The sequence below is a fragment of the Corallococcus sicarius genome, assembly GCF_003611735.1.
Taxonomy (GTDB): domain Bacteria; phylum Myxococcota; class Myxococcia; order Myxococcales; family Myxococcaceae; genus Corallococcus; species Corallococcus sicarius.
This window is the reverse complement of sequence record NZ_RAWG01000035.1, coordinates 1-49,318: the sequence shown is the minus strand read 5'-3', so window position 1 is coordinate 49,318 and position 49,318 is coordinate 1. Positions and strand designations below refer to the sequence as shown.

At 69.0% G+C, this 49,318-nt stretch carries 37 protein-coding genes; 20 read left to right on the top strand and 17 right to left on the bottom strand.

Going from position 1 to position 49,318, the window contains the following annotated elements; translation table 11 throughout:
- The 6 genes from D7X12_RS07990 to D7X12_RS07965 all read right to left on the bottom strand — a co-directional run.
- The coding region (locus tag D7X12_RS07990; protein ID WP_120624667.1) for a prephenate dehydrogenase/arogenate dehydrogenase family protein at window positions 1-255 on the bottom strand (255 nt) is incomplete at its 3' end.
- A 141-nt stretch (window positions 256-396) separates the two neighbouring features.
- Window positions 397-1,896 carry a zinc metalloprotease gene (locus D7X12_RS07985; protein ID WP_120624663.1) on the bottom strand — a complete coding sequence of 500 codons (1,500 nt, stop codon included), beginning with the start codon at window positions 1,894-1,896 and terminating at the stop codon, window positions 397-399.
- A gap of 139 nt (window positions 1,897-2,035) precedes the next feature.
- Window positions 2,036-2,656, bottom strand: a complete 621-nt coding sequence (locus tag D7X12_RS07980) for a DUF2231 domain-containing protein (RefSeq protein ID WP_244224428.1) — start codon at window positions 2,654-2,656, stop codon at window positions 2,036-2,038.
- On the bottom strand, window positions 2,643-3,371 hold the full coding sequence (locus tag D7X12_RS07975; protein WP_208718879.1) for a hypothetical protein: 729 nt from the start codon (window positions 3,369-3,371) through the stop codon (window positions 2,643-2,645). Before D7X12_RS07975 ends, D7X12_RS07980 begins: the two co-directional genes overlap by 14 nt.
- An 11-nt stretch (window positions 3,372-3,382) precedes the next feature.
- Window positions 3,383-4,678: a hypothetical protein gene (locus tag D7X12_RS07970; protein WP_120624661.1), complete on the bottom strand. Its 1,296-nt coding sequence runs from the start codon at window positions 4,676-4,678 to the stop codon at window positions 3,383-3,385.
- 23 nt (window positions 4,679-4,701) lie between these two features.
- Window positions 4,702-5,769 (bottom strand): hypothetical protein, encoded by a 1,068-nt coding sequence (locus tag D7X12_RS07965; protein WP_147443574.1) that lies wholly within the window; start codon window positions 5,767-5,769, stop codon window positions 4,702-4,704.
- Between the two features lie 178 nt (window positions 5,770-5,947).
- Between D7X12_RS07965 and aspS the strand changes: the two genes are divergently transcribed.
- From aspS to D7X12_RS07940, 5 genes are all read left to right on the top strand, one after another.
- Window positions 5,948-7,765, top strand: coding sequence for an aspartate--tRNA ligase (aspS, locus tag D7X12_RS07960; protein WP_120624659.1), 1,818 nt, complete (start codon window positions 5,948-5,950; stop codon window positions 7,763-7,765).
- Between the two features lie 136 nt (window positions 7,766-7,901).
- Window positions 7,902-9,161: a carbohydrate porin gene (locus D7X12_RS07955; RefSeq protein WP_120624658.1), complete on the top strand. Its 1,260-nt coding sequence runs from the start codon at window positions 7,902-7,904 to the stop codon at window positions 9,159-9,161.
- Window positions 9,162-9,217: 56 nt separating this feature from the next.
- On the top strand, window positions 9,218-10,207 hold the full coding sequence (locus D7X12_RS07950; protein WP_120624657.1) for a cupin-like domain-containing protein: 990 nt from the start codon (window positions 9,218-9,220) through the stop codon (window positions 10,205-10,207).
- A 443-nt stretch (window positions 10,208-10,650) separates the two neighbouring features.
- Complete coding sequence (locus D7X12_RS07945; RefSeq protein ID WP_244224427.1) at window positions 10,651-11,493, top strand: cupin-like domain-containing protein; 843 nt, start codon at window positions 10,651-10,653, stop codon at window positions 11,491-11,493.
- Entirely contained in the window at window positions 11,490-12,380 is an 891-nt protein-coding gene (locus D7X12_RS07940; protein ID WP_120624656.1) for a hypothetical protein, read from the top strand. Before D7X12_RS07945 ends, D7X12_RS07940 begins: the two co-directional genes overlap by 4 nt.
- Window positions 12,381-12,401: 21 nt before the next feature.
- On the opposite strand, the gene D7X12_RS07935 is transcribed toward D7X12_RS07940, so the two are convergent.
- Window positions 12,402-15,182 (bottom strand): CHAT domain-containing protein, encoded by a 2,781-nt coding sequence (locus tag D7X12_RS07935; RefSeq protein ID WP_120624655.1) that lies wholly within the window; start codon window positions 15,180-15,182, stop codon window positions 12,402-12,404.
- A gap of 129 nt (window positions 15,183-15,311) precedes the next feature.
- A complete protein-coding gene (locus D7X12_RS07930) occupies window positions 15,312-16,976 on the bottom strand; it encodes a M14 family metallopeptidase (RefSeq protein WP_120624654.1) in 1,665 nt (554 codons plus the stop codon).
- A gap of 166 nt (window positions 16,977-17,142) precedes the next feature.
- Here D7X12_RS07930 and D7X12_RS07925 point away from each other — a divergent pair, with 166 nt between their 5' ends.
- From D7X12_RS07925 to D7X12_RS07905, 5 genes are all read left to right on the top strand, one after another.
- Window positions 17,143-18,189 (top strand): hypothetical protein, encoded by a 1,047-nt coding sequence (locus D7X12_RS07925; RefSeq protein ID WP_147443573.1) that lies wholly within the window; start codon window positions 17,143-17,145, stop codon window positions 18,187-18,189.
- A 26-nt stretch (window positions 18,190-18,215) separates the two neighbouring features.
- Entirely contained in the window at window positions 18,216-18,683 is a 468-nt protein-coding gene (locus D7X12_RS42295) for a hypothetical protein (RefSeq protein WP_147443572.1), read from the top strand.
- Window positions 18,683-19,069, top strand: coding sequence for a DUSAM domain-containing protein (locus D7X12_RS07915; RefSeq protein ID WP_120624651.1), 387 nt, complete (start codon window positions 18,683-18,685; stop codon window positions 19,067-19,069). The genes D7X12_RS42295 and D7X12_RS07915 overlap by 1 nt, the downstream gene beginning before the upstream one ends.
- 127 nt (window positions 19,070-19,196) lie before the next feature.
- Window positions 19,197-19,547, top strand: a complete 351-nt coding sequence (locus D7X12_RS07910; RefSeq protein WP_208718877.1) for a hypothetical protein — start codon at window positions 19,197-19,199, stop codon at window positions 19,545-19,547.
- 55 nt (window positions 19,548-19,602) lie between these two features.
- Entirely contained in the window at window positions 19,603-20,442 is an 840-nt protein-coding gene (locus D7X12_RS07905) for a hypothetical protein (RefSeq protein ID WP_120624650.1), read from the top strand.
- A 4-nt stretch (window positions 20,443-20,446) separates the two neighbouring features.
- On the opposite strand, the gene nth is transcribed toward D7X12_RS07905, so the two are convergent.
- From nth to D7X12_RS07890, 3 genes are read right to left on the bottom strand one after another with little or no spacing between them, the layout of a single operon-like run.
- Window positions 20,447-21,085: an endonuclease III gene (gene nth, locus D7X12_RS07900; protein ID WP_120624649.1), complete on the bottom strand. Its 639-nt coding sequence runs from the start codon at window positions 21,083-21,085 to the stop codon at window positions 20,447-20,449.
- A 10-nt stretch (window positions 21,086-21,095) separates the two neighbouring features.
- Window positions 21,096-22,262: an iron-containing alcohol dehydrogenase gene (locus D7X12_RS07895; protein ID WP_120624648.1), complete on the bottom strand. Its 1,167-nt coding sequence runs from the start codon at window positions 22,260-22,262 to the stop codon at window positions 21,096-21,098.
- Between the two features lies 1 nt (window position 22,263).
- Window positions 22,264-22,581: an antibiotic biosynthesis monooxygenase gene (locus tag D7X12_RS07890; protein ID WP_120624665.1), complete on the bottom strand. Its 318-nt coding sequence runs from the start codon at window positions 22,579-22,581 to the stop codon at window positions 22,264-22,266.
- Between the two features lie 87 nt (window positions 22,582-22,668).
- Between D7X12_RS07890 and D7X12_RS07885 the strand changes: the two genes are divergently transcribed.
- Window positions 22,669-23,562 carry a 1,4-dihydroxy-2-naphthoyl-CoA synthase gene (locus D7X12_RS07885; RefSeq protein ID WP_120624647.1) on the top strand — a complete coding sequence of 298 codons (894 nt, stop codon included), beginning with the start codon at window positions 22,669-22,671 and terminating at the stop codon, window positions 23,560-23,562.
- Window positions 23,563-23,584: 22 nt separating this feature from the next.
- Here D7X12_RS07885 and D7X12_RS07880 read toward each other — a convergent pair whose 3' ends face one another.
- Window positions 23,585-25,651, bottom strand: a complete 2,067-nt coding sequence (locus D7X12_RS07880) for a lipoxygenase family protein (protein WP_120624646.1) — start codon at window positions 25,649-25,651, stop codon at window positions 23,585-23,587.
- Between the two features lie 172 nt (window positions 25,652-25,823).
- Between D7X12_RS07880 and D7X12_RS07875 the strand changes: the two genes are divergently transcribed.
- The 4 genes from D7X12_RS07875 (at window position 25,824) to D7X12_RS07860 (ending at window position 33,827) form a co-directional block, all read left to right on the top strand.
- On the top strand, window positions 25,824-27,851 hold the full coding sequence (locus D7X12_RS07875; protein ID WP_120624645.1) for a lipoxygenase family protein: 2,028 nt from the start codon (window positions 25,824-25,826) through the stop codon (window positions 27,849-27,851).
- A gap of 20 nt (window positions 27,852-27,871) precedes the next feature.
- Complete coding sequence (locus tag D7X12_RS07870; protein ID WP_120624644.1) at window positions 27,872-29,290, top strand: cytochrome P450; 1,419 nt, start codon at window positions 27,872-27,874, stop codon at window positions 29,288-29,290.
- Between the two features lie 151 nt (window positions 29,291-29,441).
- On the top strand, window positions 29,442-33,041 hold the full coding sequence (locus D7X12_RS07865; protein WP_120624643.1) for a VWD domain-containing protein: 3,600 nt from the start codon (window positions 29,442-29,444) through the stop codon (window positions 33,039-33,041).
- A 186-nt stretch (window positions 33,042-33,227) separates the two neighbouring features.
- Window positions 33,228-33,827, top strand: a complete 600-nt coding sequence (locus D7X12_RS07860) for a hypothetical protein (RefSeq protein ID WP_244224426.1) — start codon at window positions 33,228-33,230, stop codon at window positions 33,825-33,827.
- A 48-nt stretch (window positions 33,828-33,875) separates the two neighbouring features.
- Here the strand turns inward: D7X12_RS07860 and D7X12_RS07855 are convergent, their stop codons facing one another.
- Window positions 33,876-35,297 (bottom strand): alpha/beta hydrolase family protein, encoded by a 1,422-nt coding sequence (locus D7X12_RS07855; protein ID WP_158619998.1) that lies wholly within the window; start codon window positions 35,295-35,297, stop codon window positions 33,876-33,878.
- 290 nt (window positions 35,298-35,587) lie between these two features.
- Between D7X12_RS07855 and D7X12_RS07850 the strand changes: the two genes are divergently transcribed.
- Window positions 35,588-37,474: a hybrid sensor histidine kinase/response regulator gene (locus tag D7X12_RS07850; RefSeq protein ID WP_147443571.1), complete on the top strand. Its 1,887-nt coding sequence runs from the start codon at window positions 35,588-35,590 to the stop codon at window positions 37,472-37,474.
- Window positions 37,475-37,620: 146 nt separating this feature from the next.
- Window positions 37,621-37,974, top strand: a complete 354-nt coding sequence (locus tag D7X12_RS07845; protein WP_120624640.1) for a hypothetical protein — start codon at window positions 37,621-37,623, stop codon at window positions 37,972-37,974.
- 123 nt (window positions 37,975-38,097) lie between these two features.
- Here D7X12_RS07845 and D7X12_RS07840 read toward each other — a convergent pair whose 3' ends face one another.
- Window positions 38,098-38,790, bottom strand: coding sequence for an MBL fold metallo-hydrolase (locus D7X12_RS07840; protein WP_158619997.1), 693 nt, complete (start codon window positions 38,788-38,790; stop codon window positions 38,098-38,100).
- Window positions 38,791-38,960: 170 nt separating this feature from the next.
- Window positions 38,961-39,788, bottom strand: a complete 828-nt coding sequence (locus D7X12_RS42290; RefSeq protein ID WP_147443570.1) for a hypothetical protein — start codon at window positions 39,786-39,788, stop codon at window positions 38,961-38,963.
- Between the two features lie 504 nt (window positions 39,789-40,292).
- On the opposite strand from D7X12_RS42290, the gene D7X12_RS07835 reads away from it, so the two are divergent.
- Window positions 40,293-42,158, top strand: a complete 1,866-nt coding sequence (locus D7X12_RS07835) for a DUF6055 domain-containing protein (RefSeq protein WP_120624638.1) — start codon at window positions 40,293-40,295, stop codon at window positions 42,156-42,158.
- A 75-nt stretch (window positions 42,159-42,233) separates the two neighbouring features.
- Window positions 42,234-43,550, top strand: coding sequence for a Kelch repeat-containing protein (locus tag D7X12_RS07830; RefSeq protein ID WP_120624637.1), 1,317 nt, complete (start codon window positions 42,234-42,236; stop codon window positions 43,548-43,550).
- A 29-nt stretch (window positions 43,551-43,579) separates the two neighbouring features.
- Here the strand turns inward: D7X12_RS07830 and D7X12_RS07825 are convergent, their stop codons facing one another.
- The gene (locus D7X12_RS07825) at window positions 43,580-45,418 is read right to left on the bottom strand and encodes a vWA domain-containing protein (protein ID WP_120624636.1); all 1,839 of its coding nucleotides are present in this window, start codon (window positions 45,416-45,418) and stop codon (window positions 43,580-43,582) included.
- A gap of 231 nt (window positions 45,419-45,649) precedes the next feature.
- Between D7X12_RS07825 and D7X12_RS07820 the strand changes: the two genes are divergently transcribed.
- Window positions 45,650-46,459, top strand: coding sequence for a peptidoglycan-binding protein (locus tag D7X12_RS07820; protein WP_244224425.1), 810 nt, complete (start codon window positions 45,650-45,652; stop codon window positions 46,457-46,459).
- A 33-nt stretch (window positions 46,460-46,492) separates the two neighbouring features.
- On the opposite strand, the gene D7X12_RS07815 is transcribed toward D7X12_RS07820, so the two are convergent.
- Complete coding sequence (locus D7X12_RS07815; RefSeq protein ID WP_120624634.1) at window positions 46,493-49,216, bottom strand: PAS domain-containing sensor histidine kinase; 2,724 nt, start codon at window positions 49,214-49,216, stop codon at window positions 46,493-46,495.
- Window positions 49,217-49,318 lie beyond the last annotated feature (102 nt).

Here is a 49,318-nt window from a genome sequence, read left to right as displayed (position 1 = left end):
GCCCACGTCCAGCACCAGGTGCTCCGGCCGCAGGTGGGGCCGCAGCGCCAGCAACACCTCCCGCACCTGGGGCACCGGCACCGCCACCACCACCAGCTCCGCGCCCTCGAGCAGCTCCGGCACCGACCCCGCCCGCAGCCCCTCGGGCAGCGACGCCCCCGGGTCCATCGCCCGGTAGCCCACGTCCGCCGCTTCGAGCAGCGCTCCCAACGCACGTCCAAACCGTCCGTACCCCAGCAGGGCGATTCTTGGCATTCTGTAAGTTTACATGAATAACGGCAGAGTTCGGCAGGCCCCTGAAGTGCTGGGAGGTGGGTGAAACACGACCGCCGGGCCCGTCTGGAGAGAGCGGGCCCGGCGGTGTGGGTGCTGCCAGTCGGTGGGTGAAGCCGGGGGCTACTTGCCGGCCCGGGCCTGCGCCCAGGTCATGCAGGGCTCGGTCTTCTCCGGGGTGACGAGGAACGGCTGCGCGCGGCTCAGGCCCTGGGTGGCGCCGAGCCACGGGTCGCCGATGCTGCCGGCGCCGTCGAACACGAGGGCGGTCCAGTCGTTCTGCGACGCGGTGAAGAGGTCCAGGGTGTCTCCGTCGCCGTTGAGGTCCCGGGCGATGTAGTTGGCCTGGATGCTCCCGTTGGCGTTGAAGTCGAGGTTGGCGCTCGCGGTGCCGCTGACGAACGTGCTGTTGAGGCGCACGCCGTAGTGGGCCAGGTCCGCCTCGGTGGTGGGGGCCAGGGGCGCGAAGGCGTAGACCTCACTGACGGAGGCCTCGCTGACGGAGGCGATGCGCAGGCGCGAGTAGTCGAGCACGCCGTCCGTGCCGTCCACGCGCAGGCCGCCCAGCTGGTACACGTAGCTCATCAGGCTCAGGTAGTTGGGCTTGTAGTTCACGTCCTCGTTGCCGCCGTGCCGCAGGCCGATGTTGTGCCCCAGCTCGTGCATGAGGGTGCCGGCCTGCTGCTGCTCCGTGCCGCCCGGGACGCCCCAGTTGCCCAGCGTCATGATGAAGTCGTGGGCGGGGATGCCGCGCGAGATGCCGCTGGAGCCGCCGCCGTTGTAGTGGTCCGCCACCAGCAGGTAGTGGAAGAACGGCGCGCGGCGCGTGGCGAAGTACTTGGCCTTGATGACGTCGAAGTCCGTCCACACGGGGTTCAGGTCCGTGTCCACGTCCGCCGCGGCGATCTGCTGATCCGCCACCAGGTGCAGCGCGATGCCCGCGGAGCCGTCGTGGTTCGTCACGGGCGCGGTGGCGAACGCCGCCGTCACGCGATCCATCGCGGCCTGGGTGGGCTTGAGGCCGGGGTAGTAGTCCATCTCCACGAAGATGTCCTTCTTCCTCGGGTTCGCGCCGTAGTAGCGCAGGTCGACGCCGGCATAGCCATACAGCTCCGCGAAGTCGCTGATGCGGTCGCCGTCCGTGTCGGAGTTGAACGGGTTGGTGCCGTAGCGGCTCTCCGCGGCGTCACAGATGCCGTCGGTGTCGGAGTCCACGGCGGTGGTCAGACAGAGGTACACGGGCTGCACGTTGGAGATCTGATACGTGTTGCCTTCCTGCGTCACCTCCTCGTACTTGGGCTTGTGATACACGCCCACGGAGCGATAGCCCGCGCGGGTGTAGAGGAGCCGGAGCGCTTCCTGGCCGGAGGCCACGGTGAGCAGCTGCACCTGGTCCTCACCGTTGTGGTTGCCATACGCGTCGAAGACGTAGAGGCCCGACGACTCCGTCTGCCGGAAGGTGGGGTTCACGCCACAGCCATTGCCGCTGCAGATGCCGGAGGTGACCGTCACCGTCGCGTCCTGGATGGCGCTGCCCGACGCAGCGTCGTAGACGTAGCCGTAGACACACCCGTTCAGTCCGACAATGGCCATGGCGGCCGTCAGCAGGTTCTTGTGAAACATGGAAAGGCGTCCCCTCGTAAAAGTCTGGGGCTGGGCGTTGCGCACCAGCCGAGACCTTTACGAAGCCCGCCGCCAATATTCCTCAGGCCCGTCGAAATATTCTTCGCCGGGCCTTCTGGCGGGACTGGGACGCCGTGTTTCAGGCGCGGACGTATGCGGGAGGCAGTGCATCACCGGGTCCCAGGCCGGTGGCCCCCGTCGCGAGCGGCTCGCCGCGGGAGCGCAGCGCGCGCGCCCGGCCCCAGAGCCACGCGAGGCCCCGGCCCGCGTCCCGCACCAGCGCCGCGGGGGCCTCACGCGACAGCAGCAGCGGGCCCTTCAGTGTGCCCTGCGGCGCCTGGCCCGGCATCGGGTTGATGCCGATGCCCTGCTCGTAGACCATCTTCCCGCCGAGCGACGCCGTGTAGAGCGCGAAGGCGCACGCGCCCAGGCCCAGCACCGTCGTCGTCACGGTGGGGGCCCGTCCCAGCCGCCACGCCATCAGGCCCAGCGCGCCCAGCGTGATGACGGCGTTCCCCGCGCCGTGCACGAACGTCATGTCCCGGGCACGCGGCGCCTCCAGGCGCACCTCCTGGCTCGCCGCCAGGCCCGCCACGCCGGCCAGCACCGCGCTTCCCGCGCCCACCACCCACAGCCGGCGGCCCACCTTCGCCCAGGCCCGGTCCCCCGTCATCACCACGATGAGGTCCGCCACGGCCGCCGTCGGCAGCAACGCCAATGGCAGATGCACCACCGACGGGTGCAGTTCATGAAGCAACATCTCCCTGTCCATCATCCCCTCCCGGGTTGATTGCGCTGGAAGGTAGCCATGGGGCAGGGCGCCCGCGCAGGCCGATGCCGTATTGGACGACGGGCTTGAGGCCGTTCACCTTCGTCTCGTCCTCGCCCACGGTGATGGCGGTGTTCTGGTAGGCGAGGCCTCCGCCGGCCTGCACGTAGAAGCCGAAGTCGGACTGACCGAAGCGGAACAGGTACGCGGGCGCGAGGGTGAAGTAGTGAAGCCGCGTGTCCCCCCTGATGAAATCCGTGCCGTCACTGAGGCTGGCGAAGAGCCAGCGAAGATCCGCGAAGAGGGCCTCGCGGAGCAGCTCGCTGTCGAGTGAGCGACCGTACTCCCAGGTGGCGCGCACGCCCAGGCCGGGCCGGTTGTCGGAGAAGTCGCCGCGGGCGCTGTCCACCAGCAGCAGGCCGCCGCCCAGCTCCACCGCGACGCCCAGGTTGGGGTCGTCCAGGCGGGAGAGCTTGTCGAAGCCGTCGTCGTTCTCCCGTTCCGCGGCTTCGCGGAACTCGTCGGTTTCGTCCACCAGCTTGCGGCGGCGCTCGTAGGCGTCTTCGTCCGCCTTCTCGGCCTTCTCCGAGGCGCGGGCGGCCTCGTCATCCGGATAGGCGTACGGGTCGTCTTCGTCCGCTTGTGCGAGCGCGGGGGATGCGAGGAGCAGGCTGCCGGCGAGGCCGGCCTTGAGCCAGGTGTTCAAGGGAGCGGGCCTCATTGGAAGATGTTGGGGCAGGTGGCGCCGCCCGTCGCGCTGGCAGGGCAGACGCCGAGTTCCTGGAGCCGACCCCGGGGAATCTGCAGGTGGTCGATGAACTCGTTGCACACGGCCTTCTTCAGCTCCAGGTCCGTGATGTGCGTGAGGATGGGGCTCAGGGCCACGGCCAGTTCGAACCGGGTCTGGTCGCCCAGGAAGAGCTCGGTGAGCTGGAAGATGCCCGGCGTGGCGGGCGTCGTGTCGTAGTAGGAGGCGACGACAGCGCGCTGGAGCACGGCCTCCTGCCCGGAGGAGCGGCCCGCCTGGTAGAGCGCGGTGGCCAGCAGCGTGCCCAGCTTGTACTCGTTGCCGGCGCCCGACCAGCCGCCCAGGTCCTGGTTCAGCATGTTCGTGTAGAGCAGCGCGCTCATGCAGCGGTCGCCGCGCGACAGGTCCCGCTCGTCCGTCACCGCGGAGAAGGGGCCGCCGTCGAAGGAGGAGGCGAGGAAGCGCGGATCACACCCGCTGGGGCTGCGGCAGGTGGCGCCATAGGCGTGGTAGTCCGCGAGCCCCTCGTCCAGGCCCTTGAGGATGTTGGCGCCCATGCTGGGCGACTCCTGGGCCCAGAGCGACAGCGACCGCGGCAGCGACTGGGTGGCGTAGGCCAGCCGGTTGAAGACGAGGTGCGAGTACTCGTGCGCCATCACCGCCGCGTTGAGCGGCAGGGGCGCGCGTTGGATCTGATCGAACGGCAGCACCATGAACGACTGGAGCACCGGGTAGAAGATGGCGTTGTCGCGCGCGGGGTCCTTGCTCGACTGCGCCTGGATGAACTCCGGGAAGTAGTAGAGCTTGGGGACGGGCTCGAAGTCGGCCGTCTTCACGTTGCCGACGACGCGGAAGTACTCGTTGGCGCGCTCGAGGTTGTAATACGAGGTCACCATGTTCCAGGAGTGGAAGTCCGCGGGCCAGAGGACGTCCTCGCCCGTCTTCTCATCCTTCTGGCTGATGTAGCTGGCCTTCACGTCGTGGCCGGACTTCTTGAGCAGCACGTCGGCGACGGTCTCCTCGGTCGCGTTGTTGAGCGCCGGATCATTGATGTCGATGACGATGCGCGCGCCTCCCTGGAGGTCACCGACGGTGCCCTTGAGGCCGACGACGTCCTCGATGGTGGTGAGTTCGACCTGCGTGGGGACGTACTGGCCATTGCTGGAGCGGGCGAGGACGGAGACCTTGACGGGCGCCTCGCTGTCTGGCGCGCAGCCTGCGGCCAGTCCCAGCCCGACGGCGGCGGTGATGACTGTTCGGAGCATGACGCCGTTTTACTCCGGACCGCTCAGAACGTGTATTCCCCTCCGAGTGTGAGCAGGCCGGAGGCCTCCGCGGGCAGGTCCTCCGGGACGTCCCGCTGGAGGGCCACGGAGGCCCACACCCTCACGGGCTCACCCAGGCGGACCGTCCACCGGGTGGCCAGCACGTGGGCCACGCCCTGGGTGGGCACGTACCGGGTGAAGGCGTAGGAGAGCTGGCCCCGGACGCGGGCGTTCAGCCGCCAGGTGAGGGACGGCTTCAGGTCGAACCGGGCCGGGGCGGAGGGGAAGCCCGTGCCGGCGTTGACGTCCGCCATGCGCCGCGTCACGGCCGCGCCCAGGTCCCGGAGCTGGCGCAGGCGCAGGCGCGACAGCAGCCTCCGGGCGGCGAGCTGGTCCTCGAGCCGGGTCTCCAGGGCCGTCCACTCGGCGTCGGTGAACTGGCCCGCGGTGAGCGGGTCCTCGCTGTAGAGGGACAGCCCCGCGCGCAGGCCCAGCTCCCAGCGGCCCTCCCAGATGAGCCTTGCGCCCAGGGTGGGGCGGGCCACCCAGAGGACGTCCTCCCTTTCGTACCGCACGCTCGTGGCGCCGTCGGAGACGGTGAGCAGCTGGCGGCGCAGCGGGTAGCGGCCGAGCCCCAGGCCCGCGTCCACGCCGTACTCCACCGCCTTGAAGCCCGCCGAGTCGTAGCCCGCCGCGAGCTGCAGGCCCTGGCTGCCGTAGCCCGTCCGGGCGGTGAGGCCGGGGAGGTCGCGCCGGGGCAGCTCCGGGGTGAGCCGCGTGTCGGAGCCCTTGGGCAGCCCCAGGCTGACGGCGCCGGACAGGAGCCAGTGCTCCCCCGCCAGATGGTCCACCCCCACGGAGAGCTGGTGGGTGGCGGCGGTGCCTGCCTCCGGACGCGCGCCGGTGTAGCCGAGCGTGAGGAACGTCGTCTCGCCCACGCCCACGTCGCCCAGCAGGCTCCAGAGCCCGTAGCCGTGGCCCGCGCTCGCCTCGACGGTGAGGGAGCTCTCCGCGGACTCCTCGGCCCGGGCGGCACCGGCCCAGAGCAGGGCCAGCCACAGCCCCACGCCGACACGCATTCCGCTGTGCATGCTTCCTCCAACCCGGGGGGGGCTTCCCGGTTGCGGGGAGGCGCCAACCTGGCCGCTCCGACGCCCGTCTTCCGAGGGAGGAAGGGGGTGTTGGGAGCCACGGATTCCTTGACGCGCTGTTTCCACGATCCGGTATGGTGCCCGGCCTTCCTTCCCGAACAAAACGCAGGCGGTCTCCATGGCGGTCCCGTTCATCTCCGAGGTCAAGCGTACCCATACCTGCGGTCAGCTCACGGCCGCGAACGTCGGCGAAGAGGTCGTCCTCTTCGGCTGGGTGCACAACCGCCGTGACCACGGTGGCGCGGTGTTCATCGACCTGCGGGACCGCGACGGGCTGACCCAGGTGGTGTTCGAGCCGGACGCGAAGGAGGCCCACGAGATTGCCGGCAGCCTGCGCCTGGAGTTCTGCATCGGCATCAAGGGCAAGGTGCTGTCGCGCGGCAAGAACGTGAACCCGAAGATGAAGACGGGGGAGATCGAGGTGAAGGCCTCGGACCTGACCATCTTCAACCGCTCGGAGCCCACGCCGTTCCTCATCGAGGACAACGTGGACACGTCCGAGGAGAAGCGGCTGGCGCACCGCTATCTGGACCTGCGCCGGGGGCCCCTGCAGCGCACGCTGATGACGCGCTCGAAGATGAACGCGCTCACGCGTGCGTACATGCACGGCAACAACTTCCTGGAGCTGGAGACGCCCTTCATGGGCAAGTACACGCCGGGTGGGGCGCGCAACTTCCTGGTGCCCAGCCGGCTGAACCCGGGCAAGTTCTACGCGCTGGCGGAGAGCCCTCAGCTGTACAAGCAGCTGTTCATGGTCGCGGGCTTCGACCGGTACTTCCAGATCGTGAAGTGCTTCCGCGACGAGGACCTGCGCCTGGACCGGCAGCCGGAGTTCACGCAGATCGACGTGGAGATGAGCTTCGTCACCCAGGACGACATCTTCACCATCATCGAAGGGCTGTTGAAGAAGCTGTGGGGCGAGGTGCTGGGCCTGGACATCCCCACGCCGTTCCAGCGGATGGACTTCTACGAGTCCATGGCGAAGTACGGCAACGACAAGCCGGACCTGAGATTCGGGCTGGAGCACATCGTGCTCACCGACCTCATCCGCGAGCACGGCGCCGCGGGCGGCGTGCCCATGATGTGGGACGCGGTGCAGGAGAAGGGCATCGTCAAGGCGATGGTCGTCCCCGCGGAGAAGGCGCTGTCCCGCGCGGAGAGCGACAAGCTGGAGGACTTCGCGAAGCAGGCGGGGGCCAAGGGCCTGGCGCGCGCGAAGGTGGGCGAGGGCGGTGAGTGGACCCAGTCCCCGCTGTCCAAGACGATTACACCGGCGCTGCGGCTGGCCATCAACCAGGCGTGCAACGCGAAGCCGGGCGACCTGCTGCTGTTCCAGTTCGGCCGCGAGTCGCTGGTGCACACGGTGATGGCGAACCTGCGCGTGCACGTGGCGAAGAAGCTGGGCCTCATCCCGGAGTACGGCAGCGGCGGCCAGTGGAAGTTCCTCTGGGTGGTGAACCCGCCCCTCTTCGAGTTCGACGAGGAGACGAACACCTGGGCGGCGGCGCACCACGCCTTCACGCGTCCGCATGACGAGGACGTGCAGCATCTCCTGTCGGATCCGGGCCGCGTGAAGTGCCACCGCTACGACGTGGTGCTCAACGGCTTCGAGATCGGCGGCGGGTCCATCCGCCTGCATGACCCCAAGGTGCAGTCGGAGGTGTTCCAGGCGCTGGGCATCCAGGAGGAGGAGGCGCGCACCAAGTTCGGCTTCCTGCTGGACGCGCTCAAGTTCGGCGCGCCCCCGCACGGCGGCATCGCGCTGGGCATGGACCGCCTGGTGATGCTGCTGACCGGCGCCGAGTCCCTGCGCGACGTCATCCCGTTCCCGAAGACGAAGACGGGCACGGACACGATGACGGGCGCCCCCGGTGACGTGGACGAGAAGCAGCTGCGCGAGCTGCACGTGCGCTCCGTCCCGCTGCCGCAGAAGTAGTGTCGCGCGCCGCACCCCTGGCCCCGCTGGGAGGCCAGGGGGAGTGGCGTGAATGCGACGCCGGCCTCCGGGGCCGGGTGGACATCCCCTGAACCGTTGCCATTGAGGACCGGTGGCGTGCGAGGGGAGGGTCCGGATGGCGGCGTGGCGGCAGGCCTGGGTGGGGTGGATGCTGGGGTGGGCCCTGCTGGGTTCGGCCCCGGCCCTGGCGGCCGAGACGAAGATGCCTCCGGGGCTGACGGGTGACTGGAGCGGCGTGCGCGGGTTGCTGTTCGAGCTGGGGGTGTCGCTCCAGGTCCGCTACGCCACGGAGCTCGCCTACAACGCGCGGGGTGGCAAGGGGCATGCGCTCCGGCAGGCGGGCCAGTTCGACGTGGGGCTCGGGCTGGACACGGAGAAGCTGTTCGGCCTGCCCGGCGGCACCTTCAAGTTCACGTTCACGCACCGCAACGGCAACAACCTGGGCGCGGACATGGAGCTGGGCACGCTGCAGCTCGTGCAGGAGGTGTACGGCCGCGGCAACGTGGGGCGCATCACCCAGCTCTGGTACGAGCAGCTCCTCCTGGACGGGCGACTGCACTGGAAGCTGGGGCGCGTCACCGTGGGCGAGGACTCGGCGGACTTCCGCTGCGACTTCCAGAACCTGACCTTCTGCGGCGCGCAGCCCGGCAACATCGTGGGCAACTACTGGTTCAACTGGCCGGTGAGCCAGTGGGGCACGCGGCTGCGGCTGGACACGCTGAAGGTGGCCTACGTGCAGCTCGCCGCCTATGAAATCAACCCGCGCAACCTGGACCCGTCCTTCTACCTGGGGCGCTTCTCCGGAGCGACCGGGGTGATGCTGCCCCTGGAGCTGGGGTGGAACCCGAAGTTCGACGGGCAGCGGCTGGAGGGGCTCTACAAGCTGGGCGTCTGGTACAACACGTCCAACGCGAACGACGTGCTGCTCGAAGGCGTCCAGCGCAGCGGGCGCTACGGCGCGTACCTCGTGGTGCGCCAGCAGCTCACGCATGTGCGGGGCGCGGCGAACGAGGCGCAGGGGCTCAGCGTCTTCGTGCGCCTGACGCACACGGACCGCGACACCTCCGCCGTGGACAGCCAGTACACCGCGGGCCTGGGCTACACGGGCCTCTTCGGACGGCCGGACGACGACGTGGGCTTCGCGCTGGGCCGCACGCACCCCAACGGGCGCTACGTCACGTCCCAGCGGCTGAAGCAGCAGCAGGACCCCACGGCACCCGTGTCCCGCTCGGAGTACCTGGGGGAGCTGTACTACAGCCTGCACGCGATGCCGTGGCTCGTGCTGCGTCCGAACTTCCAGTACATCCGCCCGGGCGCCGACGAGCGCGCGCGCGACGCCATCGTGCTGGGGCTCAAGGGCGCGTTGAGCCTGTAGGGATTCGGGGGGATGCCCCTGCCGTGCCGCGCTGGGGGTGGCCTAGACTTGGGGCCATGGCCCTGTCGCCCTCGTGGCATGCGTGGCTGTCGGAGAACCTGCTGCGTGGCGTGGCGGCGGACGCGCTGGCCCGGGCCCTCGTGGAGGGTGGGGTGGCCCCGGAGGACGCTCGCGCGGAGGTGGAGCGCGCGCGGCGGCACCCGGCGGTGGAGTCCGGCGTCCGACAGATGGGGGTGGGCGCGGAGGTGGCGTCGCTGCTGGACGTGCGGGCCGCGCTGCATGCGCAGGCGGACTTCCGGGTGGAGCGGCGGCGGGGTGTGTCCGCCGAGGCGTTCCGCGACGGCTACTACCGCGCGCACCGGCCCGTCATCCTGGAGGACTTCCTGGAGGGCTGGCCGCTGTTGGAGCGGTGGCGGCCGGAGGCGCTCGCGCGGACGCATGGCGAGGTGGAGGTGGAGGTGATGACGGGCCGCGAGTCCCGCGCGGACCATGACCTGTCCCCGGATGCGTGTCGCACGGTGATGCGGCTGGCGGAGTTCCTCCACCGGCTGGAGCACGGCGGGGCCACCAACGACCTGTACCTCACCGCGCGCAACTTCGCGCTGGAGCGGCCGGAGTTGCGCGGGCTGTTGGACGACGTGCGCTTTGCTCCCGGCTTCCTGCATCCGCGTCCGGAGCCCGGGGGCATCAAGCTGTGGATCGGCCCGGCCGGCACGCGCACGGCGCTGCACCATGACGTGGACTCAGTGCTGTTCGGCCAGGTCCACGGGCGCAAGCGGTTCTGGTTGATCCCCTCATTCGAGACGCCGCGCGTGTACAACCACACGCATGTGTGGAGCGCGGTGGACGCGTCCGCGCCGGACCTGGCGCGCTTCCCCGCCTTCGGCGCGGCGCACGTGCACGAGGTGGTGCTGGGGCCCGGTGAGCTGCTCTTCATCCCGGTGGGGTGGTGGCACCAGGTGCATGCGCTCGAGGTGAGCGTGTCGGTGACGTTCCAGTCCCTGGACGTGCCGGGCGGCAATGCGCGGTGGCACACCTCCGGATGAGGCATGCCCCCGCGCGGGCCGGTTATTCGTCGAGGTTTTTGCGCTGGGGCGTTTCAGGAAGGGGCGGCGTGGGCGGCGGCGGCGTGGGCTCGGGAGTCCTGCGACGGAGCGGGTCGCCCTCCTCTTCTCCGGGAGGGGTCGGCGGGGGATTCGGGACGATCTGGTGCGAGTTCGAAGGAGGAGTCATTGGAGTCCGCTCAACGTGGATGTGGACAACCCAAAACGTTCAGCCCGATGCGGGGGGACCGTAGATGAAGAACGCCCTCCCCCCTGAAATGAAAACGTGGCTGGCGGAGAACCTTGTGCGTGGGGTGTCTTCCGCGAGGCTCGTGGCCACGTTGGAAGCGGCGGGCATGGATTCCGAAGCCGCACGGGACGGGGTGCGCGCCGCCGAGACTCACCCTTCAGTGGTAGGCGGCCGGAGCCACGCGGAACGGTCGACTGTGTTGGCATCACTGCTCGCGGCGCGGTCGCAGCTGTACCGACAGGCGCATCCGGAGCTCCAGGTGGAGCGGCGTCACCGGCTGCGTCCGGAGGAGTTCTTCACCGACTACTACCGGCGCAACCGGCCGGTCGTCATTGAAGGGCTGCTGGAGGACTGGCCCGCGCTGAAGCGGTGGACGCCCGCGTGGATGGCCGAGCGCTTCGGTGACGAGCGGGTGGAGGTGATGGCGGGGCGCGATGCCCAGGCGCTGCCGGACTTCCATGCCGACCGCCTGCGCCGCGAGGTGCCCCTGCGCGAATTGCTCGCGCGCTTCGAAGGTGCGCCGACGAACGACATGTATCTGGTGGCGCGCAACAGCCTGCTGCTGCGCGACGCCTTCCGGCCGCTGCTGGAGGACCTGCGTGCCCCGGAGGGCTATATCCATCCGGACCTGGGTGGGCCTGACCGCGTGCATGTGTGGCTGGGGCCCGCGGGGACGCTGTCCAACCTGCACCACGACCATCTCAACGTCCTGTTCTGCCAGGTGTGGGGCCGCAAGCAGGTGTGGCTCGCGCCGTCGTGGGAGACGCCGTGGATGTCCAACGTGCGCGGCTTCTACAGCGCGGTGGACGTGATGGCGCCGGACACGGTGCGCTTCCCGGACTTCGCTCGCGTGGCCCTGCACACGGTGGAGGTGGGGCCCGGGGACGTGCTCTTCATCCCGGTGGGGTGGTGGCATGCGCTGCGGGCGCTGGACCCGAGCCTGTCCGTCACGTTCGTGAACTTCGAGGAGACTCCCGGCTTCAACACCTTCTGGCGCGAGGGCTGGCTGGGCGCCACGCCCTCGGAGGAGCACCGATGAGTGCGTCGCGCGAAGTGAAGGCGGAGGGCTCGCCGCTGACGCCCGAGTGGCGACGGTGGCTGGTGGAGAACCTGCTGCGCGGCACGGCGCCGCGCGAGCTGGTGTCCGCGTTGGAGAAGGCGGGCGTGGCGGCGCAGACGGCGCGGCAGGCGGTGGCGGCGGAGCAGCGGGAGCCCTTCGTCGTCGGGGCCCTGGGCGCGGTGGGGATGCAGCGCAAGCTGGAGGGGCTGCTGGATGTCTATGCCGAGCTGTTCCAGCAGACGGACACGCCGCCCCGGGTGGACCTCCACGAGGCGCTCGCGCCGTCCGCGTTCTTCGAGCGCTACTACTTCCAGAACCTGCCGGTGGTGCTGCGCGACGCGTGGGCTTCCACGTTGGAGCCCGCGACGTGGGCCCCTGAAGCTGTCGCGGCCCTGCTGGGTGAGCGCGAGGCGCGTCATGCGTGCTGCGTGCCGCTGTTCGAGGACGCGCGACTGGAGCCCCTGGCGCGGGGACTGCCCACGCCTCGGGGGCTCGCGGCGGAGGATGCGCGCGCGTGCGAGCCCCGCCTGTGGTGGGAGCCCGCGGGGGCGGAGGTCCCGCTCAGGGCCGCGCGGCGCAATGTGTTGCTTGCCCAGGTGCGGGGCGCGCGGAATCTCCAGCTTGTCCCGGCGTTCGAGCTGACGCGCGTGGCGTCGGCCGTGGACGACAAGGCCGCGCCCCTGCGCCTGGAGGTGACGCTGTCGCCCGGGGAGCTGCTGCTGGTGCCGGTGGGCTGGTGGTACGGCTTCCATGCGCCGGAGGGCGGGCTCGCCGTTTCGTTCGAGGCGTTCGCGCTGCCGGTGCCGAACGTGACGTGGGAGTCCGACGCGGAGCCGCTGCCGTCCGCGCTGCCGCCGCTGGAGTGACGGCCCTGCTCGCGCGCGGGGCTACTGGTACAGCAGGACCTTGTCCACCCAGCTCATGCCGGGCTGTTGCCGGCGCCATTCGAGGCGCTCGGCGCGCAGGGCCTGGGAGGGCTCCGCTCCAGCCTGGATGCGCTCGCGCACTTCGCGGAAGAAGGCGCCTGCGTCGTTCGGGATGTCCGCCGTCGCCGCGAAGACGGCCCTCGCTCCCGAGGCGAGGAACGCCTGCGGCAGGGACGACGTCTGGTGGAGGATGGGCGCGAGCCGGGCCGCGCTGCACGCGCCCAGCACCACCAGCGGCGCGCCGTGCAGGTGCCGGCGCCGCAGCTCCTCCGCCGTGAGCGCGTAGTGGCCGTCCTGCTGCGGTGAGAGCGCGATGACCGTGGCGTCCGACAGCGCGCGGTCCACCACGCCGTGCGCGTGGATGTCGATGTCGGTGGCCTGCTCCATCGCTTCCAGCACGCGCTCGGGCGTGGCCTGCATGCCCTTGAGGCGCAGCAAGCGCTGCGCTCCTTCCAGGTCCGCGTCCGCCGCCGAGGGCAGCCGCGCCAGCCGCAGCGACGCGGGCGGCTCCACGTCCGAGACGACGACGTGCAGCGGAGCCTTCATGGGCGGAGGTGCCTGGGCGCCCGTGCCCACGCGGTAGCTCCACGCGAGGTCCGGCGGCAGGATGCCCGCGCGGCTGTCCAGGGGCGGCGCGGCCAGCACGGCGACGCGGGGACAGTCGCGCAGCAGCGCCACCAGCTCCGGGGGAACCAGCCCCGTCAGCTCATCGCGCAGGGGCTGCGTGCGGGACGCGTCGTAGTGGCCGCGCACCTGCCCCTGGAGCCCGCGCACCACCGTCACCGTGCGCTCATCCTCCACCGCCGCCGCCAGCACGCAGCCCTCCGGCACGGGCACCTGGAGGCTCTCGGCCACCACGTCCAGCGCTTCCCGGAAGGCGCCCGCGTGGCCCGCGCTCACCGCCAGCGTCTGGAAGGCCACGACCCGCGCGTCGCGCGCATCCGCGTAGGTCCGCAGCAGGGGCTCCGCTTCGGCGATGGCGCGGCGGAGCACCTGCTGACCCTTGCGCCAGTCGCGGGCCACCATGAAGCGGCCCTCGATGAGCGTGGCCAGCACGCGCCGGCCCGCGTTCTCCATCAACGGCGTCACCCGCCCCAGCTCCGCGCGCAGGCGCGCTTCGTCGGACGGTCGCGGATCCAGGCGCGCGAGGTCCGCGAGGATCCACGCGCCCTGCAACCCGGGCGTCTGGCCACACGCCAGCGAGGCCTCCATTTCGTTGCGCGCCTCCTGCGGACGGAAGCGCATCAGCGCGAGCGAGGCCAGGTTGCGGTGCGCCTGCGTGCGCGCCATGCAGTCGTCGGGCTGCCGGGCCAGGGACTCGGTGAGGTAGGCGCGCGACAGGGCCACCCGCCGCTGGAAGCGCGTCGCGTTGGCCAGCATCACGAGCGCGGCGCCCTCGCGCTCCCACTCCCCCAGCGCGGCGGCCTCCTGCCACGCGGCACGCGCGGACTCCTCGCCCTCCACCAACCGGTTCGACGCGGTCGCGCGCTGGCTCAGCCGCGTGAGCACGTCCACACAGCGCAGGGGCAGCTTGTGCTCGCGGCACCCCGTCAGCGCCGCCCGCAGCCGGTCCCCCGCCTGGGCTCCCAGCCCCGCCAGGTCATCCAGCCGTGCCCCCTCCACCTCCACGCGCAAGAGGATCCACGGGTCGCTCACATCGCGCGTCAGGGCCCGCAGCTCCTCCTGCGTGCGCGCCACGCCGGGCGTGCGCAGCAGCGCGCCCAGCAGCAGGTCGCGGGCCGTCTCCTCCTGGCGCAGCCGTTCGATGAAGCCCGCGGGCGACGGATGCTGCTCCAGCACCAACTGCACGTACTCGCGCGCAAGCGGGGCCCGGCGCGTGAAGTCCATCACGGCCAGCCGCTCCACGCTGTCCTCCAGCGCGCGGCCTCCGGATGCATGGTCCAGCACGGTGGCGAGCGGTAGCAACTCCCGCACCCGCGCCGCGTCCTCCGCGGCCCACAGCAGGTCATAGAAGCGCTCGCGCGCGAGCCCCGGGAAGCGGCTGACCGTCTCCACCGGCAGCGGCGCGTCTGGCGTGCGCAGCCGGGCGAGGAGCACGTCGCGGGCCGTCTTCCACGCGTCCGCCCGCTCCTGGAAACGGGCGCGCAAGCTCCGGGCCTGCTCCTTCGCCTCGTCGCTCCAGCCGGGCTCGCCCTGCGCGGCCACCTCTTCGAAGGTGGTGGCGGCGACGAGCGACAGGCCCAGCTCGCGCATCAACACGGCCCGGTTCCAGCGCGCCTGCGGGGACTCGGGCGCCGCTTCGAGCGTGGCGTCCAGCAGCTCCAGGGCCTCGTCGTGACGCCCGCGCATGAGGGCGGCGGCGGCCTGGGCCGTGTCCCTGTCCGGCGACGGCGGCACGTGCGACAGGTGCGCGAGCGCCTGCTCCGTGTAGCCATGCAGCAGGTAGCTGATGGCGACCCCGTACGCGTCGCCCCGCTCGTCCAGCCGGGACAGGGCCCCCAGCGGCACCGGGCGGGCCGCGGGGCCTGGCTCCACAGGGGGGACGAAGCGGCGGTGCACGTCCGCCGCGGGGTGGGCAAGGCGCACTTCCAGGGGGCGCGTGGGCAGGTCCGACAGCCACAGCGAGGACAGCTCCGGGCCCGCGGCGCGTTGCTTCCAAAAGCGCACGGCGCCAAAGCCCGCGGCCATGCAGAACGCGAGTCCCACCCAGAACCCCGCGCGCCCGAGGCCCGTGCTCCGTGAGCGGCGCGTGCCTCGGGGCGAGTCCTGCCTGTCAGCCATCCGGGGCCTCCCGCGTGCCCCCGCCGACCTTGCGCGGGTCCTACGGCCAACAGTCTAGGGCCAAGTCCCCCGGGCCTGACAGACCCCGGGGGCGACCGTGGGGCTTCCGGACGTTCGCGGCCGGACGCTCTACTCGACCTTCAGAGGGGCGCGCGTGGCCTCCACGACCCGGTGGATGGGGTACAGCTCCCCCACCGTGAGGGTGTCGTCGAGGAACTGCCAGCGGCAGAAGCCGTCATCCGAGTGCGGCTCCAGCAGGTAGGTGATGAGGGTTCCCGTGCGCTGGTCGGTGGGGACCTTGAGGGTGCCGGCGGGGAACTCGCGCTCGGAGCGCTCGGGGGCCACGGTGAGGACGGTCTCAAAGCGCACGGGCTTCGGCTTCTGGCTGAGGGGGACTTCGCTCTGGCCCGGCGGGGGCACGTTGGCGGCCACGTCCGGGCTGAAGGTCTGCTCGCGGCGGGCGATGCGGTAGCTGTCCACCTGGAAGCGCTGCGCCGTGGCGAGCTTCTCGAAGCGGATGCCGTGGCCTTCCAGTCGCGACGCGAGCGACGCGGGCACCAGGTACGCGGACGGGATGCTCACCGCCTGGGTGGGCACGAAGGTGCGGTAGTGCGGCATCTTGTAGGCCTTGCGGCGCTTGCCCGGGTAGCGCCGGCCTTCGATGCTGGCCTCGTCGTAGGAGTTGATGGTGGCCGTGTCGTCCTCCCGCGCGTAGGCCGGGTAGTCGAACACCAGGGCGCCTTCCCCGTCGCGCTGGGCGACGCCGTAGTTGATGCCCACGCGCTGCTGCACGTCGGGGTTCTTGCCGCGGGCGATGATGGCGGCCTCCTCGAAGTCGGTGGCGGCGCGGTAGCCCTTGGCGTAGCGGGCGGCGTCGCGGATCAGCTCCAGCACCCACGCGCGGGTGACAGCGCAGCGGCGGGGGAAGTCGATGTAGCTGTACGTCTCCAGCAGCACGTCCAGGCGGCCCAGCAGGCCCCGGTAGTGGCTGCCGAAGCGGGGCAGCGCGGGGTAGGTGTGCCAGCCGGAGCGCGGGTCGCCTTCCTTGAGGAAGTTGCCGTACCAGTGGCTGTCGAAGCCGTGCTTCTTCTTCACGGCGGCGGACACGCGCTCGGCCAGCTCGCGGTTGTAGTCGCGTGAGGCGGAGAGGAGATCCGCGTTGCCGTGGGGGATGTCGAAGGTGAGGTCGAAGGCGTGGATGCTGCCGTCGGTGGTGTGGCAGTCCACGAAGAGGTGCGGCCACCACGTCTGGTACAGCTTCGCGACGGCGCGCGTCTCCGGCGCCTCCTGCTTCATGTTGTCGCGGTTGAGGTTCCAGCCCTCGCCGGTGTAGCGCATGCCCACGCCGCCGGCCGGGTTCACCTGGCCCTCCAGGTTCTTCAGGTCGAGCGCGCGGTTTCCCGGGCTGATGCGATCATTGCCGTCCGGGTTGAAGTTGGGGATGAAGACGAGGCAGAGCCTGTCGAGCAGCTTCTTGCCCAGCGACGTGAGGGTGAGGTCGCGCGCGAGCCCCATCAGGGTCTCCTTGCCCTCCACCTCACCGGCGTGGATGTTGGCCTCCACCATCACGATGATCTTCTTCTGCTTGCGCGCCAGCTCCGGCGTGAAGCAGTTGCGGTCGCTGATGACGAGCGAGATGAGCGGCTGACCCTCGCCGCTCTGGCCGAAGTCCACGCGCTTCGCGAGCTTCGTCTGCGCGCAGAGCGCGTCGACGAACGCGACCACGTCGGCGCTGCGAGAGGTTTCCTGGTAGTCGGTGGCTTCCGCACGGGTGCGCAACTGGGGGATGGGCATAGGGCGCGCATCCGAGCGCTCCGTGCATGCTCCGTCAAGCACGTGCGAGGGCGGATGAGGAGGACCCGGCATTCTCGCCGCGCGGGAACCGCCTTGGGGCCCGGCTTGCCGCATCGTGGCGGAGTCCCGTATGAGACCGGGCTGGGTGTCCATGGAGGGGGAGTTCATGATGCGAAGTGGCAAGCGACGTGTGCGCGCCCTGGGCGTGCTCGTGCTGGGGTGCGCGGTGGTGTGGGGGCCGGGCTGCAAGAAGGAGGCGCCCGCGGCCGTGGCGTCCCTGGATGCGGGCGTGGCCCCGGCGGCGGTGGCCGTGCGTGACGCGGCCCCGGTCGCGGAGGTGCGCAAGCCGCTGCGCTTCTCGGACGTGACGTTCCTTTCCAAGGACGACGACCTGAAGGTCTCCTACACGCTGACCAACCCGGGCACGGCGCAGGGCCGGGGCGAGGCGTGCCTGTGGCTGCACGACGACAAGGGGGAGGTCATCGAAGCGCTGAAGCTGGGCGTCTTCAGCCTGAAGGGCGGCACGTCCGACACGTTCCAGGACGCCGCGACGGTGGCGCGCACGTTCTGGAAGCAGGCCCGGTCGGTGCGCCTGTTCACGACGGTGGGCGATTGCAAGCGCTCTCCGCCCCAGGCGACCAGCGAGGTCCTGCACGTCCTGCCGACGGGGCAGCCGGTGCCGCCGGGCGGACCTGCGCCCCGGAACGTGGTGGCGGCGCAGCCGGCGGACTTCGCGCTGTCGAACGTCGAGCTGAACCGGGACGAGGCGGGCACCGCGTACTCCATCACCTACACGGTGAAGAACCTGAGCGGCCGGCGCGCGTCGGGGACCGCGTGCCTGCGCGCGTACACCGGCGAGGGGTGCCCGTGTCACATCGAGGAGACGCCGAGCGGTGAGTTCAGCCTCCCGCCGGGAGGGTCGGAGCTGATCACCGACACCATCCTCTTCGACGACGAGAAGCACTGGGACGACGTGAAGGTGCTGCGGCTCTTCGCGACCTCGAAGGGCTGCGCGAACGCAGCGGACGCCACGAACGTCGGCTTCAAGGTCGACAAGCCCGACGCGTTCCGGGATCCCCGGGAGTTCATCGACGTGGCCGGGGAGCCGGAGCTGGATCCGGACAACCCCGACGCCGTGGTGGACGTGCCGGACGAACTCCCCGTGGAGCAGGATGAGCCCTACTCGGATTCACCGGAGGACACGGGTCACTGACGCGCTTCGCGAAGCCAGGAGGAACCATGGACCTTGTCACCTCTCCGCTGTTGGGACGGCCCATTCATTGGATGGGCCTGCCCGTCGCCTTGCTCCTCGGCGTCGCCTGCTCAACTTCTGCACATGAAGCAGGGCCACGCAGCACTCGTGAGTACCTGGCACAAGCCGTCGACGCCTGCCGTCCTGGTGAACCGAGTCCGGTGTGCTGCTGGAAGAAATTCAGGAGCGCCGATGCGTGCGGGATGACGGCCTCCGAGGCGGCAGAAGCTGCCACGTTGATGCAGGGCATGCGCGAGGCGCAGAAGGCGACCAGCGCCGAGGCCGCCGACCCGGACGAGGGATGGCGACAGCACTGCATTGATACGTACACGCTGTGCGCGAGCCAGAAAAAGCCGAGATGGACGGGAGACTGCAATGCTTGCATGGAGCGCTGCAGGGGCCAGCACCAATGGCCGTTCGAACTCTGTCAGCAGGGAAAGGATGGGCGGGGCTGATGCCGGGCGACTGGGACAGGGTGAGGGAGCTGGGCAACCAGCTTCCCGAAGATGCCGAGCTGCCAGTGACGGACGAACTGCGCGAGCTGCTACTGCGCGTGGCCCCTGACGTGGCGCTCACCGCGGTGGAAGCGAGTGAGGCCTTGTCCTCGCCGGTGTCGGCCGCCGCGTTCCTTCGCGAGGTGCACCGCCGCATCCGAGACGGCTCGCGTCGGCTGTCGCGTGCCTTGGTGGAGTCGTACAAGTTGAAGCAGGCCGGGGATCTCGCCGCCGCGCGTCAGGTGCTCTCTCGCATCGCCGACGTCGAGGTCGTCCCGCTCTACCGGGAGCAGGTCCAGATTGCGCTGGACCATGTGGATGCGCCCGAGGAAGAAACCGGCCACTGACGCGCGGCAGGGGGCTGACAGGCAGGCGTGGACTCGCGGCCGTCCAGGCGGGGGAGCGGGACTTCGTCGGGACGGGACCGTGCCTACTTTTGGCCCCTGAGGGCACAGGCCCTCCAAGGAGACCACCATGTGGACACGCCGCTTCAACGGGCTCGTCGTGCTGGGAGTGATTGGGACGGTGGGCTTTACGGCGGGCTGCAATGAGCGCCAGCAGCAGTCCGTCAACGACAACGCCCGCCAGGTGGGCCAGGAGGTAGGCGAGGCCGCCAAGGACGTGAAGCACGGCGCGAGCAAGGCCGCCGAGAGCCTCAGCGAGTCCAGCCGGGAGGCCGCCGAGGGCTTCCGCGAAGGCGTGGGCGGCTCGGGCGACACCGCCTCCGAGGAACAGAAGGCCGACGAGCGCAGCGGGGACGGACCGGACGTCGGCCGCAACCCGGGCGTCGTCAACGACGGCGAAGGGCCGCTCGAAGAACGCTGAAGACGCGCTGAGTCGACGCCCCCGGCGTCCCCCGCCTTGTGTTTGAATGTCGACCATGGAAGTGGCCTCAGCCCTCCGTGGTCTCCTCGCGTCCCTTGGTCGCTGGCTGTGCCTGTGGCCCTGCCTGCTGACCGTGGCCTGCGTCACCACGTCGTCGAACACGCGGATCCCCACGCTTCAGGAGCAGTGCGAGGGCGGAAGCTCGTCGGCTTGCGAAGCGTGGGGCCAGCAGCTCACGGTCGATAGCCGGACGGAGGACGCGGACCGCGCCTTCGGACTGGCGTGCGCGATGGGGGCGACCTCGTCCTGCCTGGAGCAGGGAAGGCTCCGGATGGAGCGGGGCGACCTGGAGGGCGCGGAGCCGCCCCTGCGCAAGGCCTACGACGAGGACCTGGAGGAGGGCGCGCTGGCGCTCGCGGACCTGCAGGAGGCGCGTGGGGACGCGGCCGGGGCGTCGCGCTTCCGCTACGAGGCGCTGTCCATCGACAAGTCGACGACGGAGTTCGCGCTCGGCTGGCGCATTCCGTGGAACGGGGGACTGGGCTGGGCGCTGGATGTGAACGTGCAGCCCATGGGGTTGAAGGCGCGGCGGCTGACGCTGGGCGCCAACCTGGGCTTCGACGCTGAGCGGACGTCGCTGAACGCCACCGTGGGCTACCAGCACTTCGTCACGAACTGGATGGCACCCTATGCCCGGGCGCTCGTGGGGCCCCACCTGGCGGGCGCGCGGCGCAACCCCCTCAACCTGGGCGCCGAGGTGGGCGTGAAGTTCTTCGCGGGCCCCATCGGTCACCTGGGCGTCGCGCTGGGCACCTCGTATGACGGCTCCACGTACACCGTCATCGAGGGGGGGCTGGACTGGGTGCTGACGCTGATGGTGCTCGCGCACCTGTGACGGCTCAGGCGGCGACGCCGACCTTCGGGCACACGTCGTTGAGGACACACTCCGCGCACTTGGGCTTCTTGGCCACGCAGGTGTAGCGGCCGTGCAGCACCACGGCGGGGCCGAAGAAGGTCCAGTCGTCCTTCGGCACGAGCTTCATCAGGTCGGTCTCGATGGCCTCCGGCTTCTCCTGCTTGGACAGGCCCAGCCGCTGGCTGACGCGGGCCACGTGCGTGTCCACGATGACGCCGGAGGCCTGCTGGAAGGCGGTGTTGAGCACCACGTTGGCCGTCTTGCGCGCCACGCCGGGCAGCGTCACCAGGTCCACCATGCGCGGAGGCACCTCGCCCTTGAAGGCGTCGAGCAGCGCGCGGCTCATGGCCTGCACCGTCTTGGTCTTCTGCTTGTAGAAGCCGGTGGGCTTCAGGTCCTCCTCCAGCTCCGCGGTGTCCGCGTCCGCGAGGGCCTGGGGGCCGTCGTACTTCTTCCACAGCTCGGCGGTGACGCGGTTGACGCGCTCGTCGGTGCACTGCGCGGCCAGGATGGTGGCCACCAGCAGTTCGAAGGGCGTGTTCCAGTTCAGCTCGTACTTCGCGTCGGGATACTTCTCGCGAAGGCGGTCGAGCACCACGGGGATGAGCGAAGCGGCTTTCATGGGTGGGCCCTCACATCGACCGTTCGACGAGCGTCGTCAACTCCGCATCGGTGAGCACCAGCGGATTGCCCTTCATGCTGCTGGCGGCGCGGGCCTTCGCCACGAGCCCCGGCACGTCCGCATCCGCCAGGCCCATGTCGCGCAGGCCCCGGATGCGCACGTCGTGGACCAGGGCCTTCACCCAGGCGATGCCGTCCTCGGCGTGGGCCCCCGGCTGGCCGGTGAGCAGCACGGCCAGCTCGCGGAAGCGGGGCAGGGCGGGGTGCTCCGGCGCACGGGCGCGAAGGGCCTCCAGGTTCACCTCCAGCGTGGCCCCGAGCAGCGCGGCGCACAGCGCGCCATGGGCCGCGCCGAGCATCCCGCCCAGCGGCGCCGCGAAGCCATGCACCGCGCCCAGGCCCGCGTTGGCGAGGCACAGGCCGCCAAAGAGGCTGGCGATGGCCAGGTCCTCGCGCTCCGCGGGGCCGGGACCCTGGAGCACGGCCTTGCGCAGCGAGCGCGCCGAGCGCTGCATGCCTTCCCGGGCGAGCGCATCCGTGAGCGGTTGGGCGCGAATGGACACGAAGGGTTCGATGAGCTGGGACAGCGCGTCCAGGCCGCCCGCGGCGAGCACGGCAGCGGGGACGTGCTCCAGCAGGTCCGGATCCACCAGGGCCACGCGAGGCAGCATCAGCGGGCTGCGCAGGCTGGCCTTCACGCCGGCCTCCTTCGAGCCCAGCACCGCGTTGCGAGTCACCTCCGAGCCGGTGCCCGCGGTGGTGGGGATGGCCACGAACGGCAGGGGCGGCTTCGTGAGCGCCTGTCCCCGGCCAATGACTTCCAGGTAGTCCAGCGGGTCGCCTCCGTTGGCGGCGAGCGCGGCGATGGCCTTGCCTGCGTCGAGCGCACTGCCTCCGCCCATCGCGACCACGGCATCGCACTGGTGGTCCACGGCGACGGCGGTGCCTTCGCGTGCGGTGTCCACGGTGGGCTCGCCCGCGACGCGGAAGGAGGCGGAAGCAATGCCCAGGCGTTCGAGTCCGGCGCGGAGCGGCTCGGCGCGGGCGGGGTTCGTGCCGGTGACGAGCAGGACCTTGTGGCCGCCGAGCGCACGCACCAGGTCGGGGACCTCGGCGAGGCGGCCCGGGCCGAAGAGGACGCGGTTCGCGGTGGCGAACTCGAAGCTCACGGGGGGCATGTCACCAGCCCGCGTCGTCGGGGAAGCGGTTGGTGAAGCGGCGGCTGGTGCGGGGCTCGGCCATCATCGGGGTGACGGTGTCACGCCACGTCAGGTAGTGGGCAGTCTCCTTGTGTGCGGCGGGGGCGTCCGGGGAGCGGTAGGCCTCGACGAGGACGAAGCGGGTGGGGTCTTCGTTGTCCTGCACGACGTCGAAGCGGGCGATGCCGGGCTCCTTCACGCTGGCGCGGGCGTTGGCGAGGGTGGCCTGGAGGAAGGCGTCAACGTGCTGGGGAAGCACGTGCACGTGGACATGGACGACGAGCAGGCTCGTGGGCATGGGCGCACGGTAGCGCGGGCGTCTGGGAGCGGGAAACTGGTAGGGTCCGCGGCCGTTCACTCCCCTCATTTCGGAGCATGACTGCGCATGGTTTCGGCCCTCTTCGACGCGTCCCGCTGGCAGGCGGTGGAAGGCTTCAAGTTCAAGGACATCACGTTCCACCGCGCGGTGGATCAGGGCACGGTGCGCATCGCGTTCAACCGGCCGGAGGTGCGCAACGCGTTCCGTCCGAAGACGGTGGACGAGCTGTCCCGGGCGCTGGAGGCCACGCGGTTCATGACGGACGTGGGCGTGGTGCTGCTCACCGGCAACGGGCCGTCGCCGAAGGATGGCGGGTGGGCGTTCTGCTCCGGTGGAGACCAGCGCATCCGGGGCAAGGACGGCTACAAGTACGAGCCCGGCGAGGAGGCAGCGGACCCCGCGCGGCTGGGGCGGTTGCACATCCTGGAGGTGCAGCGGCAGATCCGCTTCCTGCCCAAGGTGGTCATCGCGGTGGTGCCGGGCTGGACGGCGGGCGGCGGGCACAGCTTGCACGTGGTGTGTGACATGACCATCGCGAGCAAGGAGCACGGGATGTTCAAGCAGACGGACGCGGACGTGGCGAGCTTCGACGCCGGCTACGGCTCCGCGCTGCTGGCCCGGCAGGTGGGGCAGAAGCGGGCGCGGGAGATCTTCTTCCTGGGCCAATCCTACACGGCGGACGAGGCGTTCCAGATGAACGCCATCAACGCGTCGGTGCCGCACGACGAGCTGGAGAAGTTCGCGCTGGAGTGGGCGGCGGAGATCAACACCAAGAGCCCCACGGCCATCAAGATGCTGAAGTATGCCTTCAACCTCCCGGATGACGGGCTCGTGGGCCAGCAGCTCTTCGCGGGAGAGGCCACGCGTCTGGGGTACGGCACGGAGGAGGCGCAGGAAGGCCGTGACGCGTTCGTCCAGAAGCGCAAGCGCGACTTCAAGCGCTTCCCCTGGACGTACTGAGCAGGGCTCTCCAGGTAGCAACTCAGATGTTGATCCGGGAGCTGACCGTCCGCACATCCAGGCCCATCGCGGCGAACTCCGCCGCGTGGGTCCGGAGCAGCTCCAACAGGCGGGGATGCAGGTCCTCCTCTTCGTTGGAGAGGAGGAGCCCGTAGTTCGTCTTGGACAACATCCAGGAGATCCACAGCATCTCCGTCGCCTCGTCCGGGTTCGGCGCGACGTCCAGGTCCTCCTCCGTCGGCAGGGTGCCTCCCGGTCCCCAGCGGAGCCCCAGGCACGCGTACAGCACCTCTCCCGCGTCCTCCCACTGGAGGTTGTTCGCCCAGGCGTGCCGGAAGGTCGCGAAGAAGATGACGTAGCGGCAGAGGTTCTTCAGCGCCTCCACCTCGCCGGCCTGGGGCGTGTCCGTGTGGGTCACCGCGCTCACGGCCTTGGGCGGCGGCTCCGCGGCCTTCGTGTCCAGGTCCATGCGCTCTGAGCGCACGAACCACGGCGCGTCCTTGCCCGGCACCTTCGCTCTCAGGTAACGGCAGACAAAGGCAGGCGCAGAATGCGCGACGAGGTCGTCCGAGAACCTGCGCACTTCCTTCCACTGCGCTTCGATCTCCGCCCCATGCTCCGCGAAGAACGCGTCGATGTGCTCCCCCAGCAGCCGCCAGAAGAGCTGTCCCGCCTGGGCGTACCGGTGTCCTTCACAGACTGGATTCGAGGGCGCGAAACCCTTCCAGTCGTAGCTGCCCATCAGGTGTTCCAGCCGCTGGTTGATTCCGCGCTCCGTCAAGGCGCTGGCGCGCGTGATGTATCCCGTGGGCCCCACCAGGAATCCGCTCGCCGCGTGGTTGATCAACACCACCTCCCGCAGGTGGGGCATCAGCAACCAACGCAAGGGATTGCGCCGCAGGTTCCGGTTCGCGGCGATGGCGTACTGCTCCACGTTGAAATGGCATTGCCCCAGGTGATTGCCCAACTCCGTGTCCAACGTCGCGCTCACCCGCGCCATCCGCTTGGCCGCCTCCCAGTCCGCGCCATCCCCAGGCGTGAAGCTCCTCCGCGTCACCGGTGAGCCGGGCGCCGTCGCTCCAGGCTCGCGCAGGCCCAGGATGATGCGCACGGGCAGCAGCCGGCCCTCCACGAGCCGCAGCCGCACGTCCACGTCCGGCAGGCAGTGGATGCCGTCCTGCTCATAGGCATTCCACGGGTGGTAGATCCGGAAGGCCTGCGCATCTCCCGGCGCCTCCGGATCCCGATCCAGGATGGCCGAGAACATTCCGTTGAGCAGACGTTCCCCAAAATAGGCATCCCCGCGAGTCGACCCGGGGGACTCCCGCTCCAGCCGGACCGTCGTCGCCTCCGGATAGTCCGCCTGGATCTTCGCGAGGCTGGGCGCCTGACCCAGACGCCCCTGGAGCAGATGCTGTCGTTTGACCAGCTCGATGGGCGCGACGGCCTTCAGCATCGCCAGCGACCGTCCCGGCGCATACGCCGTCGGCGGCGTGCCTTCCTCCACGACGAGCAGCCGCGCCAATGGCGTCGCCGGGTCGTACTCCCAATACGGCACCCGCACCGTGCCGAAGTCGTGATGGAGCCCCCCGTGGTCGTCGGGGCCCCGCTCCGAACCGATGCGCCGCCAGCTCTCCTCCACCCGCCCATCCTGGCGGAACGTGTGCTGGGGTTCGAAGTAGCGCAGCTCCAGGTCCGGCACGTCGCCTTCACCCGCATCTGCGGGGTCGTACCGGATCTCGAACGCCCCCTCCGCGTCCGTGAAGCCCTCTCCCAGGAAGTCATCCGGCGTGCCCAGGTCCCGGTCCCACAGCTCCACCTTCACGTGGTGCAGCGGGATGGGCCCCCGGGGACCGTCCTGCTCGAAGACGAGCCGGCCAGTGGCGACGGCGGGCAGGGCGGCGATGTCCCGCGACACGCGGGGGGCTCGCACGCGCGAGGCCAGCTCGCGGCTGACCGCGAGCCGCTGCGGCAGGTCGAGCCCCGCGTACCACCGGGCCAGCTCCTCGGGCTCCAGGAGGTCAGGCCCTCCCTTTTCGGATTCAATGCCGAGGGAGGACTTCAGGCGGCGCCAGGGGGCGAGCTTCATTCCCGCACCTCAATCCCAGACGTCTTTGGGAAGCCCACCCAGGGGGGCATTCCGGAATCGCTTTCATGACATGGACTGTGTGGGGCGGGGGGCATCGCACCCGGACGCTAGCATGGCTTGCAGGCGCCGGATTCGCCGGCCTACCGTGACGTCCCGTGGTAGTGGGGAGCCCATGAATTTCGAGTACACGCTGACGATTCGCACGAGCTCACGGCTTGGCGCGGGGACCAACGCCGCCATCTCCGTCGTCCTCGTGGGGACCCAGGGCGAGAGCGCTCCGCAGAAGCTGGACAAGCGCTTCCACAATGACTTCGAGGCCGGCGCGGAGGACTCCTACACGCTCAAGACCCAGGACCTGGGCGAACTGCTCCTGCTCCGCTTCTCCAACGCCGGAGGCATCGCAAGCGATTGGCTCCTTGAGTCCGTGCATGTCACCGCAGGTGAAAAGAGTTGGTTCTTCCCACACCACCGGTGGGTGTTGGGCCATTCCACGTCGGAAGTGCTCGAAGGCACGGCGCGGCTGGCCCACCCGGTGCGCAGCGAGCGTGAGGCCTCGGCCCGGCAGGAACAGCTCCAGGCCCGCCAGCGGATGTACGGCTGGCGTGCGCCGGAGGCGACCGCCGGGCTGCCAGGGGCGCTCGACATCAGCGAGGCGCGTCCGCTCCCGAAGGACGAACTCTACCGGGGGCTGGTGGACGGCAACTACGAGGTCGTCATCGCGAAGACGCTGGCGGCCATCAAGCTGAACATGCCGGTGTTGAGCAAGGCCTGGAACGGGCTGGTGGACATCTTCGACTTCTTCAAGGGCATCGAGCTGCCCCAGCTCGCCAATCGGTGGAAGGACGACTACGAGTTCGCGCGGCAGGCCGTCCAGGGCATCACCCCCGTCCACATCCAGAGCATCACCGCGCTGCCCCAGGGCCTGCCGCTCACGGACGCCGAACTGCACGGCCTGCTGTCACCGGGCACCTCGCTGGCCCAGGCGCTGGAGGCGAAGCGCCTCTTCCTGCTCGACTTCGAAATCCTCGACGACGTGCCGATGTTCCGGAAGGTCGACAAGGAGGGCGTCGAGGAGCGTCGCTGGTCGCCCGCGTCCCGGTGCCTCCTGTACCTGGATGACACGCAGCAGCTCCGGCCCCTCGCCATCCAGCTGGGCCGGGACCCCGCGCAGGATCCCGTCTTCACGCCCAATGACAGCCAATACGACTGGCTGGCCGCGAAGATCTACGTCCGTTGCAGCGAGGGCAACACGCACCAGATGGTGGGGCACGCGCTGCGGACCCACTTCGTGGCGGAGCCGTTCGTCATGGCGACGATGCGCAACCTCCCGGACCCGCACCCCGTCTACAAGCTGCTGCGCCGCCACTTCCGCTACACCCTCGCCATCAACGAGGGGGCCCGCAAGGGGCTGCTCGCCGAGGGCGGCGTGTTCGATGACATCATCGCCACCGGCGGCCCCGACAAGGGGCACGTGTTCCTGGGCAAGAAGGGCTACCTGCGCTGGAAGCTGACGGACAACCAGCCGCGCCCGGACCTCGAGCGCCGCGGCGTGCTCGACCCGGCGGTGCTCCCGCACTACCCCTACCGGGACGACGCGCTGCCCTTGTGGGACGCGTTCGAGGAGTACGTCGGCGGGGTGCTCGGGCACTTCTACAAGACGGACGCGGAGCTGGTGAACGATGCGGAGATGCAGCGCTGGTGGGAGGACCTCACCACGCACGGGCTGCCGGTGGAGAAGCTGTCCTGCACGGAGCTGAAGCGCGTCTCCGACCTGGTGGAGATCCTCACCACCGTCCTCTTCACGGTCAGCGTCCAGCACGCAGCGGTGAACTACCTCCAGTACGAACACTACGCCTTCGTGCCGAACGCGCCCTTGTGCATGCGCAAGGCGCCTCCGACGAAGAAGGGGCTCATCGGCCCGGACGACATCGTGGCGATGATCCCCTCCAAGTCCCAGATGCTCTGGCAGGTCTCCATCGGCCGGGCGCTCTCCAGCTTCGGTGACGACGAGGAGTACCTGCTCCACGAGGGCGGCTGGTACGAGGAGTACTTCACCGAGCCGGAGGTCCTCGCCATCCGCGACCGCTTCCACGCCCGGTTGCGCGCCCAGCGCGACGCGGTGAAGGCCCGGAACGCGAAGTGCGAAGTGCCCTACACGGTCCTGCAGCCCGACCGGATCCCCTGCGGAATCACTGTCTGAGACGTCTGGAGACAACCCACGTGCCCAACCTGCTCTCCCGCGGTCTCTTCAACCTGTTCTTCGGCTCCAGGCGCAAACCCTTCGCGGCCCTCCCCGGGCCGCAGCCCGGCGTGCTCGGCACTGCGGGCGACTTCCTGGGCCCCCAGCCCTGGGACGTCTGCGCGCGGTATGGCCGCGAGTATGGCGGCGTCACGCTCATCTGGATGGGGCCCAGCCCCGGCGTGGTGCTCAATGATCCGGCGCTCATCGCCGAAGTGCTGGAGTCCCCCCGCCGGATGGAGTTCGAGAAGGGGAACATCAGTGAGCAGGTCCGGCCGACGGTGACGGACGACACGGTCTTCATCGCGAAGCTGAGCGAGGACTGGGCGGAGAAGCGCAAGCTGGAGCCCACGGGACAGCCGTGGTCCCCGGAGTGGCTGGCGGCCCAGGTGTCACCGATGCAGGCGGCCATCGCCGAGTCCGTGGAGGCCCTGCTGGCGGAGCCGTCCCTGGACTACACCCACGCGCTGCGCCGGCTGACGTTCGACGCCTTCTCGGTCGCGGCGGTGGGGGAGAAGCTCCCGTCCTCCGTGTTCGACGACTTCCTGCTGCTCGCCAGGGGGGCGGACGCGCGGATCCAGGCGAAGCTGCCCCTGAGGTTCGTCTCGCTGCCCAAGGGCTTCGCGGAGGCGAAGACGGGCTTCTACGGGCACTTCGCCGACCGGGTCCGCGCGGCGCGCAAGAGCCCGAAGCCCCACGCGGTGGACCTGCTGTCGTGGTCGCTGCGGGAGATGCCCGGAATGGATGACCAGGTGCTGGCGCACCTCCTCGGGGGGCTCTTCTACGGCGGCGTCTTCTCCTCGAGCACCACCCTGGTCGGCGCGGTCCACCAGCTCCAGAAGTACCCCGACGCCGAAGCCCGGCTCGCCGCCGAGGCCGCCACGCTGGCGGACGGTGCGCTGACGTCCGAGAAGCTGAGCGGCGCGCATTGGATTGAAGCCGTGGCGTACGAGTCCCTGCGGCTGCTGCCCGCGGTCCGCGTCTTCACCCGCACGCCGTCCTCCGACGCGCAGCTCGCGGGAGTCATGTTGCCCGCGGGTTCGATGATCATGATCTCCAACCAGCACCTGCACCGGGACCCCGCGCACTGGACGGATCCGGAGACCTTCCACCCCGCGCGGTGGCTGAACGGCGGCGTGGCGCGGGATCCGCTCGGCAGCGGCCACTTCTTCCCGTTCGGCCGGGGCCCGCGCGCGTGCGTGGGCGGGGACTTCGCGATGGTGTTCCTGAAGACGGCGCTCGCGACGATGGGCGCTCGCGTGAAGGCCCACGTTGATTCGACGGAGCCCTTCGAGGAGGGGTTCTTCTTCGGCGTCGTGCTCCCCAAGGGCGTCACCGGGAAGCTCATCACGCGCCAGCCCCAGGCGGCGCACGCCGCACCGGCGGCCCTCACGGCGTGACGCGGGGGTGTTGCCTCTGCGGCAACGCGCACCGTGATTCGTGGCTCCAGGGGCAACACAAGACGGCCCGTGGCCCCTCGCTCCCGAGGTGGGGCGCCGTGGTCCCGGTCTTGAAGAGGGAGGAGGTGCCTCGCCCCAGGGAGCCCCACGCATGAGACTCAAGAGACGCATCCCGTCTTCATTCCATTTCAACCTGCGACAAGGCCTGGGAGGGCTGCTGGTCGCGGCCTCGTTGTTCGGGGTGACCGCGGAGGCCGCTGCCCTCAAGGTCATGCCGATGGGGCTCGGCACGGGCACGGTCACCGCTTCTGGAATCGCCTGCACCAGCACGGGCGGCGACTGTGATGAAGCCTACCTGGCGACCGCCACGGTGACGCTCACCGCCGCGCCCACCGGGGGCTCCACCTTTGGTGGCTGGAACACCGACGCGGACGCGGACCTCCTGTCCACTCCGGATTGCTCCGGTGTGGCGCTGACCTGCACCCTGACGATGGGGGTGGCGCGGTCGGTGAAGCCCGTCTTCCACCTTCCGGCGGGCACCATCAATCCGCTCGTGCCCGCGGTCGCGAGCGCCATCACGCCCGAGGAGATTGCCGCGTACCTGAGCAATCCCGCCAATGCCGCCACGAACACGGTGGCGCGCTTTATCAGCGCGCTGCCCGTCGAGTACCGGCAGAGCGCCATCCTGATGTCGCGCTCGGAGAGCCTGCAGACGGGGACCGCGGAGCACCCTCGAATCCTGCTCTCCAGCAGGAACGCGAGGTCTGTCTTCTCCATCGGGCCGGTGCCGCACGCGTCGTACCCGGGCTCGCATCCGGACGTCATCGAATACATGCAGTGGGACGAGGCCACGCGGAACTTCCGCTTCCACGAGATCATCCTCACATCCATCCCGGCGATGGGCACCCTCCCTCCGCGCTCCCGGAGCATCGAGAAGGATGACGTGAAGTGCTCCAGCTGCCACTCCACCCGGAACGTGCTCAACAGGACGGGTGTGCCGGGCACGGACGGCATGCCGGTGGGTGTCATCAAGACGAAGAACAAGCCCAACTGGGACCCGTATGACAGCTGGGGTGGGATGCTGCCGTTCAACCGGGACCGGCTGTATCAGGGCTCGGTGGATACGGCCGCGTTCCGCAAGCTCTTCAATCCCTGGACGTGGCGGACCAACCGCGCCATCCGCCAGCTGGTGGAGCAGCTGAGGCTGCAGCCTCCGGGGCTGGCGGCGGGCAACGCCAACATCATCACCCGCTACCGCGGCGGCGCGAACGACGGCACGCCCCGGTTCTCCTTCGACACGTCGCCTCCGGTGACGGCGGAGCCGATCCCGGCGGGCTCCCCTGGCTCCTCGACCGCGTATTCGTTCAACGGGCTCGTGGGCCTGGGCCTTCCCACGGCCGTCCCTCGTGGAGGGACCTTCATCACGCTGTTCCATCTGTCTTCCGTGGGCGGGTCCGAAGGGCGCGGCGTCCAGCTGTTCGACCTCCTTGGCGGGCTGGACGGCAACCTCAACCAGCGCAGGATCGCGGACGAGGTCGCGAGCCACCGCTGGGCGACCGGCAGCGTGTATGTCGATCCCCGTCCGCTCGCGCTGGCCATCACGAAGAGCTGTCTGGTCATCAACGCGGCGCTGAACACGGTGGAGAGCTCTCCTCCGGGCCTGGCCGTCAACCTCGGGTTCTTCACGGCGCGCAATGGCGGCATGGGCATCAACGCCGTGCGCGCCGACACCGATGCGCGCACGAAGAGCGTGCCGCGCAGGAAGGCGGACATCCAGCGGTTCAACCTCGACCGGACGGGAGACGTGTATGTGAAGACGCCCGGGCCGGCGGTGAACGGCATCATCCCGCAGTACGGCGCCTCGACCACCGCGTCGACGGATACGTCGCTCGCCCGGCTCCGGCGCGAGGTGTTCCGCCGGCCAATCGATTTGGGCGGCGCCGACGCGACGGTCATGGGGGGCATGCTGGTCGACCGTGAAATCTACGGCACCAACACGACGCCGGTTGCCCTGTACCGCTACTTCCTCGAGCCGCTGGGCGTGTCGGTGGACAAGTGGTCCATGGGCGTGCGCGGCCGGTCGCGTGCCTATGGCTTCGCCGATGTGTTCGGCGGGTACCTGAGCGCGCTCGAGCAGGCGCTCGCGGCGAGCCTGACGGCGGAGCCCGTCGCCGGCCTCTCGGCGCCCTTCGACTGCGCGGCCTTGATTCCGGCCGTGAATGCCACGCTGGCGTCGTTGCCCTCGACCACCGCCGTCCCGACGTACACGGACGTGCAACGCATCTTCAACAAGGGCTGCGTCGAGTGCCACGGTGGGCTCGACTATCCGCCGTACTCGAACTACGGGACCTTCCTGAACCTCGCCGAGGACCAGAGCACTCCCGGGGTGAGTCCGCTCACGCAGCCGCACGGCATTGCCCTGGCCTACGCGAGCAGCCTGACGGGCCCCCTGTACGACCGGATCACGCGCACGGGGGAGGACTGCCCGTTCGGCATGATGCCGTGTGGCGGGCCGCCGCTGAGCAAGGTGGACATCGAAACGATTCGCCGTTGGATCGTGGGAGCAAACCCTTCCACCTGGGGGGACCCGCATCTCACGACGATGGATGGCGTGCGCTACGACTTCCAGAGCGCCGGCGAGTTCGTGCTCCTCCGCGACCCCGGGATGGAGATCCAGGCGAGGCACACCCCCATCCAGACCGACCAGCCCGTGGGGCCGGACAAGCACACCGGGTTGACCGCGTGCGCGAGCCTGACGACGGCGGTGGCGGTGCGGGTGGGCCCGCACCGCATCACGTACCAGATGGGCGCCGACAAGCCGGAGCTGCTGGAGCTGCGCGTCGATGGAAAGCCCGTGCAGCTCGGCACGGAGCTCCTGCTGCCCGCGGGTGGGCGGATCACCTCGACGCCCGCGACCGGGGGCATCCAGATCGAGACGCCGGGCGGGACGCGCATCATCGTCACCGTGGATTGGTGGGCGCACTACCACGTCTGGTACATGAACGTCGGTGTGCAGCAGTCGCGCGCCACGGAGGGGCTGCTGGGCACCATCGCTCCGGGGAACTGGTTGCCGGCGCTCTCCGACGGAGCGCTCCTGGGGGCTCGCCCGACGGATCCGTACGAGCGCTACATCGCGCTGTACGAGAAGTTCGAGGACGCGTGGCGGGTGACGAAGGACACGTCGCTGTTCGACTACGCCTCCGGGTTCTCCACCGAGTCGTACACGCTGGAGGGCTGGCCGGAATACAAGGCGAGCTCGTGCCGGGTGGAGACGCAGTTGCCCGGGATTCCGGTCGCGGAGCCGCTGAAGCCGATTCCGCTGTCGGAGGCCGAGCAGTACTGCAAGGAGGTCGCGAACGACGACCGCCGCCGCGACTGCATCCACGACGTGTCCGCGACCGGCGAGCCGGGCTTCGCCAAGGTGTACGTGACGGCGGAGAAGGTCGAAGGCAACCTCCAGCCTGGCGTGCCGGGGCTGCTGGTCCCGAAGGAGAACGAGGTCTCCAGCGCGACCGTGACGTTCAAGTGGGAGGGCACGTACGACAAGGACGGGGACACCGTCCTGTACAGGCATTGCGTCTGGGGTGTGGACTCGGGCTTCACGCTCAAGGAGTGCACCTCCAAGCCGACGCAGGAGCTGGGGAGGACGGTGACGCTCGAGTCCGGCAAGGACTACTTCTGGAAGGTCATCGCCGAGGACGGGAAGGGTGGCAGCACCGAGAGCAACACCTGGCGGCTGACCGCGAAGTAGTCGTCACGGTGGGATGAGAAGGGGCCACCTCCCAGCATGTGGGGGTGGCCCTTTTGCGTGGGTTGCACGGGAAGCGCCGCGTCGCCCTCGTCCGGGCCTTTCGGTTTCGAGCCCCGTTCCGGGTGGGGTAGGTTCGCGGGCCGTGACGCACCGGGAAGTGATGCAATGACCCAGGAAGCCAGATTCGTGAAGCGGGCCTATATCGCCATGGCCGTGGGCTGCGTCCTGGCCGTGGCGCTGCCCATCACCTACCTCATCCTGACGCCCTGGCTGGAACCGCCCGAGGAGCCCGGCAACCTCTCCAGCCCGACGCTCGCGCGACTGCTCAACGAGAGCATTGACGCGGCCCTGGCGGAGATGAATCCCATGCACGCGCCCGGCCTGATTCCGGAGGCTGCGGCCAACTCCCGGGTGTTCCTGCGGGAATTGAAGGAGGTGGTGGCCCGCTGCCGCATGGGCCGCCTGGAGCCCAACCAGAAGTACAACAGGCTGGAATACCACCTGGTCCGCGTGGATGGCGTTCGCCTGAAGCCCATCGTCTCGGGCGTGGGGATGGGCTGCGGCACGAATCCGCTCATCTTCCGGGCCACGTTCAAGGACGGTCGCGTCGCCGAGGCCTTCACGGACGGCCGTGAGCGTCAGTACTCCGTGGCCGAGGTGAGCCACAGGGTGCGCGAGTTCGGCAAGAACGTGACCTGGTCGGACTGGGGCTACCACCGGGAGCGCTACTTCCCCCCGGAGCCCCCGGCGCCGCCTCCCCAGGATGTCGCGAAGGAGTGGGAGTGAGGCCGCCGCGGTAGGCCTGCCTGCATCGAACCGCGGCCAGGGCCCGGCTTACGGCAGGGGCAAGCGGTCGCACGCGGACGAGAACCGGGGGCGCGTGGCGCGCACTCCTGACCAGCCACCCGGCTCGCCGCGCAGGGTCGCATGGAAGAACGCGGTGAGTATCTGGTTCGTCCCGCGCAGGGTGTCTTCGCCCGCCTGGCTGACAGCGTCCGGGAGGAGGTATGGCAGGACCGGGGAAACCGCCGCCATGTCGGTGAAGTCGTTGTGACGCGCGCGAGCGACCCGCAGCCGGCACGAAGGACCGCTCAGCCGTGCGATGAATGCCTCTCGCTGCCGCTCTCGCACGTCCGCTGCATCCGGAGGTGCATCGGTTTCGCGCTGGATGAGCAGGAATGCCTGCGCGATGCCGGTCGCCTCGGCCTCGCCGTAGATGTAGCCGTCAAGGCTGCCACACGCGCTGAAGCGGGCATCGACGCGGCAGACCTCGACGGCGGTCGAACCCCCCAGCGAATGACCGAAGACTCCCAGCCGCGCGGGGTCCATGTGCCCGTGCAGCGGGGCAGGGGGGCGGGCGTCAGTCGCACCGACCAGGAAATCCACCACCCGCCCCACATCCGCGGCGCGACTGCGTACCGTGGAAGCCTTGCGGCGCGAGGCCTCTTCGTGCGTCTCGCCGTCGGGCCCCTCCAGGCTCCTCAACACGACCTCTCCGTCGGGGAACACCACGGCGGCCGCGTCGTCGGTGTGGTCGAGCGAGACGACGATGTACCCCTGGCTCGCGAGCATCTCCAACGTCGAGGTGTTCTGGGCGCGAAGGCCTCCCGCGCCGTGCGAGAAGACGATGAGTGGCACCCGGTCGAGCGAGGAGGTGAACGGCGCGTTTTCGTGGGAGTGGCCCACGGCATACGCGAGGTGGCTCATGGAGAACGACGGCAGTCCCAGCTTGTGGGCCAGTGCTGGCCCCGCGCGCGCCACCTCGGGCCAGAACGGCGCTCGGGGTGCCCGCGCGGTGCCCGTGTCGGCCGGATACCAGGCCTGCACCATCAGGCGGCGAGGCCGCCCCGGAGTCCTGGAGTCTTCACGCGCGGGATCCTCGAGCGGAAACGTGACGGTCCCCACCGGATGAGGCCCCTCCGGTGATGGGAACGAGGGCACCGGCAGGACCCCTGGCAGCAGCACGGCCACCGCGAGCGCGAGCACCGCCGCCGTGACGCCCAGGCTCCGGAGGACTCGACCGCCAGCACGCGGTCCCATGCTCCGAGGGAGGAGCACGAAGACGACGCCAGCAGCCGCGAGGGCATACGCGGGAGCGAGCTGCCACCGAGCCCCTTCAATCCAGGCCCCCAATCCCATCACGCCGAGCGTCACGCCGAGGAGGGCGCGCCGAATGCGTGGAGACGTGGCACGCATTGTCATCGCGAAGATGGCGACCGTGAGGCACAGCAGCGAAGCGATTTCGAACGGGCGCATGAGGTCCCCCCTGTCGGCCACGGGCTTCCGCTGGACCGCCCGCGCCATCAACAGACTTCTACCACCGCTCACGGATGTTTGACTTCGCTGTCATGGCGCGTTTCACGCCTGGTATTGGCCAGACCTCCGCTGGGGGACGGAGGGGTGCCCGGCCACTCCCCATGGAGTTGTCGCCGACCCTGTTGGGCCTCGCGTGCGGAGGGGGGAAGTGGCTGAAAGGGATTCGTGAAATATTGCCGTAGGGCCCAAGCGGGAGCGGAGGGACTCCCCGGTCCCGAGGAGGCATCGTTTTGACCCTGGCGGCATTGATCTCCATCGTGGGCACCTGCCTGGGGTTGGTGGTGGCCGCGCTCGGCTTCGGCTTCTCGAGCGCGCCCGGCTGGAGGGACCACCGGCTGCCCGCCTGGAGCGCGCTGATGCTGAGCGGCTACTCGGCCACCAACTCCGTCGGCTCCATGGCCGGCACGTCCGACGCCCTGGTGTCGCTGTGTTCCCGCGGGTCCATGATCTTCATCACGCTGTTCTGTGCCTGCTGGGTGGCGTACGGCGCGCTGTTCCTGGAGGGGCGCTCCCAGGTGCTGGACCGGACCGTGCTGGGCCTGCTGGGTCTGGTGGCGCTCCTCGCCCCGTGGCCGGGCATCCTCTACACCTCGGAGGTGCTCTTCTTCGAGGTGCCCTGGCTGAAGCTCATCTACCGGACGCTCAATCCGACCCTCCTGGGGGATGCGGCCCTCGGGCTGCTCTGTCTCAGCCTGCTGCTTCCCCTGGTGCGCCTGGGCCGTGCCTGGTGGCGCGGGGAGGCGGACGTCGGGCCGGTGGTCCTGGGCATGGCCCTCAACCTCCCCGTCGGCATCAACGACAGCCTCGTCGTGGCGAGGGTCATCACCATGCCGCTCCTGACGGAGGTCAGCCTCATGACCCTGGTGGCCCTCTTCGGCGTGCAGATGACCCGTCGCTTCGTGGCCAACGCGAAGTCGCTGGAGGAACTGCGGGTGGCGCTGGAGGAGAAGGTGTCCCAGCGCACGGCGGAGCTGACGCGGATGCAGGCGGTCCTGATGCGCCACGAGAAGCTCGCGGCCATCGGGCAGTTGGCGGCGGGAGTGGCCCATGAAATCAACAACCCCAGCGCCGCCGTGGCGGCCAACCTCCGCTACCTGCGGGAGGAGCTGGCCGGTGGCCGGCTGCCGGAGGACAGCGGGGAGTGCATCGACGAGTCGCTCGCGAGCGTGCAGCGGATCAGCCGCATCGTGCGGCAGTTGCTCGACGCGGGGCGGGCCGCGGCTGCTCCCGCGCCCTCCGGCTCCCACGAGGTCGCAAGCGCCGCGGACGCGGCCCTGGCCACGGTGCGGGCGGCCAACACGCGGCCCATCACCTTCACCCTGAACGTGCCACGGGGGCTGTACACCCTGAGCAGCCAGGACCTGCTCGAGCAGGTCCTCGTCAACCTCCTGTCCAATGCCATCCAGGCCATCTCCCCCGACAGGACGGATGGAGAGGTTCGCGTGGAGGCCCTGCGCGACGGGGAGCGGGTCCGCATCCGGGTGTCCGACAACGGCGTGGGCATGTCCCAGGACGTGCAGCAGCGCCTCTTCGGGCCCTTCTTCACCACCAAGGCCCTGGGGATGGGAACGGGGCTGGGGCTGTTCGTGTCGCTGGGGTTGCTGCGCACGGTGGACGGCACCATCCACGTGGAGAGCACGCCAGGGCAGGGGAGCACCTTCACCGTGGAGCTGGGCTGGGCCCCTCCACCGCTGGCGCCGCCTGCCCCGGTGGCCCTCTCGAAGCCCCAGGCCCGGCCGAGGCTGCTGCTGGTGGACGACGAGCGAAGCGTGCGCGAGTCGTTGCGCCGCACCCTGCAGGGCCGCTTCGAGGTGACGCTGGCCAGCGGCCCCGAGGAGGCCCTGCGGCGCGTGGAAGAGCCGGGCGGTTTCGACGTGGTGCTCTGCGACATGACGATGCCGGAGGGCGGAGGGCCGGCCTTCCACCGCGAGCTGTGCGCGCGGGACGCCACGCTCGCCCGGCGCACCGTCTTCTACACGGGGGGCGTGACGTCCACGGAGGCGCGCGACTTCGTCGCCCGCTACCCGCTGCCGGTGCTGGAGAAGCCCTTCGACCTGGGCGCCTTCCTGAAGCTGGTCGACGAGGTGCTGCCCGCCGGCTCCTCGTCAGGCCAATGACAGCCATCTCAAACAGCTGACCGCAGGGGTGTGCGTCCCCGCCGGAGTCCGCCGATGACACCGGCCCGGCCCCGCATGGGAGGCGTCTCCTTCTGGAGCAGTTTCAACGATAGGCTGGGCCGGCCACCCTGCCCGGAGCGCTCCCGATGACCCTGGCCCCGCTGCTGTCCATGTTCGCTGGCGCCTGGATGTTCGCGGCGGCGCCGTTCACCGTGACGATGCAGTCCGCGGGCTACTCCGCCCGCTCGAATGGCAAGACGGTCACCGTCACCCGGGTGGTCCCCAAGAGCGTCGCCGCCGAGGCGGGCCTCCAGAAGGGCATGAAGGTGAAGGGCATCGACATGCCGATCAGGGCCTTCATCAAGGTGCCCCTGGCCGAACTCAGCGCGACGGACCTTCAGGACGCACTGCCGCCACAGCCAGCCAAGAGAGCCAGGCCCCTGCCGCGCCCCTCCTGGGAAAGCGGCTGGGCTGGGCAGGCGTGTGTTTGCTGGAGATGAAAGGCTTCTGCGCCGGCTCGGCGTGCGGCTCATGGGCTCCCCGTCAGCGTCCCTCACCTCCCGCTCTGCTCCCGCCCGCTACGCCCAAGAGGGCTCCTGTCCTTCCTATGCTCTGAAAATTAATTATATTTGAGATAAATCGAAGAGCATTCCATCTTGCGCGGCAATGGTGGTCACTCCGGTTTTTTCTGTCAGCTGCTTGGCGAGTTTCATCGGATCTGCCTCAAGCATCTTCTTCCCCAGATGTGTTAAAAATGCAATTCTAGGTCGTATGGTTACGATTAGCCGTTCGGCGTCTTTGATGCTTAAATGAAGCACATTAAGTCGAGCATCAAGTAGCGTCGTGTTGATGATCAAGACATCAACGCCGGCATAAGCATCACACAGCGAATCCATCCAGAGCGTATCAACAATATGCGCGACCTTGATATTCGGCAGATGAATCCTATATCCATATGTCTCTACCCCGTGGTGATGTGCGAGTGGGGTATGCAGCGATACATTCGAAGCCAAAGAGAAGGACTTTCCAACTCCAAGCGTTTCGACGCTGTTCACAAAAGCGCGTGTATAAGATGAGACCGCCGGCTCGTTACCAAGGGCATCAGCAGGTGCCAGGAGCGAGCCTCGCTTGTTGTCTCCTCCGTTGGTCATGGCTTCGATTACCACATTCGCGTCGCATGTATGATCGAGGTGGTTATGAGACAAATAAAGCGCATCCACCCCAGCAGGTGCAATCGACGGAGTGTTCTCTAGCGCTCGCACTAAGGCTCCGGGGCCAGGGTCAACCCATAGATAAAAGCCGTTGAGGTTCCACAAGAGGCCCCCTGAGCGTCGCAACTGCGAATAGACGACGTGGCGCGCCCCTGCTGTCCCTAAAAAATAAAGAGAGTTCCTGGGTAGCATTTTTTACCTTGGCGCAGACCGCAATGGTTGCGCTATTCATACGCAGTCTCGTCTCTGCGCGGCTCGCTTTCGGCCAGATTTGGCTACCCATCCACACCACTTGGGGCTCGGTTCTGTTGCGGATCATTTGTGTAGTTCGCTAAAGTCGCCAAGAAGGTTTTTTCTGTTAGGATGATGTCGTGTTTTGTTAATTCAGCCAGCCTTGCTGGTAAAATTTCTTCTCGCCAATGAGTGCCATGAACTGAATCAAGATAGGGACCACCTGTTTGGAAGTCAGGGAATGGCAGAGTTACGCCAGAAATTGTTCCCATTGTGATATTGTTGGCAGTGGGGTTGAACATGGGTCTTGTGGGGAATGCCCTCTCGTAGTAATTGCCGTCCGCATTCAGGATTGCCGAATCAATGTCGACGCCGCCGATATCTCGAGAGTGGTCGGCGACTCCATCGTTACATGATTGAATCAGCCGGATTTTCCAGAACTTGTTCTTCATGAGCAGGTATTCCTTGCCATCCTGCAAGCGAAGCCCTTTTGCTTTCCAATGGGGGTATCTTCGGACTGCCTCAGGAACAAAACTAGGGGGAAAGGTATGGTTCTCCCAGAGGGAATTCATGAACTCTCCGCCATCTGCATCCAAATAGATGTCAATGTCATCATCAAATGGCAAAAATTCGCCGCTCGTGTAAAACCCGATTAGGAGGCCAGCTCCAATAGCGTGATTGATATTGTTCATCCGGAAAAAAGAATGTATGGTTTTGGCAAGAATTAACTGCTCGTCGATGTGGGCGTCGAGCGCTGGTGAAGGAACTGCAAAATGGAAGTGTTTTGACTTGAGCCCCTTTTGCTGCAATAGTTCCAAGGTTCTTGAATGAAGGGGTTTAGTCTTGTGTTTTGACTTGAATGCGTCGGACATGCAGGCTTCCCGGGGTTGCGTGATCGTGTTGGGTATTATAGTTAGGTAAGATGAACAAGCCGAGAGAATTCGGCGACTCCTGACATGACTTAGTCCCTTCCCGAAATTGACAACGATCAGCGACTGTTCCCTCAAACAGGGGCGGAGCCGGGGCTGAAGGGTGTTGGCGTACGTGAAGGGAGCAGGCCATGGACGCCAGGGAGAGGACGAGGACACCGGCGACCCGGTGGAGGAGCGAAATCGTGATGGTGGACCGTCCATGGCAGATCCACTTCGCGCCCACCCCTCCGCACTGACATTGCAATGACACGCGCGGCTTCCTCCTCCTCCTCCTGTTCATACTGTGACTGTAAGGCAACCACAGCTTCGAATTCGGGAGGAGCGCTGACCCTGTCTTGTTCCATTGGCACGGCACCTGGCGCCAATTCCTACTCTCCAGTTGAACTCTGAGCTGGCGCGCGGTACTTGGACTTCGAGCCACCCCGTGAAAGGGAATGCGAAGCCATGAGCTTCAACAAGACACTGCCTCTGCCTGCCTTGCTGTTCGTGATGGGCGTCCTCGGCGCCGGGTGTCTCCCGGAGGGAGAGCTGACGGAGGCCGAGCGCGAACCCCGTTCCGTGGAGGCCGCGCTCGCATGCGAGCCTGGGACCACGACGACGGCCTGGGCCACGAGCTGCCCGACCTCGCCGCCGGCCTGCACCCCGGGCACCTGGAGGGCGGGCGGACCGGATCCGGACCACACGAACTTCGCGCTGATCAGGGAGTCCGCCCACTTCGCCATCTACTCGGATGAGGCCATCTCCAGCACCACCGCCCAGGCCGCGCTCGACACGCTCGAGAACACCGTCTGGAAGGCCTACTTCGGGTCGCCCATCTTCTTCAAGGAACCACTCTGCAACCTGACGAGCAAGACCAAGGTCAGCGTCCACGTCCACTCCAACTGGGGGCTGTCCGGTGGCGCCTGGAGTTCGACGCGGATGGGGATGTGGATTGGCCCTGGCGCGCTCAATGACCACTGGGGGCTGGCGCACGAGTTCATGCATGCCGTGCAGAGCGTGAGCGGCGGCATGACGTGCAACCAGTCCAACACCTGCGGCTGGATCTACGAGAGCCACGCCAACTTCATGCCGCACCAGCTCCCCGAGTACCGCACCGAGGTGCATTGCTCGGAGATGGCCGTGAACGCCCCCCACGTGTACCTGGGCTCGACGCGCGACCGCTACTGCAACTGGCAGTTCATGGAGTTCCTGAAGGACAAGCACTGCTACAGCGCCGTCAATGACATCTGGACGAGCAGCCCGAGCAACGATCCGTTCTCGCAGATCATGAAGACGCGGGGCTGGAACATCAGCCAGCTGAACGACTTCTTCGGCGAGTGGGCGATGCACAACGTGACCTGGGACTACAAGGATCCGCCCCCCACCAGCGGCGGCAACCAGGGGCCGACCTATCGCGCCAGGTACGGCGCCATCACGAGCAAGACGCGCCCCGAGCGGCGCCTGCGCCTGACCCAGCTCGAGCCGCTGGATGCGGCCTCCGCGACGAACCGGCGGTTCGTGACGCCGGCCGGCTGGGCGCCGCAGCGCTGGGGCTACAACATCGTGCGGCTCTACCCGGAGGCGGGCGCCACGAGCGTGACCGTGACCTTCCGTGGCGTCACGCAGGCCGGCGCGGACTCGGATTGGCGCTGGGGCCTGGTCGCCACGGACAGCGCCATCACCACGCCGCGCTACAGCCCCCTGCAGCGCGGCGCGGATGGCGCGCTCCACTTCTGCGTCAACTCCGGTGAAGCGCTGTTCCTGGTCGTGGTCGGAACCCCGTCGGTGCAGAAGCAGATTGTCTGGGATCAGCCGTACAACACCCTCCACCGCTACCCCTGGATGGTGCAGCTCACGAACGCCTGGCCCGAGGGGTTCAGGAGCGGCACGCAGGAGGCCTGTCCTTCAGGAACGCAGCGTCATTCGAACGGCGGCGGCTGCGTCGTCAGCGGCGTGCCGTCGAGCGTGTACGTCGGACCCTACGCGCAGGTGCTCGGCGGAACCGTGAGTGGGGCGGCGCGCATCGACGACCACGCCGTGGTCCTGTCGGGCAACGTCTCCGGTGGCACCGTCACCGGCCTCTCCGTGCTGACGAACGGCTTCAGCGTGAGCGGATCGGCCAGGGTCGCCTCCACCTTCTACCCGCTGGGCTTCTACGAGGGCCAGCAGTCGGTGTCGGGCACGGCGCAGCTCATCGGCGACCTCGAATACCGGGGCGTGGGCCTGAACAAGTCGAGCGGCACCTACTTCGGGTTCGTCGATCCAAACACCCCTGCCGCTTCGAACACGACGGACGTCACGCTCGCGCCGCCCTACGCCTGGCGGCCGTAGCGCGGCGCCAGCGGGTGCCGGGCCGACGATGCCTTCGGAGATTGCGCCCCTGCGTGCCTTTGCGCAGGATGTGGAATGCGACAAGTCCTTCGAAGCTGCATCCCGGCCGCGGCACTCCTCTGGGCCCTCCTTGCTCCCGGTTGCGGCAAATCCGGATCAGAGCCGCTCCCGGGGGACGGAGGAGTCGTCGCCCGGGATGGCGGCGACGGGGAGGATGGCGGCCCCGTCATCACGCCTGACGCGGGCGGAATCGAACCCGGTCCCATCGACGCCATCATCGCCGCCATGCCCGAGGGCTCCTGGAAGGAGCTGCCCGACACGCAGATGGCGGATGTCTGCCCCCAGCCGTACTCCAGCTACCCGTGCGAAGCGGTGATGATTGCGTGGAGCGGCGGAGCGTACGACTCGCTCCGGGACCGGCTGGTCGTCTGGGGCGGCGGTCACGACGACTCGTCGTACAACAACGTGTTCACGTTCGACCTCGCGTCGATGACGTGGAAGCGCTGGACCGACCTTCCGACGGGCATGACCGGCAACAGCGTCACCCCGGTGATGCGCGACAAGCGGGTCGAGACGTGCGGTCTCTACCCCTCCGTTGCGTCACTCGACATCCCCGACGCGGGCCTGGGCCCCTCCGGCTACGTGCGCCACGAGCTGTGCGACGACCCGAGCATCAGCGCGCAACTGGACTCGCAGCAGCCGCGCAGCGCGCACACCTACGGCAACATCGCCTTCAGCGAGGCGACGGGCCGCTTCTACGTGCTCGGTTCCGTCGGCTCCTATCCCAGCGGTCAGGCCGGCGCTCCACGGGTGATGGGCTTCGACTTCGCGACCGCACGCTGGGTGCGCGGCGCGAACAACCCGGTCCTCGACTACGGCGCGAGCGCCGCCGACGCGCGAGGCCACCTCTGGTACGTCGGGCCGAGGAAGCTCCACGAGTACGACCCGGTCGCCGATGCCTGGACCGCGCACGCGCCGAACGGAGCGGGCTTCTACTACGCGGGCGCGGCCGTGGACACGAAGCGCAACGTCCTCGCGCTGGTCCGTGAGGGCGCCACCGTGTCGACCTACGCGCTGAACGACGCGGCGAAGACCCACGCCACGGTGACCACCACGGGCTTGAGCGAGCCGGTCGGCGGAGCGCCCGGACTCGCGTACTCGCCGGTGCTCGACCGGTTCGTTGCGTATCCGGGCGGTCGCAGGCTGGCGATGCTGGATTTGCAGACCGCGAGATGGGTGGAGCTCACCGGCACGGGCGACGACCCGGGCCCGCCTGCTTCGAATGGCACCTATGGCCGGTTCCGCTACAGCCCCGCGCGCAACGTGTTCGTCGTGGCCAACAGCACCCGGCGAAACGTGTTCATCTGGAAGCCGCCCACGACGGCGCCTTGACGCTCAGGCCTGGTTCGGAGCGCGTGTCCCTACTGCACCAGTCGGCGGATGTCGCCGCAGGCGATGTAGGAGCTGCCATTGGCCATGGTGATGATTTCGTCCACCACGTAGAGGACGTTCTCCTCCCGGATGTCGCGGGGGAAGCGGATGTTGAGATCCGGGTCGTATCCGTCGGACACCACGCGGGCGCGCAGCTTGCTGCCCTCCTTGACGCACTGGATGATGATGCCCGTGCCCACGCTGGTCGTCGTGGGCAGGTCCGCCGCCGAGCTCGCCGTCACCTTCGAGGCCGTGGGCTTGCCCTTGTTCGCTGGGGCTGTGGCCTGGCTCCGCGCCGGCCGGTCCTGTCCCGGCACCACCAGCCGCTTGATGTCTCCCACCACCCGGTAGAAGGTGCCGTCTCCGGACGTCTCCAGCTTCTCCACCACGTAGCGCACGCCCTCCTCGCGCGCGCTCCGGGGGAACTGCACGTTGAAGCTCGTGTCATGCCCCGGGGAGACGGTGTGCACGCGCAGCTTGCCGCCCTCGCGCACGCACTCCAGCACGATGCCCCCGCCCGCGTCGCTGACGGCCTCCAGGCTGTCCGCCGAGCCTCCCGCCGTCCCACGCAGCGCCAGGTCCCCTCGGTTGCGCGTGCCCGCCTGATACGACTGGTCCCTCAGCTCCTTGCGAATTACCGCGTCGTACGTGCGCGACTCCATCCGCTGTGCGTAGTGCGCCAGTTGCTCCACCTCCTCGGAGAGCTCATACGACGCCTTGTCCAGGAGGAGTGACAGCTCGGAGATGACCTCGCGCAGACGCCGGGAGGCCGAGGGCAGGTCCCCCTTGTCCGCCAGCTCGATGGCCTGATCCTTCACACGCGCGATGCGCAGGCGGCTCGTCTGGGCCAGCACGTGCTTGTCCGTCGCCGTCGCCGCCGACTCCGCGGCCGGGGCCAGGTGCGCGAGGATGGGCACCTCGCCCGTCAGCTCCCGCACGCGCCCTTCCACCACCACCTGCGCCCGGAACACCAGGGTGGCAAGCGCCACCGGCCCGGCCACCGACGGCGCCTCCACCGACAGCTCCGCTGCGAGCTGCCGCGGCTCCGTGGCGTACACGTCCCCCAACCCCACCGTCACCTCCTGGCCTTGCGCCGCGAAACGGTAGCGGTTGAGCACGCTTGCCACCTTCACGGTGGACGCGGGCTTGATCACCACCTCCAGGTTTTGCGCCACCAGCGAGCCCAGGCCCTCCATCTCGATGCGGAACACCCCCGCGGCATCCTCGGGCGACTGGATGTAATAGAAGTGCCCCTCGCCGGCATTGGCCATGCCGATGAGCAGGTCCTCGTTGAAGTTGGCGCCGAAGCCCAGCGTCGTGGTGATGATGCCCGCACTGGATCTCTCGCGCGCCATGTCGATGAGCTGGCCCGTGTCCTGGATGCCCGTGTTGGCCTTGCCATCCGTGAGCAGCAGCACGCGGTTGATGCGCTCGCTGGACAGCTGGCTTTTCACGTGGTCCACGCCCTTGAGCCACCCGCCGCTCAGATTGGTGCAGCCGCCCGCGGTAATCCTTGCGAGCGCCTTGCCGATGGCCGCCTTGTCCGTGACCTTCACCGGGGCGAGCATCGTGGCCACCGTGTCGTCATAGGCCACGATGGACAGCGAATCCTCGGGGCCCATGCGCTCCACCAGTTCGTGCGAGGCCTTGATGGCGTTCTTCAGCGGCGCACCCGCCATGGAACCCGAACGGTCGATGACGAGCCCCAGGTTGAGCGAGCGCCGCGCGGACGCCGCGCCCCCCTCCGCCGAGAACGTCACCAGCAGGTCGACCTTGGATGACGTCCCCATGGGCAGGACGGGGTGACTGAGCGTGTACGTGGTCTTCAATGCGGAGCCTTTCGTAAGGGACGCAAGGCAGCCTATTCCAACCCCCTGTCACCCGTCATGACGCCCCGTCCCACCTCGTGACAGCGCGTGAGCGCACGCACAATCAGGTGCGAGGGAGGCGAGCGTAACGCTCTGGCGGGGGTGCTCCGTCCCACGGGGATGACGACACTTCCCAGAGGAGGTGCACCCATGTCCATTCAAGAAACCCCCGGCTCGGAGCCGAGCCGGGAAATGAAAGGCGACCCCGTTCTCCAGGAGGGCTCGCGGGGGGATGCCGTTGTCGAACTCCAACAACTGCTCAACAAGGCAGGCTTCAGTGTGGGAAGCGCTGACGGGATCTTCGGCGCGAAGACGAAGTCCGCGGTGGTGGCCTTCCAACGCTCGCACCAGCTGGTGGCGGATGGCATCGTTGGCGCGCGCACCTGGGCCGCGCTGAGAGAGCCCGTCGTCGTCGTGAGCGGCCTGCGCGCGAAGATCGTCTCCGAGGCGAACTGGGGCATCACGAACGCGGCGGGCATCCACTACCAGCAGGTGCGTCCCATCGACGGCCTCAACGCGCGTCATCAGCTGCCGCTCAACATCGACTGCTCCGGCTTCGTCACGCTCTGCTACAAGTGGGCAGGTGCCCCCGACCCCAATGGCCTGGGCTACAACGGGCAGGGCTACACCGGCACGCTGCTCAGCTACCTGACGCCGGTCTCGTCATCCCAGATCAAACCAGGCGACCTCGTGCTCTGGCATCGCAACGGAGCCGGCGAGCACGTGTCCATGGTGCTCGAGCCCGGCAGCGACCCGCTGCTCGTGTCCCATGGCGCGGAGTCTGGCCCGTACACGGTCCGCTACTCGGCCTCCAATCGAAGCCACTCGGGCGCGAGCGTGGCGTGGTTGAAACTCCCCGCGGTGGACGCGGCGAGGGCCAGGCCCATGCCAGAGGCGCCGCAGGCGCTACAGGCGCGGGAGAAGCAGGCGATGGGCAAGACCGACCCGGCGACCGAGGAGGCGCTGACGCTAGAGCCCGGCTCCGGCCCCGTCAGGCATTGACCCAGGCGGGAGGCGGCACGGGGTGTTTCCGCGTCAGGCGCTGCGCTCCGCGCCGCCCCGCAGTGGAAGCTCGACGATGAACGTGGCGCCCTCGCCGAGGGCGCTCTCTGCCTTCACCGTGCCGCCCAGGGCCTCGACAATCTGCCGCGAGATGTAGAGCCCCAGGCCCAGTCCCCCATAGTGGCGCTCGGACACCGCGCGCTCGAACTTGCCCCAGATGCGCTGGAGGTCCTCCGGCGCGATGCCGATGCCCCGGTCGTGGACCGTCAGCCTCGCGCGCCCGTCCACGGCCTCCACGCCCAGCATCACCGGGTGGCCGGGGCCATACTTGATGGCGTTCGCCAGCAGGTTCGTCACCACCTGCTCCAGCCGCGAGCTGTCCCAGGCGCCCACCACCGGCGCGGGAGCGTGGAGGTGGACCTCGCAGCCCGCGCGCTTCGCCTCGGTGTCGAAGCGCCCGGCCACGTCCCTCACCAGCGCCGCGAGGTCGCACTGTTGCGGTTCGAGCGTGAGGGCCAGCCGTCCCGCGCGGATGTTCGACACATCCAGGAGGTCGTTCACCAGGACGGCGAGCCGCTTCACCTGCCGCCGCATGACCTCCAGGTGGGGCGCGAGACGCCGGGCCATGGGGGACTCCGGCTCGGCGCTGGCCACGCACGCAAGTGCTTCGAGCTTGAGGGTCAGGGTCGTCAGCGGCGTCTTGAGCTCATGGCTGGCGATGCCCAGGAACTCGTCGCGGGCGCTGACCGCCAGCTTCAGCTCGTCCAGGAGTCGCTCCCGCTCCTGCTCCGCCGCCTTGCGCGCGGTGACGTCCACCCCCATCACCACGCCGTGGGTGATGTGGCCCTTTGCGTCGCGCACGGGCGTCGCGCTGTACTCGATGACGCCCCGGCTGCCGTCGCCCCGGATGACGTGGACGGCCTCGGCCATGACCGGCACTCCAGAGGCCATGGCCCGCGACAGGGGCCACTCGTTTGGCTCATACGGCCGCCCGTCGGCATGGAAGCCCGGATAGGCGCGGTACCCCTCCACGTTCAGGGTGGGTTCTGTAGGGCCGCGAATCTGTGTCACCGCCTGCTCGTTGGCGAGGAAGAGTCTGCCGCTGGGCGCCTCCGCGATGTAGACGGAGTGGGGCAGCTGCCGCAGGACGGCCTGGAGGATGCTCCGCTCGTGCATCAGCTGGCGGATGAGCTCTTCCCGCTCGGCCTCCACCCGGACGCGCTCCGTCACGTCCAGCGCCGCGATGCTGAGGCTGGCGACGCGGCCGGCCTCGTTCAGGACGGGCTGGTAGAACACCTCGAAGGTGAGCCCCGCGGTCCGGACGATGGTGGAGCAGGTCTCTCCCCGCAGTCCCCGCTGGAGGAACTCCACCACCTGGGGCTCGTTCGCGTACAGCTCCAGGGCGGACTGTCCCACCACCTGGCCCGGAGCGAGGCCCATGCTCCGCAGCCCCTTGCCCTCGGACACGAGGAAGCGGCCCTCGGCGTCGACCACGGCGAGGACGAGCGGCCCGCTGTTGATGACGGTCCGCAGCCGCTGCTCCGCCAGCACGAGCTGCTTCTCGGCTTCCCGCTGTTGGGTGACGTCGCGCGCGGAGGCGTAGATGAGGCCCGTCTCCGGCACGGGCTCGGCGGTCCAGTCGAGCCACTTCCACACGCCGTCCTTGCACGCGACGCGGACGGAGAGCCCGGGGCCGGCGTCTCCCTGCTTCAGGGCGTCCAGCGTCGCCTCCCCCCTGCCTCGGTCCTCCGGGTGGATGAAGTCCAGGAAGGGCCGGGCGAGGAGCTCCCGCTCGCTCCAGCCCAGGCTGCGCGTGAAGGCCGGGTTCACCCGCTTGAAGAAGCCGTCCATGCCGGCGATGCAAAACATGTCCGGCGCCAGGCGGAAGAAGCGCTCGCGCTCCGCTTCGGCCTCCTTGCGCTCCGTCAGGTCCAGCACGAAGGTGGCATTCTGAGCCAGGGCGGGCAGGCGGACGCTGCCCAGCAGGATGGGCACGCGACGGCCGTCCTTGCGCACGTACTCCTTCTCGAAGGTGCTCGTCACGCCGCGGGCTTCGATGGCCTCCATCGCCCGCTGTGTCACCGCCTGGAACTCCGGCGGGGTCAGGTCCAGGAAGTTGATGCGGCCCGTCTCCAGGTCCTCGCGGCTGTAGCCCACGATGCGCAGGAAGGCGTCGTTGGCATCCAGGATGCGGCCGTGGTTGTCGCTGAACACGAGCCCGATGAGGTGGGAGTCGAAGATGCTGCGGAAGCGCGACTCGCCGGCCGCGAGCTGCCGGGCCAGCGCCTCCGCGCGCTCCCGGGCTTCGTGCTCCTTGCGCAGGAGCACTTCCCGCTCCCGCTCGAAGCGCTCCGGTTCCTGGCTGGCGCAGGGGGGGCGCTCCAGGCGCACCATCAAGCACCGCAGCTGGGGGGCATGGCCCTCGCTGTCCTCGCGCGTGAGCACCTTGGTGAGAAAGGGGAGCGCCTGCCCGTCCGCATCCAGGAACCGGAGCACGCCGCTGCGCCCGCTCCGTCGGCGCGTGCCGTCCAGGAAGAGCGTCAGCGCGTCGTCCAGGTCCTCGGGGTGCACATGCCGGGTGAGGAAGTCCGGCTCGGTCCACCACTGCTCCAGCGGATGGCCCAGAATCCCGGCGGCACTCGGGCTCACGTGCAGCAGCTGAAGCGTCACCGCGTCGGCGGTCCAGACGACGACCTCGAACTGCCGGGCCCAGTCGGAGAGGCCGCGTGCTTCGGTGCTGGCCTCGGCTGTCATCATCCCTGCTCCCCCTTTTGAGTTGAGCCTCCATGCCCAGGCCCACTGTTGATTCTAGGAATGGTCGACAAGGCTGGACGGAGGGGGCGGGGAGGGGGCCCCCTG

Bases quoted from the DNA above. Each gene is read 5' to 3' on its own strand.
- D7X12_RS07890 (WP_120624665.1), bottom strand. From the start codon at position 22,581: ATGCCCACGAGCCTGCTCGTCGTCCATGTCCACGTGCACGTGCTTCCC.
- D7X12_RS07865 (WP_120624643.1), top strand. From the start codon at position 29,442: ATGAGACTCAAGAGACGCATCCCGTCTTCATTCCATTTCAACCTGCGA.
- D7X12_RS07835 (WP_120624638.1), top strand. From the start codon at position 40,293: ATGAGCTTCAACAAGACACTGCCTCTGCCTGCCTTGCTGTTCGTGATG.
- D7X12_RS07910 (WP_208718877.1), top strand. From the start codon at position 19,197: ATGTGGACACGCCGCTTCAACGGGCTCGTCGTGCTGGGAGTGATTGGG.
- D7X12_RS07950 (WP_120624657.1), top strand. From the start codon at position 9,218: ATGGCCCTGTCGCCCTCGTGGCATGCGTGGCTGTCGGAGAACCTGCTG.
- D7X12_RS07885 (WP_120624647.1), top strand. From the start codon at position 22,669: ATGGTTTCGGCCCTCTTCGACGCGTCCCGCTGGCAGGCGGTGGAAGGC.
- D7X12_RS07980 (WP_244224428.1), bottom strand. From the start codon at position 2,656: ATGTTGCTTCATGAACTGCACCCGTCGGTGGTGCATCTGCCATTGGCG.
- D7X12_RS07905 (WP_120624650.1), top strand. From the start codon at position 19,603: ATGGAAGTGGCCTCAGCCCTCCGTGGTCTCCTCGCGTCCCTTGGTCGC.
- D7X12_RS07915 (WP_120624651.1), top strand. From the start codon at position 18,683: ATGCCGGGCGACTGGGACAGGGTGAGGGAGCTGGGCAACCAGCTTCCC.
- D7X12_RS07820 (WP_244224425.1), top strand. From the start codon at position 45,650: ATGAAAGGCGACCCCGTTCTCCAGGAGGGCTCGCGGGGGGATGCCGTT.
- D7X12_RS07845 (WP_120624640.1), top strand. From the start codon at position 37,621: ATGACCCTGGCCCCGCTGCTGTCCATGTTCGCTGGCGCCTGGATGTTC.
- D7X12_RS07930 (WP_120624654.1), bottom strand. From the start codon at position 16,976: ATGCCCATCCCCCAGTTGCGCACCCGTGCGGAAGCCACCGACTACCAG.
- D7X12_RS07895 (WP_120624648.1), bottom strand. From the start codon at position 22,262: ATGCCCCCCGTGAGCTTCGAGTTCGCCACCGCGAACCGCGTCCTCTTC.
- D7X12_RS07830 (WP_120624637.1), top strand. From the start codon at position 42,234: ATGCGACAAGTCCTTCGAAGCTGCATCCCGGCCGCGGCACTCCTCTGG.
- D7X12_RS07985 (WP_120624663.1), bottom strand. From the start codon at position 1,896: ATGTTTCACAAGAACCTGCTGACGGCCGCCATGGCCATTGTCGGACTG.
- D7X12_RS07965 (WP_147443574.1), bottom strand. From the start codon at position 5,769: ATGCACAGCGGAATGCGTGTCGGCGTGGGGCTGTGGCTGGCCCTGCTC.
- D7X12_RS07880 (WP_120624646.1), bottom strand. From the start codon at position 25,651: ATGAAGCTCGCCCCCTGGCGCCGCCTGAAGTCCTCCCTCGGCATTGAA.
- nth (WP_120624649.1), bottom strand. From the start codon at position 21,085: ATGAAAGCCGCTTCGCTCATCCCCGTGGTGCTCGACCGCCTTCGCGAG.
- D7X12_RS07875 (WP_120624645.1), top strand. From the start codon at position 25,824: ATGAATTTCGAGTACACGCTGACGATTCGCACGAGCTCACGGCTTGGC.
- D7X12_RS07925 (WP_147443573.1), top strand. From the start codon at position 17,143: ATGATGCGAAGTGGCAAGCGACGTGTGCGCGCCCTGGGCGTGCTCGTG.
- D7X12_RS07970 (WP_120624661.1), bottom strand. From the start codon at position 4,678: ATGCTCCGAACAGTCATCACCGCCGCCGTCGGGCTGGGACTGGCCGCA.
- D7X12_RS07955 (WP_120624658.1), top strand. From the start codon at position 7,902: ATGGCGGCGTGGCGGCAGGCCTGGGTGGGGTGGATGCTGGGGTGGGCC.
- D7X12_RS07855 (WP_158619998.1), bottom strand. From the start codon at position 35,297: ATGCGCCCGTTCGAAATCGCTTCGCTGCTGTGCCTCACGGTCGCCATC.
- D7X12_RS07940 (WP_120624656.1), top strand. From the start codon at position 11,490: ATGAGTGCGTCGCGCGAAGTGAAGGCGGAGGGCTCGCCGCTGACGCCC.
- D7X12_RS42290 (WP_147443570.1), bottom strand. From the start codon at position 39,788: ATGTCCGACGCATTCAAGTCAAAACACAAGACTAAACCCCTTCATTCA.
- aspS (WP_120624659.1), top strand. From the start codon at position 5,948: ATGGCGGTCCCGTTCATCTCCGAGGTCAAGCGTACCCATACCTGCGGT.
- D7X12_RS07935 (WP_120624655.1), bottom strand. From the start codon at position 15,182: ATGGCTGACAGGCAGGACTCGCCCCGAGGCACGCGCCGCTCACGGAGC.
- D7X12_RS42295 (WP_147443572.1), top strand. From the start codon at position 18,216: ATGGACCTTGTCACCTCTCCGCTGTTGGGACGGCCCATTCATTGGATG.
- D7X12_RS07815 (WP_120624634.1), bottom strand. From the start codon at position 49,216: ATGATGACAGCCGAGGCCAGCACCGAAGCACGCGGCCTCTCCGACTGG.